Genomic DNA, 57671 nt, shown 5'->3' with positions numbered 1-57671 from the left:
TCGCTGCTTAACCGTTACTGGGACGATCGCGATACGCCACGAGACGAATCCTGGCTGGAGGACGTGGAAACCGCCCGCCACTCCGGTCGCCCGGCGAATGAAGTTTATCGCGACTTGCGCGCAGGTGCCGCCTCCGGCTGGGATTACTCTTCCCGCTGGCTCCGTGACGCGCACCGGCTGGCGAGCATTCGCACCACGCAGTTTATTCCCATCGATTTGAACGCCTTTCTGTTCAAACTGGAAAGCGCGATCGCCAATATTTCCGGGCTGAAAGGCGATCGCGAGCGTGAAGCGGAATTCCGCCAGAAAGCGAGCGATCGCCGGGCGGCGGTTAACCGCTATCTGTGGGATGAGGAGAATGGCTGCTACCGCGATTACGACTGGCGCCGAGAAGAGATGGCGCTGTTCTCCGCCGCCAGTATCGTGCCGCTGTACGTCGGTATGGCGACGCATGAACAGGCGGATCGGCTGGCAGAATCGGTGAAAAATCGTCTGCTCACACCTGGCGGCATTCTGGCGACGGAATATGAAACTGGCGAACAGTGGGATAAACCCAACGGCTGGGCGCCATTACAGTGGATGGCGGTGCAGGGCTTTAAGCTTTACGGTAACGACGCGCTGGGTGACGAGATCGCCCGCAGTTGGCTGAAAACGGTGAATCACTACTACCAGAATCACCACAAGCTGATCGAGAAGTACCATATTGCCAGCAGCACACCGCGCGAAGGGGGCGGGGGGGAATACCCGTTGCAGGACGGTTTCGGCTGGACAAACGGCGTGGTGCGCCGGTTAATCGGGCTGTACGGCGAGCCGTAATGCTCGCCGCCTTTCGTTAATTGCGCCATCGGGCTAAACGCCTGATGGCGCTTCGCTTATCAGGCCATCTTAATTGATGGCGTTATAAATGGCGGTCTGAATATCCGCCCACTTACGGTTTTCGTCACCCGGCTCTGCCTGGTAACGCAACTGCGCCTGTTCCATCTCATAACGCTGACGCTCAACCACCGGTTTTATGGTGCAAAATGCCCGTAAATAACTTTTCCCGATCGATGACAACCCCTTGTTATTCACCGCCATTTCATGGGTCAACGTGCTGATAAACCGACGGCAGGGGCGACTCTCATCCATTTGTATCCGGTAACGCAGCAGCATATCCAGCACCTCGGTATAATTGGCCGCCACCGCCTGCTCCGTCCACGACAGTTTCCAGTTCATTCCGGTACGCAAAAACAGCGACACCACGCGCGTATCGTTACGATCGATTGCCGCGCGGAAGTTGTTCTCGTCGCGCGGCAGCCCCATGCGGCTCAACTCCTCTTTCGGCGAGATTTTTTCCTTATCCTGCGAAATGGGCACCGTAATGCCACTGCCGCGCGCCATCGGTGCCTGAACATCACTGAGGAACAGCCAGAAGCCGCCAATCGCCACGATCAGCGCCACCACGGCCACCGAACCCCATAACATGCTGACAAACAGCTGCTCCCGCTCTTCACGGCTACGTACCGGGCGTTTAGCCGGTCTGTCGATACTGTCACGCATTGGCATCGCATCACCTCCTGCGGCGCGGTCTTTTTTCCGCGCCTGCTCCCAGAAAGCGTCTAAGTTATCGCCCGCCTCGCGCAATATTTCAGCGGGATTAGTTGTGGTGCGCCCCTCTTCCCATGCGCGTTGTACCGGCCCCGTAATCTGCGGATAGTAGCTATCCAGTAAACTGAGTTGACTGGAGGTCAGCGGCTGTCCCGCCACGACCAAAGCGCGCATGTGCCGCACATCGTCGAGGAACGTGTGCAACGTTTTACGCGTTTCCAGATACAGGTTTAATACCGCGTTATCGTTAAACAAACGGGCGTAATGCTGGCTGAACTCTTTTTTATCCACCAGCAACAACGCCAGCTCGCTAAAGCGCATCCCGCTCAAAACATCGTCGCGATCGCCCAGCCGCAGCCAGCGGCGCACATGATCGGCGCCAAACTGCATTTTCAAATGGTTACGCAGTCGTTCCGTATCCGGCCACGCCTGCGCCACCAGCGAGGTGATCATTATCTCCAGCGCGCGCAGTTGCTGCTGAGCGCGCTGCTGCTGGTTCTCCTCCACTTCGAGCGACGTGCTGTAGCTGAGTAACGGCTGCCGGGTGCGCAGATTTTCCAGCGCACTAACAAAGCGGAGCGCGGCAATCAGTTGATTTTCCGTCACGTTCTGCCCGCTCTCATAGCGCGGGACAAGCTGCTGCAAATGACGGAGCTGCAAAGTGAACTGTGTTAATTCCGCATCGTTGAGTTTAAGTCGTTTAGCCACCGCGCCCCAGCCACCCATACTCAGGCGCGCAATATCAAGTTGTTCTAAAAACCAGCGCGGATCTTTACCCTCGTCGAAACGGACATTCAGTAATAACAGAATTTCGACGGACGCCTGGCGAATCACGGCAATGCATTTTTCAAACTGTTCACCCGTATTAACAGGGGCGTTACTTGTCATTATTTTCCTTTAAGTACAACTTAAGAAATAATTATCTGGCCAATGTCAGCGCTGAATTTTTTCTTTAATTACGTGTAGTTAAAAGATAGACCACTTAAGGATTATGATCAGTGATACTGGTTTCAACGCCTAAAAAAAACGGCTGGAGACATTCATCATGCTTATATTTCATACGCCCAGACTGACCTGTTCGCCGCTGTCTGAAGAGGACTGGCCCTTTTTTCTTGCGCTGCAACAGCACCCCGATGTGATGCGTTACGTTTCGGATACCCGCAGTGAACAGGAGATCCGCGCGGCGTTTGACGCCCGTCTACCTGAATGGCACCCCGGCAGCCCGCACTGGCTCTGTTTGCTGGTACGCGATAACGCCACCAACGCGCCACTGGGGGTGACCGGCTATATCCACCGTGAGGATGATTGCGCCGAAGTGGGGTTCCTGTTTGCGCCGCAAGCGCAGGGCAGAGGTTACGGCCAGGAATCCCTTACCGCCCTGTGTCATTATGCGTTTAACCAGGGCGGTATTCGTCGGCTGGTCGCCACAGTTACCGCCGGGAATCTGGCTTCGCGCCGTTTACTGGAAAAAACAGGGTTTGTACTGGAAGGTGAACTGCGGGAGGCCTGGTGGCTGGCGGGAGCGTGGCATAACGACTGGCTGTTTGGCTTACTGCGCCATGAATATACAGAAAAAGGCTAATTTATCAGCACATCGCACGCCCTTCTGCCAGGCTTAAAGACGTGTTCCGGCAACTGACAGGAGAAGTTATGAAGAAAACTGTGCTCACCCTCTGTGTAGCAACACTGTTCTCCATGACGGCATTCGCCGAAGATTCACCCGGCCTGAAAACCGATAAAGCCCCGCCGCCACCACACAAAATGGAGGATGGCTACCGTGGAATGGAAGATGCGCGAAGTTCCACCATCAAAGACGTAAAAGCCATGCATGACGGCGCATCCGTCTCACTACGCGGCAACCTGGTGAAAAAGGAGAGCGAGGATCGCTACCTGCTGCGCGATAAAACAGGCGAGATAAACGTGGTGATTCCGCTGGCGCTGTTCGACGGCAAATCCGTATCGCCGGATGAACTCGTCGGTATCAGCGGCTCGCTGGATAAAAAGCAGCAGCCCGCGTTTATCCGGGTTACGCATTTTCAGAAACAGTAGCCAATGCGCGCCCGGCAGCCAGAAGCCCGCCGGGCGTCGTTATTTTACAGGAACATACCGCCAGAAACTTCCACGCGCTGCGCGTTCATCCAGCCCAGCTCATCGCTCAGCAACGCTGCCATCGCATCGCCAATATCGTCCGGCAGACCTACGCGCCCCAGTGCGGTTTGCGCAGCGATATACTGATTAATCTGCTCATTATCACGCACCTGGCCGCCGCCAAAATCGGTTTCGATAGCGCCCGGCGCGATGATATTCACTGCAATTCCGCGCGCGCCAAGCTCTTTTGCCTGATAACGGGTCAATACTTCCATCGCCCCTTTCATTGACGCATAAACGGCATATCCTGGCTGGCAAAAACGCGTCAGGCCGCTGGAAACATTAAGAATGCGACCGCCATTTTTCAGCAGCGGCAGCAGATTCTGCGTCAGGAAGAATGGCCCTTTCATGTGGATGTTCACCAGTTGGTCAAACTGCGCTTCGGTGGTTTCAGCAAACGCCGCGCGAATGCCGATTCCGGCATTGTTCAATAAATAATCGAACGTCTCACGCTGCCAGACCTGTTTCAACTGTTCATGGACTTCATGGGTAAAGGCAGCAAAACTCGAAATATCGCCGACGTTCAATTGCAATGCTACAGCTTTCACGCCTTTTTTTTCAATTTCGCGTACGACTTTCTGTGCTTCTTCGGCATTGCTGTTGTAGGTCAGGATAATGCCCGTTCCCTTCGCTGCCAGCTTCAGGGCCGCATTTTTACCCAGCCCACGGCTGCCACCTGTCACTAATGCAATAGGTTGTGTCATAAGGAACCTCGTTTTCGCTGATGTAGAGAGTGAGAAAAGCTTATTAACTGAGACAGAAACAATAAAGATGCTAAATTAAGCTTCACTGTTTCGTTCACGACAACAATAGAGTGTCGACATGGATAAAATTTACGCAATACAACTGTTCATCCGCGTCGCGGAACTGGAGAGTTTTTCCCGGGCGGCGGATTCAATGGGATTACCTAAAGGTAGCGTATCTCGCCAGATTCAGGCGCTGGAAACCCATCTCGGCACCCAGTTGTTGCACCGCACCACCCGCCGGGTACAGCTCACGCAGGACGGCATGGTCTATTACGAGCGGGCAAAAGATCTGTTGGCGAATATGGACGAGCTGGACGGCCTGTTTTTGCACGACCCTTCCAGCATCAGCGGGCGATTGCGCGTGGATATGCCGGTCGGCGTGGCGAAGAATCTGGTGCCGCGCTTGCCCGCTTTCGTGCAGCAGTACCCCGGTATTGAACTGGAGCTGAGCAGCAGCGATCGGCTGGTGGATATCATCCGCGAAGGCTTCGACTGCGTGGTACGCGTTGGTACGCTGAAAGATTCCGGCTTAATCGCCCGCCAGCTGGGTCGGTTATCGGTCATTAATTGCGCCAGCCCCGATTATCTGGCGCGTTTCGGTTACCCGGAAAATCTGGATGATTTGTCCTCTCATGCGTTGGTGCATTACACGGTGAATCTCGGTACGCGTCCGCAAGGTTTTGAAGTCTGGCAGGATAAACAGACGCGGTGGGTAAAAACCGGCGGCATTCTGACAGTCAACAGCACCGAAACCTATCAGGCCGCCTGCCTTGCCGGGCTGGGGATTATTCAGGTGCCTCGTATCGGCGTGCGCGAAGCGCTGCGCGCCGGAAAGCTGGTAGAGATCCTGCCGCAATATCGCGCCGAGCCGATGCCGGTCTCGCTGATTTACCCGCACCGCCGCAATCTCTCCCGCCGCGTACATCTGTTTATGGAGTGGCTGGTGACAGCGCTGAAAGATTATGTCGATTAGCGCCAGGCTATAATTTCCGTTACAGACATATTCAGGAGAAGGAAAAAAGCGCTGATGACGCCGGAAAATCATGAAAAACGCCCGACGCAAGACCTCGACTATGAACCCGTAAGGAAAATGACGGAACAGCCTGCACAGCAGAAGAACGCCACGGAAGGAAAAGTCAGCAGCACGCTGGCGACCGTGACCAGCACGGCGCAAAAACTCCAGCGCCTTCCCGTCATCGCGCACCTGATCCGCGCCGCAGAACGCTTTAATGATCGTATGGGAAACCAGTTTGGCGCGGCCATCACCTACTTCTCTTTTCTGTCGATGATCCCGATTCTGATGGTCTCGTTTGCCGCCGCCGGGTTTGTGCTGGCCTCGCATCCAACATTGTTACAGGACATCTTCGACAAAATTGTGTTGAGCGTCAGCGATCCGACCATGGCGGCAATGCTGAAGAACACCATCAATATTGCCGTACAACAGCGCACTACGGTGGGGATTGTCGGGCTGGCCATCGCCCTCTACTCCGGCGTGAACTGGATGGGCAACCTGCGCGAGGCAATTCGCGCCCAGTCGCGCGATGTCTGGGAGCGTAATGCCCAAGACGCGGAGAAAATCTGGGTGAAATATTTCCGCGACTTTATTTCGCTGATTGGTCTGCTGATAGCCCTGATTATCACGTTGTCGATCACCTCGATTGCCGGTTCAGCGCAGCAGATGATTATCTCGGCGCTCTATCTCGACAATATCGAGTGGCTAAAACCGGCCTGGCGGCTGATTGGCCTGGTGATCTCGATATTCGCCAACTATCTGCTCTTTTTCTGGATTTTCTGGCGCTTGCCGCGTCATCGCCCGCGCAAAAAAGCGCTGATCCGCGGCACCTTTATCGCTGCCATTGGTTTTGAGGTGATCAAAATCGTGATGACCTGGACGCTGCCATCGCTGGTGAAATCGCCCTCCGGCGCGGCGTTTGGTTCAGTCCTTGGGCTGATGGCGTTCTTCTACTTCTTTGCCCGCCTGACGCTGTTCTGCGCCGCATGGATTGCCACCGCGCAATATAAAGGTGATCAGCGCATGCCGGATAAAACCCGCCACTAAATTCGCGATCGGGCTGAGTGAAAATGTAAAATATCAGCCCGTTCTCGCTTTTTAGCATGAAAATCCAGGCCGTAACTTTTATTTAACCGAAAACCAGTTTTATCCACTAATTTATAAAATATGTGAAGCATTTCATGGAAGAGAAATCGCACGTGTGAAAATTATCCGCTTTTTGCGTATTTTTCATGCGATCTGCCGTTTTGTTACAGATTGAAATGTCGCTTTTGCTGTGGCTAATATGGCTGTTCGTTCGCGCAAAAATAAGAAAATTCTATGCAAGCTACAGCTACCACTTTCGACAACGAGCAGGAAAACCCACCGGTAAACTCACGCAATAAAGTCGTCGTTGCTTCTCTGATCGGCACCGCCATCGAGTTCTTCGACTTCTATATTTACGCGACCGCTGCGGTGATTGTGTTCCCGCATATCTTCTTCCCGCAGGGCGACCCAACGGCAGCCACGCTGCAATCGCTGGCGACCTTCGCCATTGCCTTTATCGCGCGTCCGATCGGCTCTGCAGTGTTTGGCCACTTCGGCGACCGCGTTGGCCGCAAAGTGACGCTGGTGGCATCGCTGCTGACCATGGGCATCTCTACCGTGGTGATCGGCCTGCTGCCGGGCTACGAAACGATCGGCGTAATGGCGCCGTTGCTGCTGGCGTTGGCCCGTTTTGGCCAGGGTCTGGGGCTTGGCGGCGAGTGGGGCGGCGCAGCTCTGCTGGCCACGGAAAACGCCCCGCCGCGCAAACGCGCGCTGTACGGTTCTTTCCCGCAGTTGGGCGCGCCAATCGGCTTCTTCTTCGCGAACGGCACGTTCCTGCTGCTCTCCTGGCTGCTGACCGACGAACAGTTTATGAACTGGGGTTGGCGCGTACCGTTTATCTTCTCTGCGGTACTGGTGCTGATCGGCCTGTATGTACGCGTTTCGCTGCATGAAACGCCGGTGTTCGCTAAAGTCGCGGCAGCGAAAAAACAGGTCAAAATTCCGCTAGGTACGCTGCTGACCAAACACGTCCGCGTGACGGTGCTGGGTACCTTTATCATGCTGGCAACCTACACGCTGTTCTACATCATGACGGTCTATTCAATGACGTTCAGCACCTCGCCGCAGGGGCTTGGCATGCCGCGTAATGAAGTGCTGTGGATGCTGATGATGGCAGTGATTGGCTTCGGCGTGATGGTGCCGGTGGCGGGCCTGCTGGCCGATGCGTTTGGCCGTCGCAAAAGCATGGTGATCATCACCACGCTTATCATTCTGTTCGCGCTGTTTGTCTTCCCGCCGCTGCTGGGTTCCGGTAACCCGGCGCTGGTGATGACTTACCTGCTGATTGGCTTAAGCCTGATGGGGCTGACTTTCGGCCCGATGGGCGCACTGCTGCCGGAACTGTTCCCGACCGAAGTGCGTTATACCGGTGCGTCATTCTCCTATAACGTGTCGTCCATTCTCGGCGCGTCCGTGGCACCGTATATCGCCACCTGGTTGCAGGCGAATTACGGCCTGATGTATGTCGGGTTCTACCTGGCGGCCATGGCGGGGTTAACGCTGATTGCACTGCTGCTGACCCACGAAACTAAACACCAGTCGCTGTAATCCTTTCTCCCTCTCGCCACCGGCGAGAGGGTCAATTCTTAATGTTTCATCTGCGTCAAAATCGTCTGGCACTGATTTTGCTCCCCTTCTGAGGGCGAGATCAGCGCCAGCAACGCGGCCGCCGGAGTCACTAACGTCGCCAGCGCCGCGGCTACTGCGCCGCGCGCAATCAGCGGCCCGGCTTTAACCCCGGCCTGCGGATTTTTGAAGCTACCGCGCACATACAACGGCGAGCGCAGCGTCACGATACGAATGCCTTTACTCTCCGGATCGATGGTTAAATCCAGTTGCTCAGAAGCAAAGCTGGCGGTGCCGGTGACATTAATCAGCGCATTTTCAGTGTCGAAAGCGAAGATTTGCGGACGCGCCACGCCGTTCGTCAGATCCAGATTGGCCGCCGCGCAGTTGACCCGCACTTCGTCATCGCCAAACAACTGGCCGATAACATAATTGCCCACGTTCAGGCCGAGGATCTCCATCAAATTGCGGCTCACCAGCCCGTCATTCATCAGCAGCTTGAGATTGCCATTACTGGTGCCGAGCAGCGCGGCGACCGAGTTTCCGACGCCACGAATGTCCGCATCGCCGTTCATCTCGCCGAGTGTTTTTTGCATCAGCTCAACGTTCGGCATCAGTTGTTTTAACTTCAGCCGCCGCGCCTGGATCTCTGCGCGGCCCTGCATCGGTTTTTTATCCCCTTCAAAATGGAGGTTCGATGAGATAGTGCCGCCCGCGAGGCCAAATTTCAGCGGTTGCAGGCGCAGGTCAGCGTTATTAAGGATGATGTGCGTGGAGAGGTCGCTGATGGGCAACGTTGAACCATGCTCAATACGACGGCCTTTAAAGCGGACATCGGCATCCATCACATCCCATTTATCGGTTTCAAAACGATCGTACGGCAGCACTTTGCCCGCTGGTTGCACCGATTTTTCCCCTTTTTGCTGCTCACTGTGTGTGGAGTGCTGTCCCCCTTTGCCGGAATCAACGCCAATGAGCGGCCCCAAATCCGCCAGCCGCAACTGGCGCGACTCGACATCGCCTTCCAGTTTCGGGCGCGGTTTACCGGTGGTGTAATTGAGCGAGCCGTGAATGTCGCTGTCGCCGATATGGCCGTTGAAATCGCGGTAATCAAATGCCGAGCCTTTTTCACTGTCGATCTTCGCCACCAGATGACCGTCGGTCTCGAACGGCGGCGTATCCGGCAACAGCACGCCGGTTAAGTCATACAGGTCGCCCAGCGAATCGCCGCCGAACTTCAGTTGCAGATCGACGCCGCCGATGTTCAGCGGATCATTGACCGTACCAACAAACGCGACGCGGGTATTGCCAGAGCGAAAATCCGCCTGCACCGGGAAAGGCGTTCCTTCGCTACGCAGCGCCAGCATGCCGCCGATTTTCCCCGTCCCGGAGAGCGGCTGTCCGTTGTAGCGCCCTTTTGCCGTCAGGCCAAAGACATAATCGCCCGCTTTCGTTTTACCATCGTTTTTGCCGGTCACTTCGCTAAATGGCAACGGCTTACCGAGTGGATCGACGAGGATCTCGATATCAGCGCGCGTCACCGCATCATCAATGGCAATACGCCCGCGATCGAAGAGAATGTTATCAAGGCGAAATGACCATGAAGAGGGCTGTGCATTCGTCTCTTTATTGGTGTCGCTGGCGAGGGTGAAGGTCCAGTTATTGAGTTTTTCTGAGCGGCGAATAAGGCGGGCATCCGGCTGTTGCAGTTTGATCCACGGCAGATAGACCGTTTTGCTGAGCAGCGCCAGCGGCGCCAGCGTGGCTTCTACACGCGGCAGATGAACCATGGCCACTTCATCAATGCCCGGCGGATTGCCCAGCATAATATCGTCAGCGTGAACATGCGGCCACGGCACCCAACTGCGCCAGCCGGTCTCCTCTTTTTGCCGCTCCCAGACCACGCCCAGATCGCCACGAATGGCAAACGGACGATTCAGTTCGGCGGAGACTTTTTCATTGATGGTGGGTTTCAGGCGGTTCCAGTCGAAAGTGGCGATGATAACGACGGCAACCACAATCAGTAACAGTACGGTGGCTATAACAGCGGTGATCGCTTTACGCGTTTTTGTCATTGTTTCCCTTTCCTCTTAAGCCTTACCTCTCATAAAGATAGTTTAGGCTCACTGAAAGGGCGGAATTACAAATCGAGTATCACATGTTCAAGTCGGGCCAGAGGAACCGGACGCGACAGAAAATAGCCCTGCGCCGCAAAAGCCGGAGACTCCTGCACATCGCGCCACTCTTCGAGGGTTTCAACCCCTTCAACGATAACGCCCTGACAGTAGCGGTTCATCAACTGCAACAGCATGGTGAACAGGTTTTGCCCTTCCGGAGTTTTACGCAGCATGATAAACAGGTCGCGCGCCACTTTGATGTAGTCGTAACGCACTTCGCTCAGCGCCGAGAAGTTCGCCATTCCGGTGCCGAAATCATCCAGCCACAGCGGGCCAATTTCGCTGATCGACGCAAAGGTAGAATCCTGCGGTAAACGAATGTGCTCCACCAGTTCAAAACGGATCCACGGCAGCGACTCGACCAGCGCCATCAGTCGCGTATTCTCGCGCATCGCCAGCAGCGTCGGGCCATCGACATTGACCGAAGCCAGCACATCGTTATCAGCGAAGAAAGTGCGCTGTTCTGCCAGCAATTCGACCTGCTCATGTACCACTTCTACGCGCAGGCGCACGGGGATTTGGCTGAAATAACGATCGGGGGCAATTCGCTGATCCGGCTGTGACGGATGCGTCACAATGGTCAATACTTCAACAGCCATCAGACGACCATCGGTTTTATAGATGGGTTGATAAGTATAAGCACGTTCGCATTGCAGCCAATAGCGACGCTCCTCAAGGCTTTCAATGCTCGCTTCAGGAATGTTTAGCCGCTGGATGACCTGCTTTAACTTCATGTCTGGTGTCCTGTCGATGGGGATGAGCTGGAACAACTCGTCAATGGGTTATCGGCGCTACGACTAAGAACTTTATGTCCTGCTTTTCGGCAAAATTAAAAACCAGGATGCAGGAATCTGCGCAGAACAGGGTTTAGCTCAAAAAAATACTGGAACGTTGTTTTAATATGATTGACCGCGCTTCACGCAAAACGCACACTACTGTTAATTTATCTGATCCAGGTTCACGACTATGTCCAGGAAAATTGCCGTTATCGGCGAATGCATGATCGAATTGTCACAAAAAGGCGCAGAAGTTAATCGTGGCTTTGGTGGCGATACCCTTAACACCTCCGTTTATATCGCCCGCCAGGTCAATCCGTCAGCGCTTTCTGTGCACTACGTTACGGCACTTGGCACCGACAATTTCAGCCAGCAGATGCTCGACGCCTGGCAGAGCGAAGATGTCGATACCCGTCTGACGCAGCGTATGGAAAACCGCCTGCCGGGCCTGTACTACATCGAAACCGACAGCACTGGCGAGCGCACGTTCTATTACTGGCGCAACGAAGCAGCGGCGAAATTCTGGCTGGAGAGCGAGCAGTCTGCGGCAATCTGCGAAGAACTGGCGTCATTCGACTATCTCTATCTGAGCGGTATCAGCCTGGCGATTTTAAGCCCGGCCAGCCGCAACAAGCTGCTGTCTCTGATGCAAACCTGCCGCGCCAACGGCGGCAAAGTCATCTTTGATAACAACTACCGTCCGCGCCTGTGGGCCAGCAAAGAAGAGACGCGCCAGGTCTATCAGCAAATGCTGGCCTGCACCGACATCGCGTTCCTGACGCTGGACGATGAAGATCTGTTGTGGGGCGAAAAACCGGTCGAAGAGGTTATCGAACGCACGCAGCGCGCAGGCGTAAAAGAAGTGGTGATTAAGCGCGGCGCAGACTCTTGCCTGGTGGCGATTGCCGGTGAAGCGCTGGTTGAAGTGCCGGCCGTGAAACTGCCGAAAGAGAAAGTGATCGATACAACGGCGGCAGGTGACTCCTTCAGCGCGGGCTACCTGGCCGTACGCTTGACCGGCGGCGATGCCACGGCAGCGGCAAAACGTGGTCACTTAACGGCCAGTACGGTCATTCAGTATCGCGGGGCGATTATTCCGCGCGAAGCAATGCCAAAGTCAGAGTAAAGCTTCTGCCCCCTCTCAACCTTGCGGAAGAGAGAGGGCACACATTACTGCTGCGGCGGGATATCCGACACATCGGTATGCCCGTCGTCACCCGCTGCAGGCGCTGCTGCGGAACCTGCCGGACGCATCACGTCATCCCACGTTGCCTGCAACTCTTTCATGTTGTATTCCGGCTCGCCTTTCGGCTGCATCAGAATCAACGCCATATCCTGCGACAGCTGCTGATGCAGATCCTGATTCAGCATCTCCGGCGTAAGGCCATTTAAGAAGCTCTGGCGCAGCTTTTGGTACTGCTCCGGCGCGATATCCACCACCTGGTTCTGCCACGAGCGCAGCCGCTGGCCGATCAAAATATCGGTATCGGCGCGGGCGTAGGTCGCGAAAAGCTTTTGCAGTTCAAGGTTTTTCTGCGCAATCAGCGCCTTAAACTCCTCTTCCGGCAGACCTTTTTCACGGACTTTCGCCAGTTCACGCGCGATCACACCGACATTGGCGCTGAGCTTGTCGTTTGGCGTATCGACATTAATGGCGCACTGCGCGCGCTGGAACAGCACGCGGCAATCAAAGCCCAGGCCGATCTCTTTGGCGTTATTTTTCGTCAGGTTCTGCTGGATATGCCAGAACAGCGCTTCACGCGCCAAATCTGCACGCCAGTAGCGTTCCAGCGCTGCGGATTCGCGGATTGGCTGCCAGGCGGAATCCCACATAATCGACAATCGATCCTGGGTCACCGACTCGCTCATCAGGCTGACCGCCTGGCGCGGCAGCGGAGAAAGTGTGGCCACCGGCGTTGGCGTCTGGCGTTTACCTTTCAGCTCGCCGAAGGTTTTGCTAATTTGCTCGGCCACCGCGCGGCTGTCCACATTGCCGACCACTACCAGCGTCATCGCGTCCGGCGTGTACCATTTTTCGTAGTACGCTTTCAGCTGTGCCGCATCAATCGGCTCTTTCAGCGTTTCGGCGGGATCGTGTCCCAGCAGCGACGAACCCTTCAGACGGTAGCGCCACCAGCTATCTTTGGTATCCGCAGGCCAGGTTGCCACCATATCGTTACTGGCGAGCGCGTGACTGATGGTGGCAGGCGTAATGGTGAGTTTGCCCGTCGCATCCGCCAGATAGACCAGCGCTTCTTTCAGCAGGTCCGTGCGGTTATTCGGCAGGCTCAGGTTGTACTGCGTGTATTCATAGGAGACCAGCGCCGGCGGCAGCGGGCGTTTAGGGTCGATCCCTTGTTGCCACAGCGAACGAACCTGCGCCGGTTCAAGACTACCGCTGTGGGTCAGCGCGACGCGGGGAATAAAATGGGTGTAGCCGCTCTGCTGCGTACTTTCGGCGAGCGAACCGGTATCAATAGACAGGCGAATTTCAATGCGATCGCTGGGACGCTGCGGCGTGGCCAATACCTGCCACTGAAAACCGTTCGCCAGTGTCCCCTGTTGCCAGGCCGGGTCGGGCTGGAGCGCATCTGCCTGCACATAACCGACAGCTGCCAGCATCAGCAAACCGCCCGTTAACAGTCGAATTTTTGTGCCCTGCATGTGAACCCCTAATCAACATTCCTGGTTAAAAAGTATGCCCGCCAGAAGGAGGCTAAAGAGAGATAAAAACACTTCGCTTTTAGACCGCAGGAAACGCAAAACGTCACAACACGAAGCGAATTTTCCCGAAAACTCATCATGAATGGTAACGGAGACAGGGGTCAATTATGCGCAGGAGCCAGCAGTCCGACAAGGGCTGCTGGCTTAAGTGCTGAAATTACGAGGAGATTTCGCGCGTTTTCGCGGTGCTTGTACGATTATCCAGCGTATCGACAAGCTGTTTTTGATCGAGCTCTTTTACCCATTTAGCCACCACGATCGTCGCCACACCGTTACCGACCAGGTTGGTCAACGCACGCGCTTCGGACATAAAACGGTCGATACCCAGAATCAACGCCAGCCCGGCCACCGGCAGATGGCCGACCGCAGAAAGCGTCGCCGCCAGCACGATAAACCCGCTGCCCGTCACTCCTGCTGCGCCTTTGGAAGAGAGCAGCAACACCACCAGCAGCGTAATCTGGTGGACAATATCCATATGGCTGTTGGTGGCCTGCGCGATAAATACCGCCGCCATCGTCAGGTAAATGGAGGTTCCGTCGAGGTTGAACGAGTAACCCGTTGGGATCACCAGCCCCACCACCGATTTACGGCAGCCCAGCCGCTCCATCTTCTCCAGCATGCGCGGCAGCGCAGACTCCGACGAGGAAGTGCCCAACACAATCAGCAGCTCTTCGCGGATGTAGCGGATAAATTTAAAGATATTGAATCCGGTCACGCGGGCAATCGACCCCAGCACCACCACCACGAACAGGATACAGGTGACGTAGAAGCAGATAATGAGCTGCCCCAGTTGCACCAGCGTACCGACGCCGTATTTACCGATGGTGAAAGCCATCGCGCCGAAAGCGCCAATTGGTGCCAGGCGCATGATCATATTGATGATGCCGAAAATGACCTGCGAGAAGCTTTCAATAACGTTAAAAATCAGCTGGCCTTTGTGGCCCAAACGGTGCAGCGCAAAACCAAACAGCACGGCAAACAGCAGCACCTGCAGGATATTACCGCTGGCGAAGGCACCGATAACGCTGGACGGGATCACATCCAGCAGGAAGTCGATAATCCCCTGCTGTTTTGCCTGCTCGGCATAAACGGCCACGGCTTTTGCATCCAGCGTCGCCGGATCAACGTTCATTCCTGCGCCGGGTTGCACCACGTTAACAATAATCAGGCCGATGATCAGCGCCAGCGTACTGACGACTTCAAAGTACAGAAGCGCAACCGCACCGGTGCGACCTACAGCCTTCATGCTTTCCATACCGGCAATACCGGTAACAACCGTACAGAAGATCACGGGGGCGATGATCATCTTGATGAGCTTCACGAAGCCGTCACCAAGAGGTTTCATCTGCGCCCCGATGTCAGGGTAGAAGTGGCCAAGTAAAATACCGATGGCGATTGCCGTCAGAACCTGAAAGTAGAGACTTTTAAACAGGGAGGTTTTCATAAGGTGTCCTTGAAATTAAAACCTCAGGCTTTTTAGGGCTTTCATTAAGCCTGCGGTTTAAAAATAACACCCGATAAACATGACAGAAATGAACTTACATCAAATCAGAAACAACAATGTTAAAAGTTTGAACTGACTCGCACAACCTCGTAACAATTTAGGATTTTTCAACCCTTTCCGAAGCGGCAAGGTAGCGATGTTCAAACTGATCCGCCGACGTTGCACGATCAAATAAAAAGCCCTGCGCCACTTCCACGCCAGCCGCCACCAGCCACTCCCGCTGCGCCTGCGTTTCTACGCCTTCGGCGATAATGTGCAGCTCCAGGCTACGCGCCAGATGAATGATGGCCGACACCATGCTGTCGTCTTCCGGCAAACCTTCAACAAACATTTTATCGATCTTCAGCATATCCACCGGCAGTGATTTCATATGATGAAGTTGACTCAGACCGGCATAACCCATGCCGAAATCATCCAGCGCAATGCGTACCCCGGCATTACGCAGCGGACGCAGGATCTCCACGGCGGCTTTCGGGTCATCAATATGGCGACTTTCCGTCACTTCAAGGATCATCGTCTGCGGGGCGATTCGGTAGCGATTCAACAGCGCCAGCATGTCCGGTACCATATCGTGATGCAGCAGTTGGATTGCCGAGAGATTGACCGACAGCGGCAACATAATGCCGCGCGACTGCCAGGCGGCCAGCAGACGGCAGGCCTCTTCCAGCACCCAGTAACCAACGGTCACCATCAGGCCGCAGGATTCAATGCGTTCAATCAACCCCTGCGGTAAATCCCAGCTCCCATCAGGCTGGCGAACCCGCAGCAACGCTTCCGCGCTAACCAGTTCACCGCTGTCGATCGCCACCTGCGGCTGAAGCCAGAGCGCAAATTCTCCCTGATCGAGGGCGGTGAGGATATCGCTCTCCTGCGTTAACCGCTGCTGCGCCAGCTCCATCTGCTCAGGATCGAAGAACTGGATCTGGTTTTTCCCTTTACGCTGTGCGCTGGTCACCGCGGACATAGCGCGATGGTAAATCTGCCCGGCGCTCAGATCGCCATAAAACATTGCCACGCCGATATTGGCGTTAGGCCGCAATTGAATACCGTTCAGTGGAACACGTTCATTAATGACAGTGAGTGCTTGCTTACCTAACGTCATCGCATGCCACGGTTCCTGAACGCCGTTGGCAATAATGGCAAAGTCATAACCGCTGACCTGCGCCAACATCATGTGTGGAGAAAGCACCGATTTCAGTTTCTCAACCAGCGTGACCAGCAGTACTTCACGCTGGGATTCCTGCAACACACCGGCGGTGTCGCGCAGCGTTTCGCAGGAGACAATCATCAGCGCCGTCGGCTTTTGCCGGGCCACGGTTTGCTCCAGCATCGCCATCAGGAACGCCTTGTTGGGCAGCTCCGAAACCGGGAAGCGGGTAGACTGGATATTCATCTCTTCAAGCTGGCGCAGCAGCATCTGCTGGTTGCGGTTGTAGTTGCGCACCAGAACGCCGATTTCATCATCAAAGTGGTGGCCGGGCAGCGTTAACTGGTGACCAATGCTTTCCTGCGCGGACAGCGCGTTCAGTTCGGCAGAGAGTTTGCGCAGCGGATGGACGATCAGCCGGTTAATGCACCAGGTGATCGCCACGGTAATCATCAGCGACAAAAGTAAGTAAGTCGTTACTAACATAGAGAGCGTGCTGAGGATAAATTTGTAGGTGCGCCAGGAATCCGCCTGCAACACCAGATACGCCAGCGGCTGCGGGTTCGCCGGACGCTCAAGCGAGTAAATCGGCAGCGTAATCTGGATCGGTAATTCGAAAAAGCGGGTGATGGTGATCGGCACCGGATGTTCCGCAATAAAGCGTACGCGCAGCGCCTGAAATTGATTCGGCAACACCACATCCGCCCGGCTGACCACGCCCGCCGGTTTAATCTGTTTCAGGATGGTTTCCGCTTCGGGGATATCGGCTTTCAAAATGGCCGCCGAGAGCGGTTCACGCACAGAGCGGGCAATGCTTTCCAGTTGCGTAGCCGTGTTATAGCGATTCTGCTGTAAGAAGTGAAACAGCAAAATAACGCAGAAAATAAAAACAAACACCATGGAAACACAGGCAACCATGGCCATCTGTTTAATGGTTAAAGAACGGCTGACACGCAAAATTACTTCTCCAGAGACACAAAGCCATGAGTTCAGAGCTAACACAGTAAACTCTGACGCCAGAGTATACTCGATCGCAATGCGGTTAGATAAACGGGCTGATAGATCGTTTTCGCGGGCGAAACAACGGCAGAAAAGGAAGATAACAGTTTGAATATCTGGCGGTTAAGCGCGGTATCGACAGCCTGTCTTTACCGCGTATCCCGCCAGGAATGTTCTTGTATTACCAGTCAGCGTACGGCGTCAACGGCTGCGGAGGCATATCCATATCGCCCTGCCAGCCCGCCATTGAATACCGCACGAACAGAATGCCGTGGCTTGGAGTGTAATCCTTCGCCTGCTGAATATCGATGCCAGCACCAATTGACCAGTGCGATGTGACGCGCCGCTCCACCAGCAACCTTGCGGTATAACCAAAACCATTCGAACTGCTGCCCGCGCCTAAATTATCTTTATCCGCATACATTGCCGTACCGTCCGGGAAGAACTGGTTATCCGGGATCAGGTTCTGCAACGGATAGCGCAGAATCGAATCGGTCTTCGAGTGCGACCACGAGACCGAACCACCCAGCTCCCACGACCAGTTTTCCGTGCGTTTGCGCCAGTTGACCGGCAAAGCAAAGGAGAGGTATTGCTGCGGACTGTAGTAACCGCCCTGGCCGAGCGAATAACCGCTCAGATCTTTATCGTAGTGCCACAACATATTGTTGACGCCAATGGTCAACCGCTCGTTGTTTTTGTTGATCAGCTTGTAGTAGTAACCGGTCATCCAGCGAACGCGCCAGTTATCTTCGACGTTTTTACCAGTGAGAGTGTCGGCGTTCAGGCTCGACCAGACGCCGTTAGCTTCACCTTTATCGTAACTGATGCTGACCCCGCCGCCGGTCGCGCGTACGCCGCCCCAGGTGGTGCCGGTATTCGGGTCTTTCTGCCCGGCAAAGGCCAGCAGTGAGCTGGAGATCGGACGCCGGTGCGCGTTAACGGTATAACCAATGGGGCCGAGATCGCTGCTGTAACTCACGCCGCCGACCACATCGACCACATCAAATCCCATCGGCGTGGTGCCGATATCTGCCGCCCAGGTACGGTTTTGCCAACCGACGGCAACGCTCGCGCCGTTCGCGGTCTGGCTGGTGCTGCCGCTACACGGTGTAGCGGAACATGTCCCCCATGTTGGATCGTAAGTGCCATTGGTGGTGGCAAAACTCCCGGCATCCATATTGACGACGTCGGTACGGAAAAACATGCGCCCGTCCGATAGCGGCGCATCAACCTGCAACATGGTGGTATGCGCTTTCAGGTCAGAATAACCGCCCGTGCCGCTGGAACCCCAGTAGTCATGTTGCAGGGTGGCGTTAACATCTTGCTGGCGGTAAAGATCCGCCGCATCGCTGCGCACGCCGCGCTTCAGCCAGTCATCTTTTTCATCGTTGCGCGTCAGTTGGGTAAAGCTGTCGTTATCCGCCGGGCGCGTGGTGGTAATACCGGAGGCAACCATCGCATCTTTCCAGATTTCCAGCGCCTGCTGCGGTTCGCCATTTTGCGCTTCGAAACGAGCGGCATCGCGCAGTACCAGCGCATTCTCCATGGATGGCGGCCGGGATTTAGCCTGCGGTACAAGCGCACTGAAAGCCTGCTGCGCGCTGGCGCTATCACCAAGCGACGCCTGCATCAGCGCAATCCGCCGCTGGGTATTGATGGAACGCGGCTGCGCCGCTGTCGGCGCAGGCAGTTTTGCCAGTTGATCGCGCGCCGCCATCTTATTGCCTTCTGCGGTATACACTTCCGCAAGGCCAAGTAATGCGTCCTCATTGGCCGGTTCACGGTCAAGTACGCGCTGGTAATATTGCCGCGCCGCGCTGAAGTCACCGCGCTGCTGCGCCCAGTCAGCCAGTGTTGAATCAATACGCGTGGAAGCGGGTTGCTGGTTTAAGAAGGCAATCGCCTGCACTTCGTCGCCGTTGTCCCGTAGCCTGTTCGCCTTCTCCAGTAACTGGTTGGCTTGCAGCCGGTCGGCCAGCTCCTGAATATTGCTGTTCCATTTTGCTTTCGGTAGCCCGTTGAGATGGTTCAGCGCCGCCAATTCCTGATTGTTGCCCGACAGATAGAGCCCGTAGGCAAAGACCTGCTCCGGATCGTCCGGCTTTTGCACAGCCAGCTGGCTCATCAGCGAATCGGCTTCGCCACGCCTTCCGGACTGGCGTAAATCACTGGCCAGTCGATAAGTTATCCAGACGTCGCCGGGCGAGAGTGCCAGCCGTTTACGTTGCAACTCCGCTGCCTGCGCCCATTGACCCTGGTTTTCCAGCGCTTCGGCCTGCTGCGACAGACGATCGTTGGTCATGCCGCGTTCAATATCATCAATGCTGCGCCGCTGGCTGGCGGAGAGCGACTGAATAAAACGTTCGGCTTTCTCCGGCGACTGGGCGCGGTAAATGTTCGCCAGACCGCGCACCGCGTTGCTGTTGCCGCTGTCCATGCGCAATGCCTGACGATAGAAACCCTCTGCCGCCGCGTTATCCTTGCGCGCCACCGCCGCATCGCCGAGGCCCAGCACCGCATAGCTGTCGGTGTTATCAATGCTGCGTGCTTGCTGGTAAAGCCGCTCGGCCTGCGCCGGATTATTGGCTTTCAGCGCCGCATCACCCTGCTGGATCAGCAGCCAGTAGCGGTTCACTTTCAGCAAACTTTCCCATTTGCTGCGGCTGCCGCTCGTTGGATCCATGGCGATGGCTTTCTCAAACTGCGTGACCGCACGGGCGCGATCGCCCCGCTGAGAATATGCCTGCCCCAGCGCGCCCACGGCTTCACTGTCGTTATGGTTAGCGTTAACCGCTTGCTGCAATTCCCCCACCGCCTGCGCACCTTTACCGGCATCCACTGCCGCAAGACCCGTGGCGCGAGCGCGAAACGCCGGATCGGCCATCTGTTTTTGCTGCGTAGCCAGCAGCGTACGCGCGCTGTCAACGGCATCGCCCGTACTGAAGATCGTCAGAAAATGCTGCAACGCTTTCACGCTGGCATCACTGACCGGCATGTTCTGAAGTTGCTGATACCAGAGTGTGGCAGCAGCATTGCGTCCATTACTCGATTTCGCCATCTGCTCCAGCACAGCATAGCCTTCCGCGTCATGACCATCGGCAAACAGCAACTGCGCCAGCGAGTTTTGCAACTGATCGTTGCCGGGATAACGGGCGTTCAGCCGTTTCAACTGATTCACGGCTTCCGCACGGCGCGCCGGGACTTTCGACACCAGTACCCAGTACTCGACCGCCAAATCGCCATCCGGCGTATGACCTTTAAACAGCGCATCGTAGGCGGCAATTGCCTCCTGCGTATGCCCGGTGGTGGCCTGCAAACGCGCCTGCTGCAACGCCTGACGCCCCTCCGCCGTGGAGAGCGACATCGCAAGCAGAGAGGACTGGTAAGCCGCGGATTCCGGTGCCAGTTGCTTCATCCGATCGAGCTGCTGCTGCGCGCCGGCATTGTCGCCCTGTCGCAGCAAATAGCGGAAACGGGCGGCAATCACCTCCGGGTTGTTCGGATCGATCAGTTCAAGGCGATAGAGAGACTGACGAACTAAATCTTCGCGTTTGGTTGTTTCCCCCAGGCGCACCTGATCCAGCAACTGTTGCTGCGCGGCGGTATCCGCCGCGCGCGCGGCTGGTGCCAGCGCGAGGCCAAGTGAGAAACAGAGAAGACTTACTGTGAACTTACGCATTCCTGGCCCCAGTCAGGTTGTAACTCACCACGAGGGGTGAAACGAAAACGGTGCTCATCCCACCCTTGTCCAAACAGGGTGAGAACATAGCTGTAGTAGGCATCGTCACCGGGAAAATGGTCTGCGACGTTCTGCCGCTGCCGGGCCTGGGCATCACGATCCTGTAAAAATGGCAACAGTGCCGCGGCAAAACCGACCGGCCCGTTACCCTGGATCTTGCCGGTCGCTATATCCACTTTTTCCGGGGGCACGTTATTTTTCTTTGTGACCGTCGCCATCGGTTTAAACTTCGCCAGCAACCGCGCTTTCTGCGTGTCGTTGTCATTCAGCATGCCAGCCCACAAATAGACGCGAATCGCATCGTAGCTTCCGATCAGCGTCTTTTCGCTTTTAAGTTGCCAGCCCTGCCCCTTTTGATAGCGCACCCAGTCCGGCGAAAAGCCTTTTGGCGCGGTCTCCAGCAACAGCCGCAGATTGGTTTCGCGCAGCGTTGTCCAGGGCGCGCCGAAACGGGTGAAATAGCTCGCCAGTTGCGGCGGCAAATAGCTGGGGTTAAAACGCCATGCGCTGTCATCGGCAAAGCCGATTTTTCCCGGCAGCAACATCAACCCAAGCTCTGGCACCTTCACCACCTCTTCTTTGGCGATGCGATCTAACAGCGCTTCCCCCAGGCGGGTGTAAGCATCGTTTTTCCACAAGCGCCCGGCTTCCAGCAGTGACCAGGCGATCCAGAGATCGGCATCGGAAGCCGAGTTGGTATCCAGCACCGTCCAGCTCTCTTCGTCTTTTTTCCCCCACAGCCAGGCAGGAAGATGGTCGCTGAGCGAGCCTTGCGCCAGGTTGTTTTGCGTCCATTGCAGCAGGTTATCGAATGCCTTGCGATCGTTGGCGGCCAGCGCGAAGAACATCGCATAGCTTTGCCCTTCCGATGTGGTGATTTTGCGCGCATCGCTTGGGTCCACCACCCGTCCGCCATCGCTGATATAGGCCTGTTTAAAATGCTCCCAGGCAGGCCAGGTGCAGGCGGCGCGCGTACTCATCGCCGCCAGCATCAGCGCCATCATCACCACCCAACGTAGCGCCTTCATTACTGATTACTCATGGTCCGAATCAAGGCGGCGGCGGCTGATAATCCGCAGCAAGCGCCACAGTACCCATGCCAGCAATACAACGCTGACCGCAGCCAGAATGGCCAGCAGTACCGGGTGGTTCGCCAGCGCATACCAGATACGCTCAAACCACGGCAAGTGACCGACATAGTAAACATCGCCCACGCGCAGACCGTTAACACCGGATTCACGGATCACCGTCACTGAACCAAAAATCGCCGCGCGTTTACCGCTGTCGTTCATGGCATTGTTCAGCAGTTCGTAGCCGCGCGGGCTGTCCGCCAGCAACGCCACAACGCTGCGCTGATCGTTAAATGGCGACTGGAAGCTAATCACTGCCGCCATTGGGCCATCGGAACTGACTGCCGTTTTCGTATCGGCTTTGCGGTCGGCGGCATCCGTTTCACTCGCCATGAATGGCGACTGGCGCAGCGGCGTTTTCACCCAGCTTTGCGTCGCATTCACCAGCAGGTCGATCTTCTCGTCATTCTTCAACGGTTGCGGAATCGAGCCGATGATCATGATGTCGGCATCTTTGCCCTGCAGCTGGCTGGCATCGCTGGTCAGTTGCATATTAATGGCCGGGAAGCCGGTTTGCGCGCCGATGGTGCCAAGCGTATCCAGCAGCGTACCAACCTGTGCTGGCGTCGGCTGCACCGGAGTGACAATGAGGGTTTGCGACAGATCCGCCATCCGGCTAAACGGGAAGCCTGCGTTAGCAAAGGCACGCAGATCCGGCATGGCGATAAAGTGGTAATACTTCGAGAAATCGATAGTTGAGTCGTCGCCAATCACCACGCGGTTCGGTACTTGCTGGAACGTCACGCAGTTATCGATGCTGCCGCCCGGCATGGGATTCATATACTGGAAGTCGAAGCGCAACTGGTTGACCGCCCCCAGTTTCAGCGCCGGAATCGACACATCCGTTTTGCTGTCCAGCAGACCTTGCAGTACCGGCAGGCGCAGCAACAGACGGTTCGTGTCCTGGTTGCTGGTCAGGTTGAAATATTGCAGGAACTGGTTATTCAGGCTGATATCCATGCGCGAGCTATCTTTGGTCAACGGCGCGGTATAACGATAGTTGAGATTCATATCGATACCGGTGCTGCGCAGCAGATAGAGGTCCGGCGGCAAGTTCAGCGACACGTTGATGGACGACGGCTCCAGCCCGGTGGACTGCAACTGTTCCTCATAGGTTTTCAGCTCGCCGAAGGTCACCGGGCGGTCAGTACGCACCCAGTTCGGCGCGTCATACGGCTGGCGAGCCAGCAGCGGCTTAACGTCATCCACCGTGACGCTATCGCCACGGAACAGCACGTTCCCCTGAGCGATACCTTTTGCCGCCTGCAACAGATCCTTATCGTCACGCCCCATCACGATCAGCAACTTCACATACGGGTTATCCGGATGGTTGATCATGCTGATGGTCGGCCCTTTCACCGCAGGCGCATCACGCAGGAAATCCGGGCGTTTATCGTTAGTGGCGAAAACAATAGCATTACGATCCGGCAGACTGTTGTAAGAGACCGGGAAAGTCTGGCCGCGCCAGCCGGCACGTGAACCGAACCACGAAGCGATGATCGCCGCAGCCTGCTGCTGCGCGATATCCGGAGCACCGGCAAAGATCATCGGCAGGGTTAAAGCCCGATTATCACGCGGGTCGAAGAACGGCACCGGGAAGTGTGAGAGATCGTTTTTCAGCGGCAAACTTTGGTAGGTCATCTCCAGCGAACTGCTGCGACCGATATCCAGCCACAGCGTGCTGCTGGCTGGATTTTCACAAACATCACGATAGTGGCCGACAAACTCCAGCCGCACGCGGTTGAAATCGCTAATAAACAGCGGGTTGATCGGCACCTGCGCCAGCGTTTTCTTACCGAGCTGCTCTTTGGTGACCGGCAAAACGCCCATCAACTCATCATTCAGATAGACCTTTAACTGGGATTGTACCGGCAACAGCGATGGCGATGGCGTGTACTCAAGGTTCAATACCGCTTTTGACACCACTTCGTCGCTACGAACGCCAAACTCAACGCCACCGTCCGGGTTAATGCCGCGCAACACCATGCTGCCCGGCGGCGGTGCGATCTGCGCGAAGGTGAGTTTGACGTCGCGGGATGGCGAATCTGCCGCCACCACTGGCGCATTAGCGCCTGGCAGGCCCGGCATCACCTGGCCCACAACATTCCCTGCGGTCGGCGTTGTTGGCGTTAGCGATTCAGCTTGCTGCGGTGCAGGCGTTGCAACCGGATCCGTAGCCGGTGCGACAGCCGGGACATTAGGCGCCGGAAGCGAGGGCGCGGCAGAAGTCATCATCGGAGTCAGGGCGCTTACCCCTACCGCCACAGCACAAATCCAGGAAAGTTTTCTTTTCATCGCGTTTTCATCATTGTTGAGCCAGTCACGTCGTTGGTTGCTGCACGGCCATATTCCGTGCCGGGCGACGCGGAATAAATGACACCACCCAGGCCACCAGATCGGTGAATGAGCGGAAAATCACTTTGACGGACGGCGGAGCAAATTCCGCGAGATGGCGATAGCCGCGGAAACCCAGTTTTAAAATATCAAACAGACTTTCCAGAGGTTTATCTTCCGGGAAGCTGTCCTGCCACAGCGCCCATGTGTCTGCACGGGCAAAGGTACACTGCACAAAATCGATATGTTGTTTGGTGGTGAGCGGCATCAGTTGCAGACCGACCTCATTGCCAATGACACGCGCTACCGTAGTCGGAAACGCATACTCTTGCTGACCACGTTTCAGCAGCAGGTTCACTTTCTGCCCTTCCAGCACCTGCGCCTGGCCATTAATCTTGATGCCCAGACCGCCGTCGGAGAAGTCATGGACGGTACAGGAGAAGAGATGACCATCTTCGCGGGCAATGGCCGCTGGCATGGAGATTTCGACACGGTGCGCGCGGCGCACCTGTTTGCTTTCGACCGATACCGCTACTGCGCCGCCAAGAATAACCATGTTGTAGAACACCCAGGCCATACTGACGAACACGGTGAGCACTTCGTTCTCCGGGCCGTAGAAATAGCGCCAGATCCCCACCAGCACACCTACCAGGTTAAGCAGAACCAGGAAGATGTAAGGACGGGAGATCACCCAGTCCACGTACTCCTCTTCCACCAGCCCGCCTTTGGCGGTGACGTTAAATTTGCCTTTGTGTGGGTTGAACAGCGCCACCAGCGTAGGCGGCGCGATATACCATGCCAGCACCGTTTCGTAGATCTCGCTCCAGAAAGAGTGGCGATATTTCCCCTGAATCTTCGAGTTCGTCAGGCTGGCGTGAATCATATGCGGCAGCACGAACAGGGCGATCATCAGCGCTGGGGCGTAAATGATGTAGGCATGTAACAGCAGAAATGCCAGCGGCGCAGTCAGAAAGATCAGCCGCGGGATGCCCGATAAGAAGTGGAACATGGCGTTGACGTAACACAGCCGCTGCGGCAGTTTCAGCCCTTTACCAAACAGTGGGTTATCGAGGCGGAAAATCTGCACCATGCCGCGCGCCCAGCGAATACGCTGACCAATGTGCGCCGAAAGGCTCTCGGTCGCCAGCCCTGCCGCCTGCGGAATACGCATATACGCAGAGGTATGCCCAAGGCGGTGTAAACGCAGTGAGGTATGCGCATCTTCAGTGACGGTTTCCACCGCAATCCCGCCAATCTGATCCAGCGGCCCACGACGAATAACCGCGCAGGAGCCGCAGAAGAAAGTGGCATCCCACATGTCGTTGCCGTCCTGCACCAGACCATAGAACAGCGTGCCTTCGTTAGGCGTTTTACGAAAGCGTCCGAGGTTACGTTCAAACGGATCCGGCGAGAAGAAGTGGTGCGGCGTCTGCATCATCGCCAGCTTTTTCTCTTTCAGGAACCAGCCCATAGTCATTTGCAGGAAAGAGCGCGTCGGAACGTGGTCGCAGTCGAAAATCGAGACAAACTCGCCCTTCGCATATTTCAGCGCGTTATTGATGTTCCCGGCTTTCGCATGTTCATGCGTCGTGCGGGCGATATACTCCACGCCCACCATGCTGGCGAACTGGCGAAACTCTTCGCGGCCGCCATCATCGAGGATCCAGATTTTAAGTTTGTCTTTCGGCCAGTCGATACCGAGCGACGCGTAAATGGTGTTTTTCACCACACTGAGATCTTCGTTATAGGTCGGCACGAAAATATCTACCGACGGCCACAACGACATATCTTTCGGCAGCGGCACCGGCTGGCGGTTCAGCGGCCAGGCGACCTGGAAATAGCCCAGCACCAGCACTATCCAGGCGTAAGTTTCGGCAAACAGCAGCACCAGGCCGCACACCAGGCTGACCGGATCGTCCCAGTTGAGGGTTGAGGTATAGCGCCACCAGATATAGCGACAAGAGACAGTCAGCGACAGCACAATCAGCATCAGCGCTGAAAAGCGTCCCGGAATACGGCGCACCAGCAGTGCAACGCCCCACAGCAATACCAGGAAAACAAACTGCGCCAGCGGGTTAAACGGCTGCGTAATGCACAACAGGGCGAGGATCAGCGAAAACACCACAATGACGCCTAAAATAAAGCGCCGCAGGTGCGGGCTGATATGGCTAAGCTCTTTTTTGTGATCGAGATGACCCGTACGATGCGTCACGCGTTCCGGCAAGGTATCAAGCCAGTGATACCAGCGTCCACGCAATGCGCGGATACGGGCAAAACGCTGGCGCCGCGTCGATTTCGGCGGTCCCCAGGGTAATGTCACCAGCAGCCAGAGGCTTTGCAGCAGGTAGCGCGCCGGATCAAGCGGGCGCGGCCGGTCAGGATCGATATGCGGAAACCAGTGCTGCTGTTGTGCCCGTAACTGCTGCCAGCGCGGATGTTCAAGCGGGATAAACAGCCAGGCGAGGATCACCCAGAAGCAGCCAGAAGCCGCGCTGAACCACGATGCGCCATGCTGGCGATAGTGCTGATAGCGCGCGCGTAAGCGTGCGCTGACCGGCGGAATCAACAACCAGCTGGCGGGACCGCTCATGGCCGGCTCCCCTCTCGCTCACCACCTTCGCGCGGCTTTGCGCAATGTAGCAGGCACCAGTTCGCCAGCGTCACCATCTCTTCTGCGGCCAGCGAGTCGCTGCGGTATTCCCCCAGCGGTTGTTTCGATGCCAGACACTCCGCCAGCGCTTCATCACGATGGATAGTCGTCGGCAGGATGCGCGTCTGGCTTTGCAACCAGACCTGCCACAAATCGTCCTGCAACTGGCTACCGATCCGCAGGTCGTTAATCAGAATATGCGACCCCGCAGGCAGCGGCTGCTGATGCAGGCGAATATGGCAATTGATATCGGGTTTGATAATGGTGAAAACATGATCGCACGCGGCGACGAATTGCCGCGTCAACGGTGAAAAACCGTGCGGCAGATCGATGAGCACCCAGTGATACTGTTGCTGCGTTTTTAACGCCTGTAAAAGAGCAGCAAGTTGGTTTAACGCGTCATGCTGATGAATAACATCCCACTCGTTCGTCGTGAGTTGGCCGAACGGCAATACATCAAGCTGCGAAGTGTAGCGCAAACCGGCATCACGCCAGTCCTGACCATCAAGCACGGAGCGCGCCCAACCGCCACGGCTGGCAAAATCGACATTAAATGAAAGGCGCAGCAGATTGTCAGGGCTGGCATCAATAACCAGCACCGATTCGCCTAATAATTGCAATGACCAGGCCAGAGCCGCTGTAATCGATGTTGTACCCACACCGCCGCGGATCCCCTGTAATCCCAAAATGGCCATCTACTGTTGCCTTATTGTTGACGGGATAATTCAGCCAGCAACGGCCAGCGCTTAATAGCCGCAGCCAACTGTTCACGCTGGGAAATATCGGCGTAATCTATTTCGGGTAGAGAAAAAGCCTTGCTCAGCGCCAAAAAATCATTCTGGAATGTATAACCCAGAGTTGGGTCTGTTTGCGTTTTTGGTTCATTGTTATGCATTCTGGCCCGATCCCTTTGAATAGAAAACACATGCACTGATTGTAGCAAGGCATCATGCCCGACAAAATTCATTTACATGCTAAAACTGATGTTCTTTAATTTCAATGTTAGGTTTATTTCTCAGCTTTCGCTAGTAAACTGAGATACAGATAAATTTGTTTCAAGAGGGACATCGTGGACCCCATATTTTCTATTGGCATTCAGTCTTTATGGGACGAATTGCGTCATATGCCTACAGGCGGCGTTTGGTGGTTAAATGCCGATCGCGAAACTGATGCAGTTAGCCTTATTAATCAAACTATTGCACAACAAGATACCGAGGCAAATGTCGCGGTTATCGGTATGGACCACGATCTACGGGGCATCCTTAAACTGGATAAAGATCACGGCCCCCAAAAAATTCGTCTATTTTCCATGCCAAACCAGAGTAATAGCCTATACTTTTTCGCCCGCGATTTACTCTGCACCATTGAGCCTGAGAATTATTTACTTATACTGCTCTGTGCTAATAATGCCTGGCAGAATGTTCCTGGCCCCAAAATACATCAATGGTTAGAAAAAACGCATGAGTGGGCGAAATATCATAATTGTACTTTGCTGGTTATTAATCCCGGCAATAACAATGACAAACAAGCCTCGATTTTGATGAGTGAATATCGCTCACTGTTTGGTCTGGCAAGTTTACGCTATCAAAACGGTATGCATCTTTATGATGTTGCCTGGTGGTGTAATGAAAAAGGGATCAGCGCCCGCCAGCAACTGATTCTTCATCATCATGATGACCGGTGGCAATTAGCGAAGCAGGAAGAAACCGCCGTACAACCGCGCAGCGATGAAAAAAGAATATTAAGTAATGTGGCGGTTCTGGAAGGTGCGCCGCCGCTTTCCGAATATTGGTCTTTATTTGAAACAAACGAAGCGCTGTTTGAAGAAGCCCGTTCAAGCCAGGCGGCAACGCTGATTTTCTCCCTGGCGCAAAACAACCAGATCGATAGTATCGCCCGCCAGGTACATACCCTGCGCCGCCAGCGCGGCAGCGGTTTAAAAATTATCGTCCGTGAAAGCCAGGCCAGCCTGCGCGCGACCGATGAGCGATTATTGCTGGGCTGCGGCGCGAATATGGTTATTCCCTGGAACGCGCCGCTGTCGCGCTGCCTGACGCTGATTGAAAGCGTGCAGGGGCAACAATTCAACCGGCTGGTGCCGGAAGATATCACCACCCTGCTTTCCATGACCCAGCCTCTGAAGCTGCGCGGCTACCAGCCGTGGAATATCTTCTGTGATGCGATAAGCAATATGGTCAATAACCAACTGTTGCCGCCGGATGGCAAAGGGGTAATGGTTGCGCTGCGCCCGGTACCGGGTATTCGCGTCGAACAAGCGCTTACCCTTTGTCGCCCCAATCGCGTGGGGGATATTGTCAGCATGAGCGACAACCGGCTGGTGCTGTTTTTGTCCTTTTGCCGTGTCAACGATCTTGATACCGCCCTGAACCATATTTTCCCGCTGCCAACGGCGGATATCTTCTCAAACCGGATGGTGTGGTTTGAAGATAATCAGATTGCCGCGGAACTGGTGCAGATGCGTATGCTGACGCCGGAAAAACTGGCTAAACCGCTGCCTGACACTGCCGGAATGAAGAAAGTCATTAACGCCGAACATGACGGTACAGGCTGGCGCCGTATTCCGGAGCCTTACCGCTTATTCAGTGACACCACGGAGCGCACATCATGATGTCAGTCAGCGATATCGTTCAGCTTATCATCTTCTGCGCACTGATCTTTTTCCCGCTGGGTTATCTTGCGCGCCACTGGATACGCCCTATCCGGTCCGCATTTCGGATCTTGTTTACCAGACCTCGCTATGTAAAACCGGCAGGAATATTGCGCCGGGAATCGTTCGTCAAGGCAGACCGCAAACATGACTAATTCATCGATGACCACTTCAACGCCTTCGCCGCTGTGGCAATACTGGCGCGGCCTCTCCGGCTGGAACTTCTATTTTCTGCTGAAATTCGGTCTGTTATGGGCGGGCTACCTTAACTTTCATCCGTTGCTGAACCTGGTTTTTATGGCATTCCTGCTGATGCCGTTGCCGCGCATGAGGTTACATCGTCTGCGTCACTGGATCGCACTGCCGATTGGTTTTGGTCTCTTCTGGCATGACACCTGGCTGCCTGGCCCGGAAAGTATGATGAGCCAGGGCTCGCAGGTCGCGGGTTTCAGCGCCGACTATCTGCTTGATCTGGTGACCCGTTTTATCAACTGGCAAATGATTGGCGGGGTTTTTGTCCTGCTGGTGGCGTGGCTGTTTTTATCACAGTGGATCCGCGTTACCGTGTTTGTCGTTGCCATTATGATCTGGCTGAACGTGCTGACCCTGACCGGACCGGCATTTAACTTGTGGCCAGGCGGCCAGCCAACCACCACGGTGACCACAACCGGCGGCGGTGCGGCAGCAACCGTCGCGGCGGCAGGCGATACCCCGGTAGTGGGCGATATGCCTGCGCAAACCGCGCCGCCGACCTCGGAAAACCTGAATGCTTATCTTGCCAGTTTCTACGCCTCAGAAGAGAAGCGCCAGAGCACTTTCCCGGCGCAGCTTCCCGCTGACGCCCAGCCGTTTGATCTGCTGGTCATCAATATCTGTTCCCTCTCGTGGGATGATATTGAAGCAGCAGGGCTGATGTCGCACCCGCTGTGGTCGCACTTCGACATCGTATTTAAACACTTCAACTCTGCCACCGCTTACAGCGGCCCGGCGGCGATTCGTCTGTTGCGCGCCAGTTGCGGCCAGTCGTCGCACAAAAACCTCTATCAGCAGGCCAACAACCAATGCTATCTGTTTGATAATCTGGCGAAACTGGGCTTTACCCAGCAGTTGATGATGGACCATAACGGCGAGTTCGGCGGTTTCCTGAAAGAGATCCGCGATAACGGCGGCGTGCAGGTACCATTGATGGATCAGTCTGGCCTGCCGCCTGTACTGCTCTCTTTTGATGGTTCGCCGGTCTATGACGATACTGCCGTGCTGAACCGCTGGATGGAGTCGGACAGCTTCAAACAGGGGCAACGCACCGCAACCTTCTACAACCTGCTGCCGCTGCACGACGGGAACCACTATCCCGGCGATCGTAAAACGGCGGATTACAAACTGCGCGCGCAGAAACTGTTTGATGAGCTGGATGCCTTCTTCACGCAGCTGGAGAAATCCGGGCGGAAAGTGATGGTGGTGCTGGTGCCGGAACACGGCGCGGCGCTGAAGGGCGACAAAATGCAGGTTTCCGGCCTGCGTGATATCCCCAGCCCGTCAATTACCAACGTACCGACAGCGATTAAATTCTTCGGCATGAAAGCGCCGCATCAGGGCGCGCCGATTGAGATTAACCAGCCGAGCAGCTTCCTGGCGATATCAGAACTGGTGACACGGGTGCTGGATGGCAAAATCTTCACCGAGGACAGCGTCAACTGGCAGCAGCTCACCAGCAATCTGCCGCAAACGGCGCCGGTTTCTGAAAACGCCAACGCCATTGTGTTGCAGTACCAGAACAAGCCGTATGTTCGCCTGAACGGCGGGGACTGGGTACCGTATCCGCAGTAACGTCCTGCGCCCTCTCCCGCAAGGGAGAGGGCCGATCGGTTAGCTCTGCTGCGCCAGCCACACCAGCATCTTCAGGCTGGCAGAGTAGTAATCATCCTGCGCGGTGATTTGCGGCTCGGCCAGCGGTTCTCCCAGCGTTAAATCACGTACCGCCAGCAGACCGTCATTCATCATATACGGCGCCGTTTCGTTGGTCGCCACATTCACCCAGGCCGGCGTCTGGTTGCGGCTAAAGCCCTGCCACCAGCTACGCCACGGCATCAGCAGCGCGCTTTGCGGATCCTGCCAGCTGATATACAGCGGAATACGGATAGCATCATAACTCATGCGTGGCGGCCACTCTTTTGCCGGGGAAAGCTTGCCATCCGCCGCCAGCGAAACCCAGTCTGTCGGGAGCTGTGCTTTGCCAAAGCGCATTTTCCCCAGCAGCTTTTGCCCGTCGGCGATCAAATCGCGCCACACCACTTGATGGCTTCGTTTCGCGAAATCCTGCCACGCCGGGAAGATGAAATAGGCGGGATTCAGGTTCACATAGGTGTTGAGGTTGAAGCCGTTCGCGCCTGGCAGCATCACGCGGTAACCGGCATAACTCACCACGGTATGTTTCAGCACGGCCTGCGTAATAGCGTCCGACGCGCTGGTATAAGCCGGAACATTCCAGCGCTCCCCCGCTTTCAGCAGCGCCCAGGCCAGCAGAACATCGCCATCCGTCGCATCGTTTTTATCAGCAACAGGATCGGCTTCCACCGGGTTATAACGCCAGAAAAAGAGGCCGTTATCTTTATTTCTCAGGGTCTTATTCGTCCAGTTCCACATGCTGTCAAAGGCAGCTCTGTCATCACTGGCCACCGCCATCAACATGGCGTAACCCTGGCCTTCAGTATGGGAAACACTTTTATTACCGGTATCGACGACGCGTCCATCCGGCATTAAAAAACGGGCTTTATAACTATCCCAGGCCGCAGAAGCCTGGGAAAATGACGTAAACAACAGACTCACCATCACCACCAGAGCGGCGAATACGCGCTTCAACATGGGTTTACTCACTTGGGTTAGCGTAACGGAAGAGAACATCCGACACAGAATAGAGCCTTTCGCGGGTAAAAACGAGACCTGCCGCACCACCCTGCTCTTGCATCCAGCGGGTATACAGCCCCTCAAGCACGGCGCAAAAAGCAAAGCACCAGCGCTTCCGGTGCGCTTCTTCCCGCGCGACCGGCAAGCCCTGATGACGAAATGCCAGCCCGTCATCACGGGTATCGATATCGATAAAACCCCAGTTGAACAGCGCCAGTTGCGCATTGATATTGGCTTCCAGTTCGCCCACGGTTTCCGACGGCGGAAGCGGCGTGCGTTCCGCCATTGCATCACCCATCTGTCGCAGGAATGGCAGGCTTTCCGCTTCACCGACGTTGTTTACCATGCCGTCAATCATTACGCTCAGCAAATCAAACCAGCCCGGCGCGGTTTGCTGCTGCTGAAACCACGAGAGCAACGGCGTATCAGAAGTGTGTGTCATCATTTGTCTCCCAACATGTACCGGAGCCAAATCCCGGCGGTGCTTTCGTTATAATTACCGAAGGTGTCGTAGCCGACTTTGCCGCCCACCGTCATATTTTTATTCACGTTGTAATCCAGCCCCGCATGGAAGTTGTAGCCGATACCGTTTTGCGAAGTGCCCTGGTACTGCGCCTCTTTGATAAAGCCAAGATCCGCCAGTTGCTGGAGCATCTTCTGTGCCTCAGGCTCGGTCGGGAAATAGTCGCTTTTATCCTGGGTATAAGACTGATATCCCACAGCGCCGCCGATGCTCAGCTTCCAGTTATCGATTTTCTGCGAAAGATCGACCGGTAAAGAGACGCTGACATAGTTCTGCGGACTGAAATAACCGCCCTGGCCGTAAGTGAAGTAGCTGAGGTTTTTCGAGAAATCCATCCAGCTCACGCTCAACCCGGCCTGCAACTGGCGGAAATCGTCATGCCACGGGCGTAAATAGACCCCGGCATTGGCGTTCATGCTGGTGTTGCTGGCAACATCCGTCCCGAGATAACTGTAACCTCCGCCGCCGACGTAGAACCCGGCATCGCCATCATCGTAACTTAACTGTACCGATCCGCCGTTTTTGGTGACCTGCCCCCAGCGCTGGCCGGAGTATTTATCCTGTAGTCCGACATACGACAGCAGGCTGTCGGTGATCGCGCGGCGCTCGCCGGTGAAGATCAGCGTCAGGTAGTTGGTCAGTTTCGGCGACCACTTCACGCCGCCCACCAGCGAGGTGAGATCCTGCCCGAGCGGCGTACTGCCGATATCCAGCTTGTAGCTGTCGCCGCTGAGCGCCATATTCAGCTCCACGCCGCTGGCGTTTTGCGAATCGGTAGAGGCGTTAATTGCATCGTTGTAATTCTTCTTGTAGTTCGATGCGCTCAGGCTTTTCAGGCGGCTCGAACCCAATAAAGAGGTCAGGTTGTTGTAACCCTCATCGGTAAACGGTGTCAGTTTGCTGGCATCGGCGTAACTTGTCAGATCGGTAAATTTATCGCTGCCGTCCGTTGCCGTAGAACTGTTGGCATTGCTGATGGAGGTGGCAATATTGCTCGCCGCATCTGCCAGCGGGTTTGAACCATAACGACGCCAGGCATCGCCCGAAGCGCTACCGGAACTGAGGCTGACTGGCGTGGCAGTAAATTCAAAGCGCGCATCGCCGAACGGCGAACTGGACCAGGTCAGCGGCGCTTTCGCTTCCGTTAACTTGCTGGTGCCGGTTTCCCCGTCGCGACCGCGAATATCCACTTCACCTTGCAGCCACATGCCGGTTTTTTCGTTCATCTGCTGCATCATGTCATCCACCTGGCGCAGCGTACGGCTTTGCGCCGTTTCTACCGGCAGATCGGTACGCGTAGTGCCCGGCAGATTACTGCCCGGCTCACGGGCCACCTGCGCCACCTGCCACGGCAACGTCTGCCCATACAGCGACTGCGGCGCAGCTGTGTCAGCCGTGGTTTTACTGGTAGTCATAAACGGGTTATCAGCCAACAAAACGCCGCCAATTGTTGGCGTGGCCGCGCTGTTGGTCGATTCCAGCCCCACCAGCTTGCCGCGGGCGCTACGCAACAGGGTCATCGCCTGCTGATGGTTACCCTTTGCTTCTTCCAGCCGCGCCAGCAGTAGCAGGCGTTCCGGTGAACTGTTACTGCGCAGACCATTCGCCAGGGTCTGGGCTTTATCAATATTATTTTCCGCCAGCGCCACATCAATCGCGCCGACACGCGCGGCCTGATCATCGCTGTCGCGCGTCATCAGATAGTCATACAGCACGCCTGCTTCTTTGTTCATTTTGCCGCTCTGGTAGAGACGGCCCATGGCGAACATCAAATCGGTATTCTGCGGATCGCTTTGCAACGCGCGAATCAGCTTGTCATAGGCGGCGGCATAGTTGCCCTGCTCACGCAGACGATCGGCTTCATTAATCACATAACCGTTACGCACGCCCGCCAGTTGCGCCGGGGTGCTGCGCGCCTGCATCTCGGGACTGGAAACAAAGGCCTGTGCTTCCTGGTTCAGCCCGGCCTGATTCAGCACGGCAATTTGATCGGCGTAATCCCCGGCATTGCCCCGCACACCCTGCTGCATATTGGCCCGCACCAGCGAAACCGCCGTTGTCAGATCGCCGGTTTGCGCCAGCATCCGCGCCAGTTTCCCGGCATCGGCCGGGCTTTCCGGTGGCGTGCTGGCGAGCGCTTTCAGGGTATTCGACGCGGCAACAGTATTGCCCTGTGCCAGGTAACGATCGGCGGTCGCCATTTGCAGGTTGTAGTTCACCCGGCGGGCGAGATCGCGCGTCTGGCTGTTTTGCCCCGCGGGCGAGATCCGCGACAACAACGAGCTGGCCTGCTGCCAGCCGCCATTTTCACTGGCGAACAGCGCGGCGGCATACAGGGAGCTTGCGCCCGCGCCGCTGCTTTGCGCCGGAAGCATAACGCTCGCCGCTTCATTCTGCTGGCCGGATTGCTGTAATAATCGCGCCAGATCGAGGCGCAGCCACGGATCGTCCGGCAACCGCTCAACGCCCTGACGCAACAGCGCAATCGCCTGCGGCGTATTGCCGCTGGCAGCCAGTTGTTGCGCCTGACGGCGCAGCGGATCGCCCGGCGCGCCGGTGACTACGCGCGGTTGCAGCTTCGCCTGCAAGCTGGCCGGTAGGGTTCGCAGCATGCTCTGAGCTTCTGCCGTTTTGTTTTGATCGCGCAGAACGTAATAGAGGTTTTCGCGCGCCGGGGCATTCTGCGGTTGGTCGTTCAGAATAGCGCGCAGTGCCTGCTCCGCCTGCGGGTAATCTTTGTTCTGGCGTAACACATCGGCGCGGAACAGTTTTGCCGCCGTTCCCCGCTCGCCGCTCTGCTGCGCCAGCGGTGCGGATAGGGCCAGCGCCTGGCTGACATTGCCCTCTTTCAGCGCCTGTTGCGCCTGCGCCAGTTGGCCGTAAAACGCCGCGTCCTCCGCCTGCGTTTTGCGCTCGGCAGAGGCATCGCCACCCAGGCTCGCCGCCCGGTTCAGGTATTGCGCCGCCGCCTGATAATCTCCATTGCGCTGAGCGATATAACCCATGCCCGCCAGCGCATCGGCATCCTGCGGATTGGTTTGCAGCACCTGTTCAAACTGCCGCTTCGCCGTACTGCTGTCGCCGCTGTTCAGGGCGGTAAAGCCCGCGCCTTTCGCTGCGCCGCCGATGTTTTTGCGGTAGTAATCCTGAACTTCGCTGTCCTGCGGATGGCGCTGCAACCAGGTGTCGTAGAAGCGCTCATCGCCGGACTGCGGCCCAAGCCACAGCAGCGCCTGTCGTAAACCGGCATCGGCATCTTTGCTGCCGCTGGCCATCGGTTCGAGCATTAAAATCCCGTCGCGGCGCGTCTCTTCACGCCAGGTGAGCATCTTGCCCAGCGCCACGCGCGCGGCATTGTCCTGCGGATTCTGCGCCACAATGTGCTGCATCTGCGCCAGCGCCTGCGGATAGAGCGCTTTGTCGCTCGCCATCGTCAGGTAATATTCCGGCGCCAGACCCGGCGGCGGCGTATTGCCGTTAAACAGGCTGCGCCAGGTCTCCAGCGCGGCCGGAATGTTGCCGCTCCGCGCCTGCTGACGCGCCAGCGTGAGCTGCCCTTGCGGCACCTGCGCCATCTGTTTGGCGTTATCCAGCGCCTGCAATTCGCCATCGCCGGGCGCGGTTTGCGCCAGCCGTGAACGCCACTGCGCGGCGGTCTGCAAATCGCCATTTTGCTGCGCCCACAGCGCCATCAGATACATCGCCCGGGTGTTATTGGCATCAACCATTAACACCTTTTTCAGCGACTCCATCGCCAGCTCGTCATGGGATTTTTCATGCCAGTAGTTGGCCTGATCGAACAGCGCTTTTAAGGCAGCATCATTCGGCGCGGCCTGTGCCTGCCCGGCAGCGCTGAGCGCAAGTGCGCCGGAGAGGCAAACGGTCGTCCACCGGCGGGCGGTTTTGTTTCGCATTGTGGTCACCCTTTTCACTTGCTGTTCTCCGGATGCAGACGTTTACGCTCGCGCTTTTTCAGCGCCAGATAGAACAGCCAGCCCGCCAGCGAACCGACCAGCAGTCCCAGAATGGCCAGCAGCGCTGAGTGCTGGTTGGCATACCAGACCACCATCATCTGCGGTGGCATTTGACCGCTCGGGAACTGTTCGCCGACGCGGAAGCTGCGTACCCCGTTTTCATTGGTGATGATGGCGGCATCGCCGCGAATACCGGCGTTAATACGCGCTGAGGCCAGATCGCTATGCAGGTGCGAAAGCTGTTCATCGCTGCTGCCCAGCGCCAGTACCACCAGACGCTCATCGTTCCACGGTGAGCGGAAACTGATAAAACCGCGCCATGCTTCGTTAGAGGAGAAGTAGCGGTCGGCCTCCAGCCCTTCGGCCGCCCAGTCGCCCGCCATCCAGCGCTGCACTTTCTGCCACAGGGAGGGCGCGCGCACGCCCAGCGTGTTGTCATGGGTGATAAACGGCGAGTCAGCCAGCAGCGCATGGTTGAAGTCGTGCTGATCCATGCCCGTGACCGCCAGCACGTCGCGATCGCGCACCAGCTCTTGCAGGCCGCCGCCGGTGGGAACGCCAAGCACCACGCGGTTATGTCCCAGCGCCGTTCCGGTGGCATTACCGGAGCGAGCAGCCATATCCAGTAGCGTGGCGAGTTGCGTTTCCGACGGATTCTGCGGCAGCATCAGCACCGTTTCCGCGTAGTCCGCCATGCGGGTAAACGGGAACGACGCGCCAACGAAATAGGAGAGGTTCGGCAATAGCGCAAAGTGACGCGTGTGGCTTAAATCGATCCATGAATCATCATCAATGCGGCTTTTGATGTTGTTGTTGAGCAAGGTGCTGCACGGCGCATTCTCTTTCGGCACGATGTTGAAGTAGAGCGAGAGCTGGTTGTCGCCGTAGATCATGTACGGCTCCAGCGGCATATCGAACGACTCCTGACGCGCATCGCCGCCCAGTTTGTGCCACAGCGTTTCCAGCGCGCCCTGTTTATTGACCGGCAGGTTGTGCAGGAAAGTGTCGTTCATGGTCATGCTCAGCCAGGAGCGCTGCTCATCGATCCAGTTTTCCGTCGGGAAGCGGTAACCAATATGCAGCGGGATGGTTTCTCCGTCCCACAAAAACAGATCCGGCGCGGCGCGAAATGCCACCTGCAACGGCGAGTGCCAGATCCCGGTGGCGGTCAGGCTTTGATCTTTGCGGATCAACTCATGAAGCTTGATGGGACGATCGGTTGGGATCCAGCGCGGCGCATCATAGGGTTTGCTCAACGGAATGGTCTGCGCCGTAACATCAAACGCAGGCGTTTGCGGCGTGAAATTGCCCCGCGTCAGCCGCCAGGCCGCCGCACGCAGTTCTTGTTCATCTTTGCCGACAACCAGCAGCAGCTTGTACACCGGGTTCGCCGGGTTATCGATAATTTTCAGCAGCGGCTGCGTGGTTTGCGGCAGCGTCAGGCCGCCGATCTGCTCGCCGGGATGGCCGATCAGGATGCCGTTCTGTTCCGGCAGACGATCGTGATATACCGCAAACGAGATGCCGCGATAATCGGCCTGGATCCCCATCCACGAGGAGATCAATGCGCCGGCGCTAATGGCATCGGCGCTCAGCGTCGCGCCGAATGCCATCGCAATGCTGGTGGGTGACATCTGCATGCTGTCAAAGAACGGGCGCGGGAAGTGGCTCAGATCGGCACCGATATCCAGTTGCTGCCCTTCCAGCTCAAAACGCGAATCCGGCAGGACGGTGACACGATACTTATCGTTCAGATCGCGCTGGCACTGCATCGCATCGCCATCATTGATTTTGAAGCTCAGGTTGTTGCTGGAAACCATCAGCGCTGCCGGAATATCCAGCTGGTAGCGCGACAGATCACTATCAGTAGCGGTCAGTGGTACGGTGCCCAGCGGCTGGCCATTAAGCATCAATTGCAGGGTGGCATTACGCGCCGCCATTGCCGGGGAGATCTTTAGATTCAGCGCCAGCCGGGCGTTGGTGATCACCTGATCCATCGGTAGGGTAAAATCGATGCCGCTCTGGAACTGGCCGCCGCTCAGGGTTAATCCCTGCGGTTGCCCCATCTGCGCCAGACTCACGCTGTTGACCACCGACGGCACAAAGGCCGATGCGCTTTGCGTCGTTGTCGGCGGGGGTAAATCAACCGGCAGCAGCGATGAAACCGTTGTTTCCTCACTGTGCAGCGGCGCCATAAACAGCATACCGACCAGCATAGCCAGCGTTGTCAGACGTTTCATACGCCGCCCTCCTCCGACGTCGCCTTCGCCGCCAGCTCTGCCCGCAGGCGGCGGTTTTCCCGACGCGATGTCCAGGTCAGCCAGAAGAGATCAAAGACGCAGCGCACAATGGTCAGCATCGAGCGGAACGGGTTGTCCTGCGGTTTCGGCGGATGGATCCACGCATCCGCGCGGGAAAGCACCACGCGCACCAGTTCACGGCGGCGCGACAGCGGAATATCGTCGAACATCAGGCGGATATACTCTGCATCGCTGGCGATGATGCGAGCCGGAATGGCAATCGCACCCGATTGCAGCAGCAGCTCAATCTCTTCGATTTCATCGCTCTGGTGGCGCTCGTCCGGTACCACGATACGGCAGCCGCCCATCGATAAATCGGCGGTCTGGCTGCGCGAGGTAATACCGCTGGCATAGTGGATCAACACCGGAATATCGACATCAATACGGATGGTTTTGCGGGTCTGACGGGTTTCCCGCGCCACGGCAATTGCCGCCAGCAGGAAGATCAGGCTGTACAGCCCCCAGCCGACGTTAAGGGCGATAACGCGCGGATCGACGCCGAAGTAATCATGGGCGCAGGCGCGGACAATCCCGGCCACCACGCCAGCTGCCAGCAACACCGCGATAATCAAATGCGGGCGCACCACGCTGAAATCGAAATAGCCAACGTTCAGCAGGCCGCCTTTATCGGTGACGTTAAATTTCCCGCGTTTCGGGAACAGCATGGTGACGACGGTCGGCAGGACAATATGGAACGCCAGCACGATGTCATAAATCTCTCCCCAGAAGCTGTAACGGAAACGTCCGTTCAGACGCGAGTTAACGAACACGGCAAGGAACAAATGCGGCAGCGCGTAGGCGAAGACCAAAGTGGCCGAAGAGTGAATAATGTTCAGGTTAAACAGCAAATAAGCCAGCGGCGCGGTCAAAAAGGCGATTCGCGGCAGCGCAAACTGGTAATAAAGCATCGCGCTCAGGTAGCACAGACGCTGCGGAAGGGTCAGCCCACGTCCCAGCAGCGGGTTATCGAGGCGGAAAATCTGCGTCATGCCGCGCGCCCAGCGGGTACGCTGGATCACATGCAGTACCAGGCGTTCGGTCGCCAGACCGGCCGCCAGCGGGATATCGATAAACGCTGTGCCCCAGCCCAGGCGCTGCAATTTCAGCGCGGTATGTGCATCTTCGGTCACCGTTTCCACGGCAAAACCGCCAATCTCCTCCAGCGCGCTACGGCGGATCACCGCGCACGAGCCGCAGAAAAAGGTGGCGTTCCAGTTGTCGTTGCCTTGCTGGATCGGGCCGTAGAACAGTGAGCCTTCATTAGGAATGTTGCGGCCTACCGACAGGTTGCGTTCGAACGGATCCGGTGAATAGAAGTAGTGCGGCGTCTGTACAAGCGCCAGTTTCGGATCTTTCAGGAAACCGCCGACCGTAGCTTGCAGGAAAATTCGCGTGGCGACATGGTCGCAGTCGAAGACGCAGATCAGCTCGCCGTGGGTAAGCTTCATCGCGTGGTTCAGGTTGCCGGCTTTGGCGTGCGCATTGTCGTTACGGGTGATATACCCAACGCCGACATCGGCGGCGAACACCGCAAACTCCCGGCGTTTACCGTCATCAAGCAGGTAGATTTTCATCTTATCGCGCGGGTAATCAATACACTGCGCGGCGAGCACCGTATCACGCACCACGTCCAGCGGTTCGTTGTAGGTCGGAATGTAGACATCCACCGTCGGCCACTGGCTCATATCATCCGGCAGTTGCACTATTTCACGCTTCAGCGGCCACACAGTTTGCAGGTAGCTCAGCAGCAGCATCACCCAGACATAGACTTCCGCAAGGAACAGTCCCATGCCGAGCAGGGTTTCAATCTCAGAGTTAAAATGCAGGGTTTGGGTCAGGCGGAAATACATGTAGCGTGTCGACAACAGCGCTGACATCACGACCATAATCACCGAAACACTGCGCTTTTTGCTGAATCCAAGCAGGAACAAAATACCCATGCTGATCAGGCCAAAAATATACTGCTTTTGGCTGTCCATCGGCGTAATGACCACCAGCAGGGCGACAGGAACCATTGCCAGTACCAGCAAAACAGAAAGAAGCTTTTTCATAGGTTGCCCGTGAGCGTTAGAAACCTGACATGCGCGGCGAGTTGTGAACCGTCCCGTCACCGATTTTGACGCCTAAGATGCCGGCGACGCGTTTTGCAATGAGTTCAATATCGAAAGCGGCTGCGGAAGCCGGGCTAAAATCGAACACCGATTGCTGTGAGGCATTCGCTTCGGCAACGCTTTCATCGCGGTGCAGCACACCCAGGAGCTGGTTACCCAGGCGCTGCTCAAGAAACGTGGTGACATCACGGCTGATCTGGCGGCGGTTGTCGCTCTGGTTGACCACAAAATAGTGACCAGCTTTACGGTTGAGCACGTCCCCCGTCAGGCGGTTGTTTTCGATTTGCGGCAGCAGGGAGAGCGATGCGGTATCCGCCAGCAACGTCACCAGATGCACGTCGGCCAGCCGCGACATGGCTTTTAACGCAGCCGACGGCCCTGGCGGAAAATCCGCGACGATAATCAGACCCGGATAGTTCAACAGCGTATTCAGTCCACGCGTTAAAAAGTGCTCGTCATTCGCCAGCCGCTCTTCAAATGTGAGTCGCTGCTCTTCCGTGGCATCGCCATAAGGCAGGACGAAGATATTGCCGCCTGCGGTGAGGACAAACTGGCTCCAGTCCGACGATTCCGCTGCTTTGGCAACGTAGCCGCGTCCGTCCGTTAGCGGTACGCCAAAATGCAGGCGCAGCGCATTCTGCACGTCAAAATCGAGCGCCAGCACTTTGCTGCCCGAACGGGCCAGCGCGTACGCCAGATTCGCCGTCAGGGTCGTTTTTCCGACACCGCCTTTCGGTGAACAAACACAAATCAACGGCATGACGCGATCCTTTCTAACAACGAGTGTAATGGCTGGTTTTTTTCTGTTTTCGGCTTTGCTTCCGGCACTTTGGCGGCGAAGAGTTGCGCGTAATTGACGGTGGCAGATTTTACCCCCTCGGCAGGCAACGCTCTCACCGGTGTGGGAGCGGGCACAGGCGCCGGGGGCGGAATGACCGTCGCAAGCTGGCTGGCAACTCCTTGAAAAATGGAAGGAGCCGGTATTGACGCAGGTTCGCTGACGTCGACTGCGGGCGCATTCTCTGTGCGGGCAAAGAGATCCGGTTCAACGGATTGCGGGGGAAGAGAAACATGGCCGCCCATGGTCAGCGTCGATTCATCCGTTGCCGGAGAGAGCTGCTGGATCAGTGTCCAGTTTCCCTGGTCGCTGCCAGGGTTTTGCGCGGAGAGATCCTTAAAATCGTGTTTCTGGTTGCGGGTTTTATCCTTAAACCTCTGCAAATCATCATAATGATTCATTGTTAATCTCATGATTTACAAAATAATATTGTACCCACCACCGCTAAAGATCTCAGCGCCCGGATATTGGTCGAGTTGTGGCTTTTTATTTTGGCTGTGCTGTGTTTGCGCGGGTACAAGATAATGTTTCGGCGATGATCTTCCGCCTGTTTTTACGTGTTACATTTCAGCATTGCTAACACGGTGTTTATTTCCGGTAAATATATAAACAATACCCATACATGTGCCATCTTTTTTTGCTGCTGTATCTATTAAAGTATTAACGTCCAAAAATGTAGGGATATTATGGGAATAAAAACCAGCTTAACCTAAATTTATATTAATAAATGTCATTTTTACCTTGATTAAAAGAGTAATAATCCAGACAAAGAAATAATAACCTTAATTTTTGCTTACTCAGAGAAATATTTAGAAATAATTATTGGGAGTCATAAAACTGTTTTATTCCGCTAACCCATTATTCCTACTGAAATTATCTCTCCGTTCGTTTTAAGGTAAATTTATTGAAAATTTCAAAATTAAGCCGGAACGTTTATAAGGATTGTCAGCAGCGGAGAATATCGATTGTCGGGTTCAGAGTAAAGTGGCAGGCCCGGCAACCTGAACGCTGCCGGGCACATGAGGATTACGCGTGCGGTTTCTCGCCGTTCTCATCCTGGTCGACGGCAAAGCAGGCAACCAATTGACCGCCGTAATCTTTCAGCTGCGGCTGCAGCTGCGTGCAGGGGCCGAAACGACGGGAGCAGCGGGCGTTAAACGCGCAGCCCGGCGGTGGATTCAGCGGGCTTGGCAGCTCGCCGGTCAGTTTAATACGCTCGCGGCGCTCATCCGGATTCAGGCGCGGCGTTGCAGAGAGCAGCGCCTGAGTGTACGGGTGACGCGGGTTGGAAAAGATCTGGTCTTTCGTGCCTTTTTCCACGCAGCGGCCGAGATACATCACCATCACTTCATCGGCGATGTGCTCAACCACAGAGAGATCGTGGGAGATAAAGACGTAAGAGAGCCCCAAATCCTGCTGCAAATCCATCATCAGGTTGAGCACCTGAGCGCGCACGGAGACGTCCAGCGCGGAAACGGGTTCGTCGGCAATCACGACATCCGGATCGAGCATCAGACCACGGGCGATAGCGATACGCTGACGCTGACCGCCGGAGAACATATGCGGATAACGATCGTAATGCTCGGTTTTCAGGCCAACTTTCGCCATCATCGCCAGCGCTTTTTCCCGACGCGCCTCTTTGCTGAGAGAAGTGTTAATCAGCAGAGGTTCTTCGAGGATCTGCCCTACTTTTTTACGCGGGTTCAGCGAGCCATACGGGTTCTGGAAGACGATCTGAATCTTCTGCCGACGCAGCTTCTGCGCATGGGGATCGTGTTTCAGTAGATCCTGACCCTGGTAATACAGCTCGCCGCCGGTCGGGGTTTCAATCATCGTCAGCAGACGGCCGAGCGTGGATTTACCACAGCCGGATTCGCCCACCACTGCCAGCGTTTTACCGCGCTCCAGGTTGAACGACACGCCATCCAGTGCTTTCACCAGGCGTTCCGGGGCAAACATTCCCTTCTTCACCGGGTAGTATTTTTTCAGGTCGATAGCCTGCAACAGCGGCTGCTGCGAGGTGGCCTCGTGCGTACTCATAGTGTCGGCCTCCCGGCGTCATCGAGTGGGTAGTGACATTTGGACTGACGGCCACCATCGACGGTGTTCAGTGCCGGTTCCTGCTCGCGGCATTTGTCCGTTGCATACGGGCAGCGCGGATTCAGCAGGCAGCCAGTGGGGCGGTCATATTTGCCAGGAACAACGCCCGACAGCGAAGCCAGACGCGCTTTGTCCTGCGCAAACTCCGGCAGCGCGCGTAGCAGCGCCTGGGTGTAAGGATGACGCGGCGCGCGGAAGATATCTTTCGCTTCGCCGGTTTCCACCACCTGGCCTGCGTACATCACAATGATTTTGTGCGCCGCTTCCGCCACCAGCGCCAGATCGTGAGTGATCAGGATCAGCGCCATATTCTCTTTTTGCTGCAACTCCAGCAAAAGCTCGATGATCTGCGCCTGGATGGTCACATCCAGCGCGGTGGTCGGTTCATCGGCAATCAGCAGTTTTGGCTGACAGGCAATCGCCATGGCAATCATCACGCGCTGGCTCATCCCGCCAGAGAGCTGGTGCGGGTATACGTCCAGACGCGAGGCCGGATCGGGAATACCGACCTGCGTCAGCAGGTCAATTGCGCGCTGACGACGGGTTTTCTTATTCCCGCCCTGATGCACCTTAATCGCTTCCATTATCTGGAAACCGACTGTGTAGCACGGGTTCAGGCTGGTCATCGGATCCTGGAAAATCATCGCGACTTCGGAGCCCACCAGACTGCGGCGCTCTTTTTCAGAAATGCGTTTCAGATCCTGGCCGTTGAACTCCAGGTTTTCGGCCATTACGCGACCGGGGAAATCAATCAATCCCATAATCGCCAGTGAACTGACGGATTTACCGGAGCCAGATTCACCGACGATGCCAACCACTTCGCCCTGGTTCACGCTATAACTTACGCGGTCTACGGCGCGGAACTCGGAGCCAACGTCGCCGAAGTGCACCGATAATTTATCTACATTTAATAACGCCATCTCGAACCTCTTACTGCTTCAGTTTGGGGTCGAGCGCATCACGCAGTCCGTCACCCATCAGGTTAAATGCCAGCACCGTCAGCAGGATCGCCAGACCCGGGAAGGTCACGACCCACCAGGCACTCTGCGCGAACTGCAACACGTCGGAGAGCATCGTGCCCCACTCCGGTGTTGGCGGCTGCGCACCCATGCCAAGGAAGCCAAGGGCGGCCATGTCGAGAATGGCGTTCGAGAAGCCCAGCGACGCCTGAACGATCAGCGGCGCGAGGCAGTTGGGGAAAATATTGACGAACATCTGGCGCATCGCGCCCGCACCAGCAACGCGGGAAGCGGTCACGTAGTCGCGATTCACCTCCACCAGTACGGCGGCGCGCGTGAGTCGCACATAGTGCGGCAGGGCGACAAACGTCAGCGCCAGCGAGGCGTTGACGATCGACGGGCCGAAGATAGCCACCAGCACCAGCGCCAGCAGCAAGCTCGGCAGCGCCAGCATAATGTCGACGACACGCATAATGATGCTGTCGATAACGCCGCCAAAGTAACCGGCCACCAGGCCGAGCACGATGCCCGCAATCAACGACAGCACGACCACCAGACAGCCCACCAGCAGCGACAGACGGGCGCCAAACATCAGGCGCGACAGCGTATCGCGGCCCACATCATCGGTACCCAGAATGTGCGTCCAGGTGCCGCCGTCCTGCCAGACCGGTGGCGCCAGCAGCGCATCGCGGAACTGATCGGCCGGGTTGTGCGGCGCAAGGAAGTTAGCAAATACGGCGATAATCAGCATGATCACCACGTAAGCCAGGCCAACAACCGCACCTTTGTTGCGTTTGAAATAGTGCCAGAACTCCTGCAACGGCGTCATTGGCACCGGTGCAGCAATAACTTTATTTTCAGTAACTTGTGACATGATGGCCCCTTACTTCTTATGCCGAATACGCGGGTTCACCACGCCGTAGAGCAGGTCGACCAGCAGGTTGACGAGGATAATCATCGTCGCGACCAGCAATACCCCGCCCTGCACCACCGGATAGTCGCGGCGTTGCAGCGCATCAATCAACCAACGACCCAGACCCGGCCAGGAGAAGATGGTTTCCGTCAGGATTGCGCCCGCCAGCAGCGTGCCGACCTGCAAGCCGATAACCGTCACCACCGGCAGCATGGCGTTGCGCAGCGCATGCACGATGATCACGCGCATGCGGGTCAGCCCTTTTGCGCGCGCGGTACGGATGTAATCTTCACCCAAAACTTCCAGCATAGAGGAGCGGGTCATACGCACGATCACCGCCAGCGGAATGGTGCCGAGCACAATGGCTGGCAGGATCATATGCGCAAGGGCATCGATAAAGTTGCCCTGCTCGCCCCAGATGGCGGTATCTATCAGCATAAATCCGGTCAAAGGATTGCTGTCGTCAAGGAACACCATATCGCTGACGCGTCCGGAAACCGGCGTCAGGTTGAGCTGCACCGAAACCAGCATGATCAGCATCATGCCCCACCAGAAGATAGGCATGGAGTAGCCGGTCAGCGCAAGGCTCACCGCAGTATGATCGAAAATAGAGCCACGTTTGACGGCGGCCAGTACGCCCACCGGAATACCCACAGCGACCGCAAAAATCATGGCGCAGATACCGAGTTCCAGCGTCGCTTTAAAACGCGGCACAAACTCGTCCCACACCGGAAGTCGGCTCTTCAGAGAGATGCCTAAGTCACCGTGCAATACGCCCCAAACATAGTGGACATATTGTTCCCAAAGCGGCTTATCAAGACCAAGCTCAGCCAGCAATTGAGCGTGACGCTCAGGAGAGATACCACGCTCACCCGCCATGATCATTACCGGGTCGCCGGGGATCATATGGACAAAGGCAAAGGTGAGAAGGGTGATACCGATAAACGTTGGGATAACCAGCCCCAGACGTCGGAGAATGAACTGCAACATAACCCGGATTCTCAGTAGTGACGCAGCGCCTGGCGGCGGCGCGTCTGTATTGCTCACAAACAGGAATTCCCTCCGCAGAGGGAAAACGCTTTACCCCCTCTCCCGGAAAGGAGAGAGGGTAGCTATCGTGCTTATTATTCGACAGACACGTTTTCGAAGTGGTGTTTGCCTAACGGATCAACAACATAGCCTTTGACTTCTTTACGCACCGGCTCATACACGGTGGAGTGAGCGACGATCAGCGCCGGAGCCTGGTCATGCATCACTACCTGAGCCTGTTTGTAGAGTTCAACACGCTTGTTGTGGTCGTCGGTTGCGCGAGCCGGTTGAATCAGATCTTCAAACGGCTTGTAGCACCAGCGAGAGTAGTTAGAACCGTCTTTCGCCGCTGCGCAACTGAACAGGGTGGCGAAGAAGTTATCCGGATCCCCGTTGTCGCCGGTCCAGCCCATCATGACAGCCTGGTGTTCGCCCGCTTTCGCGCGCTTCAGGTATTCACCCCACTCGTAGGTCACGATTTTGGCTTGTACGCCGACTTTCGCCCAGTCAGCCTGAATCATCTCAGCCATACGACGAGCGTTCGGGTTGTACGGACGCTGTACTGGCATCGCCCACAGTTCAACGGTAAAGCCTTTATCCTGACCGGCTTCTTTCAGCAGCTGTTTCGCCTTCTCCGGATCGTAGGTGTAGTCTTTAACGTCGTCGTTATAGCCCCACATGGTTGGCGGGATCAGGTTTTTCGCCGCCACGCCAGCGCCCTGGTATACCGCTTTGATGATCGCTTCTTTGTTCACCGCGTAAGTCAGCGCCTGACGTACTTTCACGTCATCAAACGGTTTCTTCTCGGTGTTGAAGGACATGTAGCCAACGTTCAGGCCAGCCTGCTCCATCAGCGTGATGTTTTTGTCCTGCTTCATACGAGCGATATCCGCCGGGTTCGGGTACGGCATAACCTGGCACTCGTTTTTCTGCAGTTTGGCATAACGTACGGAAGCATCCGGGGTGATGGAGAAGACCAGACGATCGATTTTCGGCTTGGTGCCCCAGAAACCGTCAAACGCTTTGTACAGGATGCGGGAATCTTTCTGATATTGCAGCAACTGGAACGGACCGGTACCGATCGGGTCGAGGTCCACTTTCTCCGGCGTACCGGCTTTCAGCATGTTGTCCGCGTACTCTTTGGAGAGAATAGAAGCGAAGTCCATTGCCAGGTCGGCCAGGAACGGCGATTCCGGACGGGTCAGCACGAACTGAACGGTATTGTCGTCGACTTTCTTCACTTCGCTAATCAGGTCAGGCAGACCCATGCCTTCGAAATATTCGTAGCTGCCGCCAGAGACTTTATGGTACGGGTTCTGATCGTTTTTCTGACGGTCAAAGGAGAACACCACGTCATCCGCGTTGAAATCGCGCGTCGGTTTGAAGTCTTTGTTGTCCTGCCACTTCACGCCTTTACGCAGGTGGAAAGTGTAGGTTTTGCCATCAGCGCTGATTTCCCACTTCTCAGCCAGGCCAGGAATCACTTCCGTGGTGCCGATTTTGAATTCCACCAGACGGTTATAAATCGGTACGGAGCTGGCATCATAGGTGGTACCAGAGGTGAAAAGCTGTGGGTTAAAGCCTTCAGGCGAGCCTTCAGAACAATAAACCAGGGTTTTAGCCTGCACGCTTGCCGCGACGGTCATGGCCACCAGGCTAAGACCGAGCTTCAGCATCCCTGACTTCTTCAAGGAAATACTCATTGATTCTGCTCCAATGTGATATGTGTTGTTACCCATGCAGTGGGTATGTCCGACAGACCTTTATTAGTTTTTTACCCGGTCTGGTCGGTTGTGCCCGAAGGCGTTATGAGAGATGGGGATTCCTTTCACAAGGTTGACTGAGTTGCAGTGCAGATTCTCCTTGAAATGCCCCTCATGCCCTACAATCTGTCAACAGAATGTCAAAACGTCAATACAGGTAATCGGGATTTACAACGACGGTGAGAATCGGTAAACAAAGTTTAAAAAAACTTCAAGCCTCTATTTTCAGCAGGGAAATTTGTGCTAGCGCCGAGGCAGCAGAATAATTCGCTCATTAACCACCAAAATCCAGTGCTTAACTTTCATGCAGATTATGAAAAATTTCTTGCAGAATGATGATTATCTGAGCGATTAATGCCATGAACGCTAAAACGCACAGCGAAAAATGCTGTCATTATCCATAAGCAACGCGAAAAAAGATCCAAACATATATAAAAAAATACAATGGAATATCGTACAAAATTGTGAACTGGTAGCGAGAAGTGGGGATAACGGAGATTTTCGATAATTTCGCCGGCTGGCGCTGCGATTGTCCGGTCTACGGGATCGCGCCAGGCCGGTAAGGCGAAGCGGCCTTCAGGCTATTTTCCAGGATGCAGAAAGCAAAAAACCCAACCTTGCGGTTGGGTTTTTCTGAATTTGGTCGGTGATAGAGGATGACTCGCCACTGTGTGGCTCGCCCTGCGGGCCGTTTCTGAAGCAACGTTCTCTCGCGATGCTCGAGTCGAACCTCTTCCCCCGGAGGTTCTCATCCTCTTTTCGAGGCCGGAAAGCAAAAAACCCAACCTTGCGGTTGGGCTTTTTTGAATTTGGTCGGTGATAGAGGATTCGAACCTCCGACCCCTTCGTCCCGAACGAAGTGCGCTACCAGGCTGCGCCAATCACCGAATGCGGGGCGCATCTTACTGCCGTGAAGCTACCCCGTCAATCCCCTAATGTAAAAAAGCATACTGACTGGCGATAAAGCCAGCAGAGCGCTTACTTCGCCGCCTGAGCCGGCAAATGGCACCAGTTATTGTTCTCGTTAATACCGCCATTTGGCGAGGTATAACCGAGGCAACCCATAATGGTGTCGTACAGTTCAACATGGCGACGCGGCGTTTTAAACGCTGCCTGCTGCTTAAGCTGAGCAAACATCTGCGCCTTTTGCGGATCCTCAAGATACTTGTCGGACATCCACACCATCATCGGCACGCGGAACTGCTCCGGTGGCGCCATTTTGCGCGGCGTACCGTGCAGATGCTCCTTTTCATTGATCGACTCCCCGTGGTCAGCGGCATAGAAAATGATCGCTTTCCGGTCGCGCATCTTATCAATCACGCTATCAATAAAGTAATCCACATAGCTGACAGAGTTATCGAAGGAGTTTATCAGCTCTGCTTTGCTGCACTTGTCATCGACGCCGACACACTCTGGCGTCCACTGCGCAAAGTTGCGCGGATAACGCTGGGTATAGTTAAAGTGTGAGCCTTTGGTATGCATAATAATCAAATGCTTACCTGCGGATTTATTGTCCAGCGAATTCTGCATTTCATCGACAAGCAGCATATCGTCCACGCTTCTGCCACGGTTACGCGGCTCCGCACCAATCTGCTCGCGATAAGCAATGTTGTCGGCCATGGTATTGCTGTAGAACCACATCTCGCTCTGCATGGCGTACAAATCGCTGGCGAAGCCCAGTTGTTTAAGCACGGCAAAGACGTTTTGCTCTTTCAGCGTGCGCTGCGGGTTATCTTCCGCGCCGCCTTCACGCACAAACATACAGCGCAGAGAGAGCTTGGTCGCGGTGTCGCATGAGTAACCGCGAAACGCCACGAGGTTCTTCTCCTTCGCCAGCTTCGGCGTGGTATCGCGGGAGTAACCCAGCAGCCCCATATGATCCCAACGCGTGGTCTCGCCAATAATGAATACCACCCAGGTATCATCGATATCTTTTGGCGCGACATAGGTAAACTTCGTCGCCGGGTTGATCAGCGATTTATTGCCGGAGGATTCATCCACCTGTGCCCAGGCATACAGCCCCAGCGCAGAGAGCCAGTTTGACGGCAGATAGGAGTTCGCCACTACCCCGCCATAGCTCGGCATATCAACCTTTGACGTCCGCTCGGCCTGTTTCTGCTCCATGTCCAGCAGACGGATTGGCCCCCAGACCAGCAACCCCGCCAACAGCACCAGGCCCAGACTGCGAATGCGCATCCCCGGCGTACGCAGCTCGTTCAGCAGCGTAAAGCGGCAGCGGTTGCCCCAAATCAGCAGCAACGGCAGCGCGCTCACTGCCACCATCCAGACAATAAGCTGCCAGCCCACCACTTCTTTGGAGAGATCGATATCCGTGGTCATGACCGAAGCAATGATGCCATAGCCAATCACCACGTTGAGAAACGTCATGTAATAGCTGGCAGCCGCAGAGCACACAACCACCAGCGAAGCCAGCACGCGCCAGACACGGCGCCCCGTCAGCGACAACAGGCGTAATAAAAAGAAAGTGACCAGTACCGTACCAACGAGTTCAACAACTGCGGAGATACCTTTCAACGCAGTGAAGGATTGCGCATATCCATCAAACCGACGGAAAAAAACCGCGCTATTCATAAACAGACCGATATATAGCGCTAGCAGGAAGCTCAGCTTCTGCTGCGTCATTGTTTTGATATAACTCATGCAAGCAACTCTACAACTAAGGGGAAAAATCCTGACTCAGGCAGGCTATTAATTGGCAGCGGAAGTTAACAGCGGAAACTTCTGAAGCGTGGTAAGTAGACCATAGCGGGGCGGAAAAGTGTCATGCGGAAAGCTTAACCAGCCATATATTTACAAAATATATGGCTGGCGTCAGAAATTTAGCACGAAAGAGCGTTATCAGGAGGTAATCACGTTAAGTTTTACGTCAATGTTGCCACGCGTTGCGTTGGAGTAAGGACACACAATATGGGCTTTTTGTACCAGCGCTTCGGCTTCCTGATGATCCATACCCGGCAAGTGAATATCCAGCTGCGCTTCAATACCAAACCCGGTCGGTAGTGGCCCAATGCCAACTTGTCCTTCAATGTAAGCATCCTGCGGTACTTTCTTTTTCTCTACCGAGGCAACATGTTTCAGCGCTCCAAGGAAACAGGCTGAATAACCTGCGGCAAAAAGCTGCTCCGGGTTAGTGACTTCACCGCCAGCACCGCCCATCTCTTTGGGTACGCCAAGTTTTACATCCAGAACGCCGTCAGAGGAGGTGGCACGACCATCACGGCCACCGGTTGCTTTTGCTTTAGCGCGATAAACTACTTTTTCTAAAGACATCTATAGACTCCTTCAGTAGGGAAGAACCTGACCAATAAGGATAGACGCTCTGGAGAAGGTTGGCGGCAGAGACAGAAAAACCGCCAAAACGGCGGCTTTTCATGTTGTCGGTTCGCGATCAGGCGTGCGCTTCTTTATACACGCTACGCTGCGGCTGACGAATGGTGGTGGAGAGCGCCAGCGAAAGAATCAGCAGTGCGAAGATAACGCAGAAGGTGACATAGAAGCCGCCAAACACCGACGCAATCAGCGAACCACAGATACTGCCGATACCGAAGCCCAGGTAAATCACACCGTAGTTTTTCGCCAGGTTGTTGAGGCCGAAGAACTCGCTGACCAGCGACGGGAAGACGGTGATCGTACCGCCGAAGTTAAAGGCAACACAGGCAATGGCTGCAAAGAATGTAGTCGCATTCAGCGGTGCGAACAGCAGAGCCGCCATACCGACCAGCGAAATCACCTGACCGATAGTAATCACACGGATACGGGCAATTTTATCAGAGAGAATGCCGAGCACCAGGCGACCGCTGAGGTTAGCAATGGCGATAATGGTAACCGCATTCGCCGCTGTTGCGACATCCAGATGAACCATGCCCTGGGCGATATCTTTCGCAACACCAATCACATACAGGCCGCTCATGCAGGCGGTGAGGAACATAACAGCCAGCATCCAGTATTGCGGTTTACGCATGGACTGCGCCAGGGTGAAGTCGTTTGCAACAACACCATTCACGGTCGCAGCTTTCTGCAGCGGCGCATCGGTCATCAGGGTTGCGCCGAAGACAATCATCACCAGCGTAATCAGGCCCCAGATCATAAAGGTTTTTTCCAGGCCAACACTTGCCAGCAAGTGGCTGTCGATGAATTTAAAACCGAGGCTGCCGAGGCCGTAAGAACCAATAGAGAAGGCAGAAATCAGGCCCTTACGTTCCGGGAACCATTTCACGCAGTTCGAGAGCGTTAACAGATAACCCGCGCCATCTGCCAAACCCACCAGCACGCCTGCGCTCATCCACAGCATCAACAGGTTGTTGGAGTGCGCGGTCAGGAAGAACCCCAGACCCAGCAGAATACCGGAAGCTATGGTGACGCGTTTCACGCCAAAGCGCTCCTGCAATTTCCCGGCAATAGAGGAGGAAAGCGCAAGGCCAAGGCTCAACAAACCGAAAGAGAACGCAATCTGACTGACGGGCTCGTTCAGTTTTTCCGCCAGCGAGCTGTTGAACAGGCTCCAGGTATAAACAGACCCTAACGCGAATTGCGTAATAATGGTCCCGATCAGCGTCAGCCAGCGAGTGTGATTAGCAGTTGAAGTTTTCATGGCAGTTGTCCTGCAGAAATAAATGAGAAGTTTCACTGCCGACAACCATAACGAAGCGCATTTCATGCCTGGTGAAAAAAGGCATGAAATGCAGCAGAGGAGGAATGAAATGCATCTAAGCGGGAATGAATGACACAGTGAAATTTCATGCCATCAATAAATCAAGGTAAGTTAGTACATACTATCAATAAGAAACGTGCCAGCTATTGTTTCTTAAGTGTAAAAAGTTTGTTTTAAGCGTGCTTCAAAAACGTGCACTAACGCCCATACTGTATAAATAATGTTGCCCCAGCGTTACATTTTCCGACTGCGATAACGACGCATAAGCGGCAAGGTGTGGATTCAGCAGCATATCGGCGCCTAAAGTCACATCCATCCAGTTACCGTACTGATTCGCCGCCGTTAAGCGATTAAGCCCGGACTGGTTTTTCCAGACATTATCGCCGAACTGCTGATTGAAGCTGATTTGCGCCCACGGGCGAAGGTCGCCAAAACGGCTGTCTACGCGCCATCCAAGCGAGCTAACACTGGCGTGCCATAAAGGATCGCTGTACTGCGCGGTGGTCGCGCTGTCGCCAAATTCGTTATACATTGACGTGGCTGAGCCATCGTAATGCCAGGCCGCAACCGGGCCGGTGGTAACGCTGCTGACCAGCGGAATATTCCAGCCAATACTCATGGTAGTGATCGGATCTAGCGGTGTGTCATCCGGCAAATTCAGCGCAATACCCGGCGAATTTTGCGCAGAGCGGATACGCTCTTCCAGAATATCGTTATAACGTGGTTGTCGTTCGCTATCCCAGGTATAGCGTTCGGTCGCGGTACTTTGCGGGTCGGTAACTATATATTCTTGCTGCCACGCCGCCGCCGTCTGAGCAAAAAGCAGACACGCAGGCAGCAGCGCCAGCGGAAGGCCACTGTTTTTTATTTTCATCAAGTTGCGACTCCAGAGAAGAGCCGAATCCGGCGTATTCGTTATGATTGTTTATGGGCTAAAGCCCTTTACTAAATATTGTCTTTCTGTTGTGCGCGTCAAGGCAGGCGGACGTTTATTTTACCAGGCATAAATGGAGTAAGAATATGCAGCGTTGTGGTTGGGTTACTCAGGATCCTCTGTATCTCACGTACCATGATACCGAGTGGGGCGTCGCGCAAAGGGATGGTAAAAAGCTGTTTGAAATGATCTGCCTGGAAGGGCAACAAGCCGGGCTGTCATGGATTACCGTATTGAAAAAACGGGAGAATTATCGCGCGGCTTTTCATCAATTCGATCCTGAACGCGTAGCGGCGATGAGCGCAGAAGATGTGGAGATTCTGCTGCAAAATGCCGGCATCATTCGCCATCGCGGCAAGATAGAAGCCATTATTGGCAACGCCCGCGCATACCTGGCAATGGCGCAAAACGGCGAGTCATTTTCAGAATTTGTCTGGGGGTTTGTCGATAACACGCCGCAAATCACCCAAGCGGCGACGCTCGGCGAAATTCCAACTTCGACAGCAGCGTCAGATGCTTTATCAAAGGCGCTGAAAAAGCGCGGCTTTAAATTCGTCGGCACCACCATTTGCTACTCGTTTATGCAGGCCTGCGGTCTGGTCAATGACCATATTACCGGCTGCTTTTGCCACCCCGGAGGCATGCATGATCCGCGCGTGGCATAGCCGGGATTTATCGCCTCTGCTGACGCTGTGGATGGAAAGCACCTGTTTTGCTCACCCGTTTATCGACACACGCTACTGGCAGGAGAGCGAAGCGCTGGTGCGTAATGCCTATCTCCCGTCGGCGAAAACCTGGGTCTGGGAAGCGCATGGCGAGCTGGAAGGGTTTATCAGCGTGATGGATGAACAATTTATCGGGGCGCTGTTCGTGCGCCCTGCCGCCATTGGCCAGGGAATTGGCAAAGCGCTGATGAATCACGTCAAACAGCGCTTTCGTTGGCTAAGCCTGGAGGTGTATCAGAAAAACGAACGGGCGGTGAAGTTCTACCATGCGCAGGGCTTTCGTATTGAAGAGAGCGCCTGGCAGGAAGAGACCCGCCACCCGACGTGGATCATGAACTGGCAGGCGGATCAAAGGCCGTCAGCGTAAGCGCCGGGCCGGTATACTTCTCTACCCATGCCAGCGCCGTGTTTCCTGCACAACCATTGCCCAGGCGCGAGCTGGGCAGATCTTTGGTCAGCACGTTCACGGCGCCGTTTTTACAGATGCCGCCCGCCGCAGGCTCCAGGTCCGGCCAGGCGCCTTCGTGAATACAGATCACGCCAGGCTTGATACCCTCGGTCACCACCGCCCCCGCCAGAACCTGCCCACGCGCATTCCATACGCGCACAACATCGCCCGCGACAATTCCGCGCGCCTGCGCATCGGCAGGATGCAGGGTAATGGGTTCGTGGCCAGCAACAGCATACTGTTCACGCAAACGGGTAAAGTTAAGCTGACTGTGCAGACGATGCGCCGGATGAGCCGACAGCACCTGCAACTGATCCGGTTCGGCATTACCGTGCCATTCGTCCGGCTCCAGCCACATCGGATGCGGCGGACAATCAGCGTAACCAAAGCTACGAATGCGCTCCGAGAAGATTTCGATTTTGCCGCTCGGCGTCTTCAGCGGGAACTGTGCAGGATCGCGACGGAAATCGGCAAAGCGCACAAACCGGGCATTCTGCTCGCTTTCCGGCATCTCAATGAGCTGGTTTGCTTCCCAGAATTCGGCAAACGGCGGTAGCGTCACCTGCTGGCTGGCACCGCGCTCAGCGGCAATATTGTAAAAGGTTTCCAGCCACTGAAGCTCGCTTTTGCCTTCGGTAAAACGCTCGCGGCCGCCCGTTTCCCAGCGCTCGCTCAGCTCGGCAAACACCTCCCAGTCATCGCGCGCTTCATACTGCGGAGCAACCACGCGCTTCATCGGCACCAGATGTTGATTGCTGTAATCGCCGGTCATCGTCAGATCGTTGCGCTCGAACGAGGTGGTGGCAGGCAGAACGATGTCCGCATGCTTCGCCGCTGCTGTCCAGAAACACTCCGAAATCACCACCAGCTCCGGCTTCTGCCAGGCGCGGATCAGGCGATTGGTATCCTGATGATGGGTAAAGTTCGCACCGCCGGCCCACCAGACAAAACGGATCTGTGGGAAGTGCCTGTCCATGCCATTGTGCTGATACGGTGCGCCGGGGTTTTCCAGCGCTTCCACAATGCGGGCGACCGGGATTTTATCCACCGCGTCAACGCCGCCCTGCACCGTGCCCTGCATCGATGCCAGCACGGCTGCGCGCCGCGTCGGGTTACCGCCGTTGGCAAAATGGTAAGAGAGACCAAAACCGCCGCCGGGCGTACCAATCTGCCCGATCATGGCGGCGAGCGTGACCAGCATCCAGTGTTTCTGCTCACCATACTGCTGGCGCTGCATACCCCAGCCGGACATCAGCATTGTGGTATTTTCATGAAAAAGTTGCGCCAGTTCGCGGATTTTCGCCGCATCAATGCCGCAAATTGCCGCTGCCCATTCTGCCGTTTTCGCGACGCCGTCCTGCTCGCCGGTCAGGTAGGCGGCAAACGTGGGGTAACCTTCTGTGCAGCGGGCCAGGAAATCGTCATCCTGCCAGCCATTTTCCACCAGCGTATGGGCGATGCCCAGCATCAGGGCAACATCGG

General features: G+C 55.7%; 42 protein-coding genes, 1 tRNA gene and 1 other RNA gene (2 of these 44 only partly in view). 12 read left to right on the top strand and 32 right to left on the bottom strand.

Annotation, left to right across the window (positions count from 1 at the left end):
* Nucleotides 1-816, top strand: the 3' portion of a protein-coding gene (locus tag CWM66_RS14215; protein ID WP_007369604.1) for an alpha,alpha-trehalase. Its footprint begins 834 nt before the window's first position; only the last 816 of its 1650 coding nucleotides appear in the window; the start codon falls outside the window, past its left edge; the stop codon is at nucleotides 814-816.
* 69 nt (nucleotides 817-885) lie between these two features.
* On the opposite strand, the gene CWM66_RS14210 is transcribed toward CWM66_RS14215, so the two are convergent.
* Nucleotides 886-2475, bottom strand: a complete 1590-nt coding sequence (locus CWM66_RS14210; protein WP_007369603.1) for an STY4199 family HEPN domain-containing protein — start codon at nucleotides 2473-2475, stop codon at nucleotides 886-888.
* Between the two features lie 157 nt (nucleotides 2476-2632).
* Here CWM66_RS14210 and CWM66_RS14205 point away from each other — a divergent pair, with 157 nt between their 5' ends.
* Complete coding sequence (locus CWM66_RS14205) at nucleotides 2633-3169, top strand: GNAT family N-acetyltransferase (protein WP_007369602.1); 537 nt, start codon at nucleotides 2633-2635, stop codon at nucleotides 3167-3169.
* 68 nt (nucleotides 3170-3237) lie between these two features.
* Nucleotides 3238-3636, top strand: coding sequence for a YdeI family stress tolerance OB fold protein (locus CWM66_RS14200; RefSeq protein ID WP_007369601.1), 399 nt, complete (start codon nucleotides 3238-3240; stop codon nucleotides 3634-3636).
* 44 nt (nucleotides 3637-3680) lie between these two features.
* On the opposite strand, the gene CWM66_RS14195 is transcribed toward CWM66_RS14200, so the two are convergent.
* Nucleotides 3681-4439 carry an SDR family NAD(P)-dependent oxidoreductase gene (locus CWM66_RS14195; RefSeq protein ID WP_107146807.1) on the bottom strand — a complete coding sequence of 253 codons (759 nt, stop codon included), beginning with the start codon at nucleotides 4437-4439 and terminating at the stop codon, nucleotides 3681-3683.
* A gap of 118 nt (nucleotides 4440-4557) precedes the next feature.
* Between CWM66_RS14195 and CWM66_RS14190 the strand changes: the two genes are divergently transcribed.
* From CWM66_RS14190 to CWM66_RS14180, 3 genes are all read left to right on the top strand, one after another.
* Nucleotides 4558-5454 carry a LysR family transcriptional regulator gene (locus CWM66_RS14190; protein ID WP_107146806.1) on the top strand — a complete coding sequence of 299 codons (897 nt, stop codon included), beginning with the start codon at nucleotides 4558-4560 and terminating at the stop codon, nucleotides 5452-5454.
* Between the two features lie 54 nt (nucleotides 5455-5508).
* Nucleotides 5509-6540: an inner membrane protein YhjD gene (yhjD, locus tag CWM66_RS14185; protein ID WP_007369598.1), complete on the top strand. Its 1032-nt coding sequence runs from the start codon at nucleotides 5509-5511 to the stop codon at nucleotides 6538-6540.
* Between the two features lie 273 nt (nucleotides 6541-6813).
* Nucleotides 6814-8130: an MFS transporter gene (locus tag CWM66_RS14180; RefSeq protein ID WP_007369597.1), complete on the top strand. Its 1317-nt coding sequence runs from the start codon at nucleotides 6814-6816 to the stop codon at nucleotides 8128-8130.
* 38 nt (nucleotides 8131-8168) lie between these two features.
* Here CWM66_RS14180 and CWM66_RS14175 read toward each other — a convergent pair whose 3' ends face one another.
* On the bottom strand, nucleotides 8169-10223 hold the full coding sequence (locus CWM66_RS14175) for an AsmA family protein (protein WP_090397999.1): 2055 nt from the start codon (nucleotides 10221-10223) through the stop codon (nucleotides 8169-8171).
* Between the two features lie 65 nt (nucleotides 10224-10288).
* Complete coding sequence (gene pdeH / locus CWM66_RS14170) at nucleotides 10289-11059, bottom strand: cyclic-guanylate-specific phosphodiesterase (RefSeq protein ID WP_007369595.1); 771 nt, start codon at nucleotides 11057-11059, stop codon at nucleotides 10289-10291.
* 232 nt (nucleotides 11060-11291) lie between these two features.
* Between pdeH and CWM66_RS14165 the strand changes: the two genes are divergently transcribed.
* Nucleotides 11292-12227 carry a sugar kinase gene (locus CWM66_RS14165; protein WP_072439496.1) on the top strand — a complete coding sequence of 312 codons (936 nt, stop codon included), beginning with the start codon at nucleotides 11292-11294 and terminating at the stop codon, nucleotides 12225-12227.
* Nucleotides 12228-12271: 44 nt separating this feature from the next.
* Here CWM66_RS14165 and CWM66_RS14160 read toward each other — a convergent pair whose 3' ends face one another.
* From CWM66_RS14160 to bcsR, 9 genes are all read right to left on the bottom strand, one after another.
* Entirely contained in the window at nucleotides 12272-13765 is a 1494-nt protein-coding gene (locus CWM66_RS14160; RefSeq protein ID WP_007369592.1) for a pitrilysin family protein, read from the bottom strand.
* A gap of 217 nt (nucleotides 13766-13982) precedes the next feature.
* On the bottom strand, nucleotides 13983-15269 hold the full coding sequence (locus tag CWM66_RS14155) for a dicarboxylate/amino acid:cation symporter (protein ID WP_007369591.1): 1287 nt from the start codon (nucleotides 15267-15269) through the stop codon (nucleotides 13983-13985).
* 157 nt (nucleotides 15270-15426) lie between these two features.
* On the bottom strand, nucleotides 15427-17433 hold the full coding sequence (hmsP, locus tag CWM66_RS14150; protein ID WP_208544534.1) for a biofilm formation regulator HmsP: 2007 nt from the start codon (nucleotides 17431-17433) through the stop codon (nucleotides 15427-15429).
* A gap of 223 nt (nucleotides 17434-17656) precedes the next feature.
* Nucleotides 17657-21154 carry a cellulose synthase complex outer membrane protein BcsC gene (gene bcsC / locus CWM66_RS14145; protein WP_107146805.1) on the bottom strand — a complete coding sequence of 1166 codons (3498 nt, stop codon included), beginning with the start codon at nucleotides 21152-21154 and terminating at the stop codon, nucleotides 17657-17659.
* Nucleotides 21136-22242, bottom strand: coding sequence for a cellulose synthase complex periplasmic endoglucanase BcsZ (gene bcsZ, locus CWM66_RS14140; protein ID WP_107146850.1), 1107 nt, complete (start codon nucleotides 22240-22242; stop codon nucleotides 21136-21138). Before bcsZ ends, bcsC begins: the two co-directional genes overlap by 19 nt.
* A 6-nt stretch (nucleotides 22243-22248) precedes the next feature.
* On the bottom strand, nucleotides 22249-24639 hold the full coding sequence (gene bcsB, locus CWM66_RS14135) for a cellulose biosynthesis cyclic di-GMP-binding regulatory protein BcsB (protein ID WP_107146804.1): 2391 nt from the start codon (nucleotides 24637-24639) through the stop codon (nucleotides 22249-22251).
* A 25-nt stretch (nucleotides 24640-24664) separates the two neighbouring features.
* Entirely contained in the window at nucleotides 24665-27268 is a 2604-nt protein-coding gene (gene bcsA, locus CWM66_RS14130; RefSeq protein WP_035886737.1) for a UDP-forming cellulose synthase catalytic subunit, read from the bottom strand.
* Entirely contained in the window at nucleotides 27265-28023 is a 759-nt protein-coding gene (gene bcsQ, locus CWM66_RS14125) for a cellulose biosynthesis protein BcsQ (RefSeq protein ID WP_007369585.1), read from the bottom strand. Before bcsQ (CWM66_RS14125) ends, bcsA (CWM66_RS14130) begins: the two co-directional genes overlap by 4 nt.
* A gap of 11 nt (nucleotides 28024-28034) precedes the next feature.
* Complete coding sequence (gene bcsR / locus CWM66_RS14120) at nucleotides 28035-28223, bottom strand: cellulose biosynthesis protein BcsR (RefSeq protein WP_007369584.1); 189 nt, start codon at nucleotides 28221-28223, stop codon at nucleotides 28035-28037.
* Nucleotides 28224-28397: 174 nt separating this feature from the next.
* Here bcsR and bcsE point away from each other — a divergent pair, with 174 nt between their 5' ends.
* From bcsE to bcsG, 3 genes are read left to right on the top strand one after another with little or no spacing between them, the layout of a single operon-like run.
* Nucleotides 28398-29957 (top strand): cellulose biosynthesis c-di-GMP-binding protein BcsE, encoded by a 1560-nt coding sequence (bcsE, locus tag CWM66_RS14115; protein ID WP_007369583.1) that lies wholly within the window; start codon nucleotides 28398-28400, stop codon nucleotides 29955-29957.
* Complete coding sequence (gene bcsF, locus CWM66_RS14110; RefSeq protein ID WP_043956159.1) at nucleotides 29954-30151, top strand: cellulose biosynthesis protein BcsF; 198 nt, start codon at nucleotides 29954-29956, stop codon at nucleotides 30149-30151. Before bcsE ends, bcsF begins: the two co-directional genes overlap by 4 nt.
* On the top strand, nucleotides 30144-31823 hold the full coding sequence (bcsG, locus tag CWM66_RS14105; protein ID WP_035886739.1) for a cellulose biosynthesis protein BcsG: 1680 nt from the start codon (nucleotides 30144-30146) through the stop codon (nucleotides 31821-31823). The genes bcsF and bcsG overlap by 8 nt, the downstream gene beginning before the upstream one ends.
* Before the next feature lie 39 nt (nucleotides 31824-31862).
* On the opposite strand, the gene CWM66_RS14100 is transcribed toward bcsG, so the two are convergent.
* The 18 genes from CWM66_RS14100 to CWM66_RS14015 form a co-directional block, all read right to left on the bottom strand.
* Complete coding sequence (locus CWM66_RS14100) at nucleotides 31863-32858, bottom strand: glycosyl hydrolase family 8 (protein ID WP_107146803.1); 996 nt, start codon at nucleotides 32856-32858, stop codon at nucleotides 31863-31865.
* Nucleotides 32859-32862: 4 nt separating this feature from the next.
* Nucleotides 32863-33345, bottom strand: a complete 483-nt coding sequence (bcsD, locus tag CWM66_RS14095) for a cellulose biosynthesis protein BcsD (RefSeq protein ID WP_035886742.1) — start codon at nucleotides 33343-33345, stop codon at nucleotides 32863-32865.
* A complete protein-coding gene (locus CWM66_RS14090) occupies nucleotides 33342-37337 on the bottom strand; it encodes a cellulose biosynthesis protein BcsC (RefSeq protein ID WP_107146802.1) in 3996 nt (1331 codons plus the stop codon). Before CWM66_RS14090 ends, bcsD begins: the two co-directional genes overlap by 4 nt.
* A 14-nt stretch (nucleotides 37338-37351) precedes the next feature.
* Complete coding sequence (gene bcsB / locus CWM66_RS14085; RefSeq protein WP_107146801.1) at nucleotides 37352-39637, bottom strand: cellulose biosynthesis cyclic di-GMP-binding regulatory protein BcsB; 2286 nt, start codon at nucleotides 39635-39637, stop codon at nucleotides 37352-37354.
* Nucleotides 39634-41748 (bottom strand): UDP-forming cellulose synthase catalytic subunit, encoded by a 2115-nt coding sequence (bcsA, locus tag CWM66_RS14080; protein WP_007369576.1) that lies wholly within the window; start codon nucleotides 41746-41748, stop codon nucleotides 39634-39636. The genes bcsB (CWM66_RS14085) and bcsA (CWM66_RS14080) overlap by 4 nt, the downstream gene beginning before the upstream one ends.
* Before the next feature lie 16 nt (nucleotides 41749-41764).
* On the bottom strand, nucleotides 41765-42568 hold the full coding sequence (gene bcsQ / locus CWM66_RS14075; protein ID WP_007369575.1) for a cellulose biosynthesis protein BcsQ: 804 nt from the start codon (nucleotides 42566-42568) through the stop codon (nucleotides 41765-41767).
* A complete protein-coding gene (locus tag CWM66_RS14070) occupies nucleotides 42559-43047 on the bottom strand; it encodes a cellulose biosynthesis protein BcsO (RefSeq protein ID WP_107146800.1) in 489 nt (162 codons plus the stop codon). The genes bcsQ (CWM66_RS14075) and CWM66_RS14070 overlap by 10 nt, the downstream gene beginning before the upstream one ends.
* 625 nt (nucleotides 43048-43672) lie before the next feature.
* Nucleotides 43673-44686, bottom strand: coding sequence for a dipeptide ABC transporter ATP-binding subunit DppF (gene dppF / locus CWM66_RS14065; RefSeq protein ID WP_007369573.1), 1014 nt, complete (start codon nucleotides 44684-44686; stop codon nucleotides 43673-43675).
* Nucleotides 44683-45666: a dipeptide ABC transporter ATP-binding protein gene (dppD, locus tag CWM66_RS14060; protein ID WP_007369572.1), complete on the bottom strand. Its 984-nt coding sequence runs from the start codon at nucleotides 45664-45666 to the stop codon at nucleotides 44683-44685. Before dppD ends, dppF begins: the two co-directional genes overlap by 4 nt.
* A gap of 10 nt (nucleotides 45667-45676) precedes the next feature.
* Nucleotides 45677-46579, bottom strand: a complete 903-nt coding sequence (gene dppC, locus CWM66_RS14055; protein WP_007369571.1) for a dipeptide ABC transporter permease DppC — start codon at nucleotides 46577-46579, stop codon at nucleotides 45677-45679.
* Nucleotides 46580-46588: 9 nt separating this feature from the next.
* The gene (dppB, locus tag CWM66_RS14050; RefSeq protein WP_007369570.1) at nucleotides 46589-47608 is read right to left on the bottom strand and encodes a dipeptide ABC transporter permease DppB; all 1020 of its coding nucleotides are present in this window, start codon (nucleotides 47606-47608) and stop codon (nucleotides 46589-46591) included.
* A 134-nt stretch (nucleotides 47609-47742) separates the two neighbouring features.
* Nucleotides 47743-49350 (bottom strand): dipeptide ABC transporter periplasmic-binding protein DppA, encoded by a 1608-nt coding sequence (gene dppA / locus CWM66_RS14045; protein WP_035886750.1) that lies wholly within the window; start codon nucleotides 49348-49350, stop codon nucleotides 47743-47745.
* Between the two features lie 700 nt (nucleotides 49351-50050).
* A non-coding RNA gene (locus tag CWM66_RS14040) (RtT sRNA) lies at nucleotides 50051-50183 on the bottom strand.
* 37 nt (nucleotides 50184-50220) lie between these two features.
* Nucleotides 50221-50297, bottom strand: a tRNA-Pro gene (locus CWM66_RS14035).
* Nucleotides 50298-50388: 91 nt separating this feature from the next.
* The gene (gene eptB, locus CWM66_RS14030) at nucleotides 50389-52071 is read right to left on the bottom strand and encodes a kdo(2)-lipid A phosphoethanolamine 7''-transferase (protein ID WP_007369568.1); all 1683 of its coding nucleotides are present in this window, start codon (nucleotides 52069-52071) and stop codon (nucleotides 50389-50391) included.
* Between the two features lie 198 nt (nucleotides 52072-52269).
* Nucleotides 52270-52701 (bottom strand): organic hydroperoxide resistance protein, encoded by a 432-nt coding sequence (locus CWM66_RS14025; protein WP_007369567.1) that lies wholly within the window; start codon nucleotides 52699-52701, stop codon nucleotides 52270-52272.
* Nucleotides 52702-52819: 118 nt separating this feature from the next.
* Nucleotides 52820-54022, bottom strand: a complete 1203-nt coding sequence (locus tag CWM66_RS14020; RefSeq protein ID WP_007369566.1) for an MFS transporter — start codon at nucleotides 54020-54022, stop codon at nucleotides 52820-52822.
* 244 nt (nucleotides 54023-54266) lie between these two features.
* Nucleotides 54267-54956, bottom strand: a complete 690-nt coding sequence (locus CWM66_RS14015) for an autotransporter domain-containing protein (RefSeq protein WP_007369564.1) — start codon at nucleotides 54954-54956, stop codon at nucleotides 54267-54269.
* Nucleotides 54957-55102: 146 nt separating this feature from the next.
* Here CWM66_RS14015 and tag point away from each other — a divergent pair, with 146 nt between their 5' ends.
* A complete protein-coding gene (gene tag, locus CWM66_RS14010; RefSeq protein WP_007369563.1) occupies nucleotides 55103-55681 on the top strand; it encodes a DNA-3-methyladenine glycosylase I in 579 nt (192 codons plus the stop codon).
* A complete protein-coding gene (locus CWM66_RS14005) occupies nucleotides 55662-56108 on the top strand; it encodes an N-acetyltransferase (protein WP_007369562.1) in 447 nt (148 codons plus the stop codon). The genes tag and CWM66_RS14005 overlap by 20 nt, the downstream gene beginning before the upstream one ends.
* Here the strand turns inward: CWM66_RS14005 and CWM66_RS14000 are convergent.
* Nucleotides 56071-57671, bottom strand: partial view of a molybdopterin guanine dinucleotide-containing S/N-oxide reductase gene (locus CWM66_RS14000; RefSeq protein ID WP_072439480.1) — the 3' portion only. 730 nt of this gene lie beyond the right edge of the window; only the last 1601 of its 2331 coding nucleotides appear in the window; its start codon lies beyond the right edge, outside the window; it ends in the stop codon at nucleotides 56071-56073. The genes CWM66_RS14005 and CWM66_RS14000 overlap by 38 nt on opposite strands.

The sequence above is a fragment of the Kosakonia sp. H7A genome (assembly GCF_003028445.1).
Taxonomy (GTDB): domain Bacteria; phylum Pseudomonadota; class Gammaproteobacteria; order Enterobacterales; family Enterobacteriaceae; genus Kosakonia; species Kosakonia radicincitans.
The sequence above is the reverse complement of the archived record's forward strand: the minus strand, read 5'-3'. Positions and strand labels throughout refer to the sequence as shown.

Excerpts from the sequence above, each read along its gene's own strand:
- CWM66_RS14210 (WP_007369603.1), bottom strand. The coding sequence starts at position 2,475 with ATGACAAGTAACGCCCCTGTTAATACGGGTGAACAGTTTGAAAAATGC.
- CWM66_RS14205 (WP_007369602.1), top strand. The coding sequence starts at position 2,633 with ATGCTTATATTTCATACGCCCAGACTGACCTGTTCGCCGCTGTCTGAA.
- CWM66_RS14200 (WP_007369601.1), top strand. The coding sequence starts at position 3,238 with ATGAAGAAAACTGTGCTCACCCTCTGTGTAGCAACACTGTTCTCCATG.
- CWM66_RS14195 (WP_107146807.1), bottom strand. The coding sequence starts at position 4,439 with ATGACACAACCTATTGCATTAGTGACAGGTGGCAGCCGTGGGCTGGGT.
- CWM66_RS14190 (WP_107146806.1), top strand. The coding sequence starts at position 4,558 with ATGGATAAAATTTACGCAATACAACTGTTCATCCGCGTCGCGGAACTG.
- yhjD (WP_007369598.1), top strand. The coding sequence starts at position 5,509 with ATGACGCCGGAAAATCATGAAAAACGCCCGACGCAAGACCTCGACTAT.
- CWM66_RS14180 (WP_007369597.1), top strand. The coding sequence starts at position 6,814 with ATGCAAGCTACAGCTACCACTTTCGACAACGAGCAGGAAAACCCACCG.
- CWM66_RS14175 (WP_090397999.1), bottom strand. The coding sequence starts at position 10,223 with ATGACAAAAACGCGTAAAGCGATCACCGCTGTTATAGCCACCGTACTG.
- pdeH (WP_007369595.1), bottom strand. The coding sequence starts at position 11,059 with ATGAAGTTAAAGCAGGTCATCCAGCGGCTAAACATTCCTGAAGCGAGC.
- CWM66_RS14165 (WP_072439496.1), top strand. The coding sequence starts at position 11,292 with ATGTCCAGGAAAATTGCCGTTATCGGCGAATGCATGATCGAATTGTCA.
- CWM66_RS14160 (WP_007369592.1), bottom strand. The coding sequence starts at position 13,765 with ATGCAGGGCACAAAAATTCGACTGTTAACGGGCGGTTTGCTGATGCTG.
- CWM66_RS14155 (WP_007369591.1), bottom strand. The coding sequence starts at position 15,269 with ATGAAAACCTCCCTGTTTAAAAGTCTCTACTTTCAGGTTCTGACGGCA.
- bcsC (WP_107146805.1), bottom strand. The coding sequence starts at position 21,154 with ATGCGTAAGTTCACAGTAAGTCTTCTCTGTTTCTCACTTGGCCTCGCG.
- bcsZ (WP_107146850.1), bottom strand. The coding sequence starts at position 22,242 with ATGAAGGCGCTACGTTGGGTGGTGATGATGGCGCTGATGCTGGCGGCG.
- bcsB (WP_107146804.1), bottom strand. The coding sequence starts at position 24,639 with ATGAAAAGAAAACTTTCCTGGATTTGTGCTGTGGCGGTAGGGGTAAGC.
- bcsA (WP_035886737.1), bottom strand. The coding sequence starts at position 27,268 with ATGAGCGGTCCCGCCAGCTGGTTGTTGATTCCGCCGGTCAGCGCACGC.
- bcsQ (WP_007369585.1), bottom strand. The coding sequence starts at position 28,023 with ATGGCCATTTTGGGATTACAGGGGATCCGCGGCGGTGTGGGTACAACA.
- bcsR (WP_007369584.1), bottom strand. The coding sequence starts at position 28,223 with ATGCATAACAATGAACCAAAAACGCAAACAGACCCAACTCTGGGTTAT.
- bcsF (WP_043956159.1), top strand. The coding sequence starts at position 29,954 with ATGATGTCAGTCAGCGATATCGTTCAGCTTATCATCTTCTGCGCACTG.
- bcsG (WP_035886739.1), top strand. The coding sequence starts at position 30,144 with ATGACTAATTCATCGATGACCACTTCAACGCCTTCGCCGCTGTGGCAA.
- CWM66_RS14100 (WP_107146803.1), bottom strand. The coding sequence starts at position 32,858 with ATGTTGAAGCGCGTATTCGCCGCTCTGGTGGTGATGGTGAGTCTGTTG.
- bcsD (WP_035886742.1), bottom strand. The coding sequence starts at position 33,345 with ATGATGACACACACTTCTGATACGCCGTTGCTCTCGTGGTTTCAGCAG.
- CWM66_RS14090 (WP_107146802.1), bottom strand. The coding sequence starts at position 37,337 with ATGCGAAACAAAACCGCCCGCCGGTGGACGACCGTTTGCCTCTCCGGC.
- bcsB (WP_107146801.1), bottom strand. The coding sequence starts at position 39,637 with ATGAAACGTCTGACAACGCTGGCTATGCTGGTCGGTATGCTGTTTATG.
- bcsA (WP_007369576.1), bottom strand. The coding sequence starts at position 41,748 with ATGAAAAAGCTTCTTTCTGTTTTGCTGGTACTGGCAATGGTTCCTGTC.
- bcsQ (WP_007369575.1), bottom strand. The coding sequence starts at position 42,568 with ATGCCGTTGATTTGTGTTTGTTCACCGAAAGGCGGTGTCGGAAAAACG.
- CWM66_RS14070 (WP_107146800.1), bottom strand. The coding sequence starts at position 43,047 with ATGAATCATTATGATGATTTGCAGAGGTTTAAGGATAAAACCCGCAAC.
- dppF (WP_007369573.1), bottom strand. The coding sequence starts at position 44,686 with ATGAGTACGCACGAGGCCACCTCGCAGCAGCCGCTGTTGCAGGCTATC.
- dppD (WP_007369572.1), bottom strand. The coding sequence starts at position 45,666 with ATGGCGTTATTAAATGTAGATAAATTATCGGTGCACTTCGGCGACGTT.
- dppC (WP_007369571.1), bottom strand. The coding sequence starts at position 46,579 with ATGTCACAAGTTACTGAAAATAAAGTTATTGCTGCACCGGTGCCAATG.
- dppB (WP_007369570.1), bottom strand. The coding sequence starts at position 47,608 with ATGTTGCAGTTCATTCTCCGACGTCTGGGGCTGGTTATCCCAACGTTT.
- dppA (WP_035886750.1), bottom strand. The coding sequence starts at position 49,350 with ATGAGTATTTCCTTGAAGAAGTCAGGGATGCTGAAGCTCGGTCTTAGC.
- eptB (WP_007369568.1), bottom strand. The coding sequence starts at position 52,071 with ATGAGTTATATCAAAACAATGACGCAGCAGAAGCTGAGCTTCCTGCTA.
- CWM66_RS14025 (WP_007369567.1), bottom strand. The coding sequence starts at position 52,701 with ATGTCTTTAGAAAAAGTAGTTTATCGCGCTAAAGCAAAAGCAACCGGT.
- CWM66_RS14020 (WP_007369566.1), bottom strand. The coding sequence starts at position 54,022 with ATGAAAACTTCAACTGCTAATCACACTCGCTGGCTGACGCTGATCGGG.
- CWM66_RS14015 (WP_007369564.1), bottom strand. The coding sequence starts at position 54,956 with ATGAAAATAAAAAACAGTGGCCTTCCGCTGGCGCTGCTGCCTGCGTGT.
- tag (WP_007369563.1), top strand. The coding sequence starts at position 55,103 with ATGCAGCGTTGTGGTTGGGTTACTCAGGATCCTCTGTATCTCACGTAC.
- CWM66_RS14005 (WP_007369562.1), top strand. The coding sequence starts at position 55,662 with ATGATCCGCGCGTGGCATAGCCGGGATTTATCGCCTCTGCTGACGCTG.